This window comes from Nostoc sp. PCC 9305 (assembly GCF_963920915.1).
In the GTDB taxonomy this organism is placed as follows: domain Bacteria; phylum Cyanobacteriota; class Cyanobacteriia; order Cyanobacteriales; family Nostocaceae; genus Nostoc.
In genome coordinates, this window is sequence record NZ_CAWUDN010000037.1 from 1 (window position 1) to 52,188 (window position 52,188).

The window sequence follows — 52,188 nt, forward strand, 5'->3', positions numbered from 1 at the left end:
TGTTTTTGCGATCGCTCCTAATTATACTTTGTCGAGAGTGATAAAAGAGGGTTAATCATGTCTTCTGACCACTACGCATCAAGAATGCTGAATACTGCTGCACAACAACTGTTTAAAAGGAAACTTTCTACCTAATCATCCAATACGGGTGATTAGGTGCGTTTGAGGTCATAGCTGACGCCGGAAAAAATTTTACCAGAGGTGTCGATTTCAAATTGCCGTTCGACTTACTCACGAAAGGAAAGAATACAGGTATTGCTCGATTGTATCTAAATGATAAAAAAATTTTTGGCAAAGGTGTCGATTTGAGCAATTGTCGTTCGACTTAATTACAAAGGGAAACAGCAGAGGCAATTCAATGAAATATGTACTGCTAATTTACCTGGAAGAAAATGCCATGAGCCAAACCTTCTGGTCTGTCCGCTTTGGCATGTTGGCCGATCAATTCGGTATTTTCCCTCAATCAGTTGAGCCATGATAGTATTTATGTACTATTAAAATCTTAATTTTTCATCATTTCACGCGGTTCCTAGCCCTTGGGGGCGGTTTTGCCTACAGAGTTGGGCTTCGCGCTAATTACATTCCTCAATGATTCATCAAAAGGAGCTAAAGCAATGGATACAATCAAAACACAACAGGAGCCAACAATGAATACTGAGCCACAAAAGGAACATCAGTGGCTACAGAAACTCGTCGGTGAGTGGACTTATGAAACAGAGGCAATGATGAGTCCAGATCAACCGCCTGAAAGAGCAACAGGAACGGAAAGTGTGCGATCAATTGGTGGACTCTGGGTTGTAGGTGAAGGACAGGGCGAAATGCCCTGCGGTGGTGCGGCAACAATGATAATAACGCTGGGATATGACCCGCAGAAGCAACGCTATGTAGGCACCTGGGTTGGGTCAAGGATGACTTATCTATGGTTGTACGACGGTGAATTGGACGCGGCTAAAAACATGCTAACGCTTAATTCTGACGGGCCCTCAATGACGGGCGATGAGAAGATAGCAAAGTACAGAGATGTAATCGAGTTTAAGAGTAATAATCATCGGGTGATGACATCCTATGTGCTGGGCGATGACGGGCAGTGGCATCAGTTTATGACCGTAAACTCTCGGCGAAAGCAGTAGCAGAAGGGTACCAAGCCCATCCTAGAATTCAGTGGGGGCTTGTACCCAGAATTAATTAAAAATTATTCTTCTTATTCATTTTGAATTTTGAATTTCATTAAATGGTCAAGTATAGCGCTTCCTCCATCTTTAAGAGGATATTTGAAAAGCTCAAAATATTTATAGTTCGCTATTCTGAGCGTCACCAAGTAAAAGGAAGAATCCTAATTTTTCGTTGCTCTGGCTTGGGGACGTTACTTTTGATACAAAACATACTTTTCAAACGCCCTCAAAGAGAGTAGAGAGTTTTATGCAATACCGAATAGCAATGATGACGTTAGATATTGCTCTGATTAAGGCTGACCAAGAAAGTCTCCTTTGCCAAGTTCTACACCGCAGTGCCTAAGAATGTCATACGCTGTTGTGACATGGAAATAAAGGTTTGGTAAAACAAAATATAGGAGAAATGGCATTCCTTGAAAAGAGAGAGTATTGTCACGCATTTGTAGGGTAATTTCTCTCTCTTCTGAACCGTCAATTTGCTCAGGTTTAAAAGTATTTAAATGAGAAATAGTTTTTTGAATGCGGTCAATAAGTTGAGGAAAAGTAGTTTCATTGTCCTCGAATTTAGGTGGTTCTATTTCTGCTAACCGTGCGGCACCTCTATTTACTATGTCAGAGGCAATTTGCACTTGTTTTGATAATGGAAACATATCTGGGGATAAGCGACTATTAATCAACACAGAAGGATCTATTTTTTTAGTTTCGGCATAAGCAGCACCTTTTTCAAGAATGTTTATAAGGTTATTCAGTGCGCGAATAGACACGGGTATTAAAGCTTGGTACATTGAAATGGTCATTGAGATTTATCCAGAAAAAGTTCAAAGGACTTTGAGCCGCCCCATCTAATATTAGGGGGTATTGACTGTGATATTGTGTCAAAGAATATGGAACCTAATTTAGTCACAGATCCAAAGATATTAAATGTTTTGAGCGAACTTATACAACGGGAACCGATTTTTCATCGTCCAGAGTTGGGGACGACACGTGCCGACTTTGAGCAGATGACGGAAGACACATTTTGGGAAGTGGGTGCGTCGGGTCGGCGTTACAGTCGGGAGTATGTGTTGGATGAGATGGAGAAGCGTTATGCCAACCCAGAGGAAGATACATGGCAGACTCGCGACTTTCATTGCCTTGAGATTGCCGCCGAAAACTACCTTGTAACCTATACTCTGATTCAGGGTACTCGCATTACTCGACGCTCAACGATCTGGCGACAGACACCGCAGGGTTGGAAGATTGTGTATCACCAAGGAACCGTGGTAGAAAATGCCTGAATAGAATGTTTACACTGTGTACCCCTACGAGTTCTCGATATGCTATCTGACGTTGGTGTGCGACTAGAATTTTGGTGAGGCTTATAGACACCCCCCCCATAGTTAATAATCTCTGGATGCTGGATAAAAGTTAGTTCTTTTTGCTTGGAAGGAACTGACCTTTTAGCGATCGCGACGCGATCTGTTCCCAATAAATCACGCCATCCATTCAGCCCACAGGGGCGCATCTGTCACCAATTGAGGAAATTTGTTCGGGTTAAGATCCTCAAACTCCAGCATCACGCCGCAACGCTCATCACTCGTTAGCGTATGGAGTAATTATTTAACCGCATTAACCCCGTACTCCAGCCGCTCAATCGCCAATCGAGCGTAATATTTAACTTTATCTCGCCAAGAATGCAAGGCGTAGGAATTGATGGATTAGGACACCAACTGCGGCGCATGGCAACGTCAATAACTAAGTAAGACTAAAATAGGAAGCAGAGCGCTTCTGTTGTCCAAAAAGGCAAAGGTTTTTTATGAACCCATTACCCCCTGAAGTAAATACACCTGAATTAAAACCCGAAAAGGTTGGTAGCTTAATTAAGCGTTTTGGTATTGGTGCAATAACTGGAGTGGCGATCACTGGATTGTATTGGAGTTATACAGATTGGTTTGGATATGCAGAACCAATAACCACAGGTATCATAGGTAGTCTGATCCTAGCAATTTTCTGCGGATTGCTAACACTCAAATGGGGATACAAAATATTAGAGAGCTTATTGGGGCTGTTGCCATAAGCCATAATATAAATCTTTTGTATGTAAATGAACTAGCTTTATAAGTATCTATGCAGATTACTGCTTCAGTAATTTAACTTAAGGTGGAAGTCCCTCACAGCATCGGCTGTCATGGTTTGACGAAAAATTAGTATAATTTCAGTAATAAGCTTTGCAAGTATTGTATATCTAGCTAAGTACCTTTGTGTGTAAATATCAGTATTAGATGTTAAAGTCTTATAGCCAAATTTTATTGAACCTTCTACTAGGGATTACTGCCCTTCTTTCAATAGGTGTTGGTTTCCTTTGGTGGTATCCTTTCGAGTTATTAAGTCACGGCAGAGTTTATTACTTTTTAGTCTCTTTACTAATCGTTATTGGGATATTGTGTGCTTGGTTGGCTGGAATTCGCTGGCAGGGGACACTGTTTTTTGCTCTTGCTTTGCTAGCGTTTAATAGCGTTTGGATATTACCTTGGTATCTGCCTAATAGCCATCAAGGGCAAGGCGAATCTCTTAGAATTATAGAATTTAACATCAATATTCAAAATACTCAATTGACTAAGGTAGCTAATCTGGTTAAACAGCAAAAGCCTGACATAGCTGTATTAATAGAGATCAGCCCGCCAGCTATGAAGAAGCTAACCAAACGCCTGCAAGATACTCTACCCTTTGCTTACCGGACTTGTGGTGGTGGGTTGGCTGTTTTTAGCCGCTTTGGATTGGTAAATCCTCAAGGAAAGACACTAAGTGCAGGAACGATTTTAACCACATCTGTAAAAACTGGCACTAAAAATATCACTTTAGTAGCAGCCCACCCTTCAGTACCAATCAAACCTGATGTTTTTGCTAAACGTAACACCGCATTAGCTGAAGTAACTCAGTACTTACAAACTCAAAAAGATAAAAGACTAATATTTGCAGGTGACTTAAACCTAACTCCTTGGTCGCCCTACTATAAAAGACTAGTTGAAAAAACGGGACTACACAATACAAAACTGGGCTTTGGAGTAGAACCTTCATGGATTGAACCGACAAGTTATGTTCAGTTACCAGCCTTGATTATAAGCGTAATTAAGCTGCCGATAGATCATATTTTTGTTAGCAATGATATCAAAGTGGTAGATTGTAAAACTATCAAAGGTGGAAATTCTGACCATCGGATGCTATTAAGCGATTTGGTCATTTAAAAAAGGTCATCATGCAGAAGAAACTCTTTCAAGAAGGGAATCCAAATTCCCATTAGGATAATACTCTTGTTTTTCTTGTCCAAACTTGAATAAATATATCGTTTTGTTGTCAATCAATCTCATTGATGAGTCTTCAACTTTTAACATTACTATATGCCATTTTTCCTGTCAAAAGTGATAAATTCTGGTCAAAAGAGGCAAGGGGCAGGAGGAAAAAACGAGACTGAGCTTGTACTTTTTCCCAGTTCAAACTGTATCAATATTACTCAATTTGACAGATAAAATCCAATATGAGTGATGTAAATTTCTCAGGATACCAGAGTCCCCATTCGTGGAAACCTTATGTCCTGTTAAACTGTAGTAAACTCCCAGGTTGAGCGAAACTTTCTCAAGGTATAAATAGGAGTTAGAGAAAGTTGCAATGTTAATTGTAAAGGCATCGCCAGCACGATTATCTGCCACCGCGTCCACTCTGCCGGGTGTGCTGACATCGGTTGTCAGAGATTTTTTCTTGTAGCCCTACTCTAGCAAGAATTGCTCGAACGTTTGCTCAATAACTTTACAGCTTTACAGCTAATAGAGGGCTAAGAATTTGAAAATAATCATGGAACAGCATGTAGTTTTATCAGTCGAGTCAAATATCAAGCTGAAGATATTTTCCGACAATGACTCTCAACCGTATTTTGTTGAATTCCCTGATAGCACCAACAGTAATAACTGTTGGTATTTCCGGTTGTACTACAAAGACTCCCAACACTCAGGATTTAATTGCTCAGTCTTCAAAAGATAGTCAGTTAGTCCGTGCTTTCACAACGCAGTCTGATTCAGGTTATTCGGTGGCTTATTCTCCAGAAATATCTGGGGTAAACAGCTCTATTAACGTAATTCTTGCTAGTGCTGGCGCTAAAAGTGTAAAGCTGTGGAATCCCAACACTGGTAAACTATTACGTACTTTATCAGTCCAAGCTTGGACTGTCAGCTTTAGCCCGGATGGTCAGATTCTCGCTAGTGGTTCTCAGGACGGCAGCATAAATTTGTGGGATGTTAAAACAGGGAAACTCATCCGTACACTCAAGCACTCAGAACCAGTAATTGGTGTAGTCTTTAGCCGAGATGGACAAACTCTGGTTAGTAATCTCGATCTCGGATCTACCATCAGGTTGTGGAATTGGCGTACTGGAGAAATCATCCGCATAAATGATGACCCCGACGCTTATCAAAAAGGATTTAGGAACTTCAAGACTCAACCAGCCACTTTTAGCCAGGATGGTCAGACCTTATTTGCTACAAGTGGTTCTGGTTCTATGCTTGAGTCGTGGAATGTGAAAACTGGTAAACGAATAGGCAGTTTCGATGCGAAATCATTAATTAATGCTGTCGCTATCAGCCCAGATAGAAACACTCTAGCTACTGGTATTCGAGACAATGCAATTAAGCTGTGGAGTATTAATGATGGTAAACTCATTGACACTTTAATTGGTCATCAAGCTGAAGTCAGAACTGTTGCCTTTAGCCGAGATGGAACACTACTGGCTAGTGGTAGTCGGGACGGCACGGTTAAATTATGGAATGTCACTACTGGTAAAGAAATCAGCACTTTTACAGCACACAAGCTACAAGTTTGGTCTGTCGCTTTCAATCCCGATGGTAAAACACTCGCTAGTACTGGGCAGGATGGTAGTATTAAAATTTGGCGTGTATCTTCACAATAAATCTATGGGCGTAACTTAATCATTTTCACCACCAACCCCAAACCGCCAAGGATGTGTAGAAGACTCCACCCAACGGAGCCTTCACATTGAGTGCAACAGAGCAAGTAGCTCCCAAAAGGGGTTGAAGATTGGGGAAGGTTTCAAATTCCAGTGTTCATAAAGGTTTCGATGCTTGCTTGGTGTATTCTTCTATCAGGGAAGCATAGTCTTCTTCTTTAGGCAGGGTCTCGAAGCTATGAACCGCAGAGGTCGTCGCCCATAGCAGCTTTTCTCTCGTCCAAGTTTCGATGAAAGGCGTGAACCATGAGGCATCGTCCAGCATCGTTGCACGAAGGTTAACGAACTCGTCCATTCCTTCAGGTCGAGTAAATATCCAACTCATGCAGTGTGGGCAGAAGTAATGGCGAGTCGCGCCATGCAAACCGCCGATGGTCGGCTGACCTTTCAGTATTGAGAACCCAACGCTTGGAATCGCAATGCTTAAAGAAAAAGCGCTGGCAGTCATTCGCTGGCAACCTGTGCAGTGACAAGCCATCGTCAGCAGAGGCGGGGCACTCACCTGAAACCGGATCTGGGAGCAACGACATCCGCCTGACCAGGGCAAATTCCAATCGTTCATGATCTGCCGCCTCCGTTCTCTATTCATCTTCATTCTTAACTAAGAATAATATTTTATGAATTATCTGCAAATACAAAAAACGGAAGAGAAAGCAATATGGAATCAAATACGAATGGCACTAAGAAAAGCTAAAAGCTCGTCTGGGCTGGGTGTTGGGGGTAGGGTTGCAGGTTCGGCAAAAATCAAGAAAATTTTATATGAGTGGGGGTACAAATAAATTTCTGACTCACTACATACACCCAACACCCGACACCCCACACCCAAAAGCCTTATATATAATGGGTTTGCCGTTATCTTAGTGCCATTCGAATCAAATACTGTTGTCGCAAATCGTGCCCAAAATTGGGAAGTATTCTCCAGTAAACCGAGAGGCGATTTTTTGGTGCTTGTTAGGCAACTCCACAGGCAGAAAACAACGCTTGATAGTGCTGCTTTTCTTGAACTCCGATCAGGTGTAATTGGCGATCGCCTTGAAAAATAACTCGGACTCATCTGCACAATGGCTGCCAGTTCGGCAAGCGCTAAGTCCTGCTCAAGGTGCTAATGAATGAAATCAATCACCTGCTGCAATTGTCTTTTGGCTAAACCACTCTGAGGTCTAGAGATGGATCTTTGGGCTGAGTAGTGCCGCAATAAATGAGTCATCAGAGCAGCCGTTAGCGAATTAATATAGAGACGACTGCCAACTCCGCTAGACTCAAGCTCTGACTTGAGCGCGAAGCCAAGACTGTAAATCAAGGGGTCAGGTTTGCTGAAACTGGGGACAAGCTCGACATCAGTGGCAGCCGTCAGATCGAAGGTATGACGTGCAAACGTCCTCGCCTCAAAACTGAGAGTAATAAATTCGTACTCAGTGTTCCAATAAGCCGACTTGAGGACATCAGCTGGCACAACCGTCACATCGCCATATCCAAATTGCCGCTTTTGAAAGCGATGCTCGATCATCTCTTCAACCATTGGTGGTGATGGACTGCGATCATGAATGATAATGCGATGTTGCCTGGAATAATTTTCTGCCAACTGATGCGGTGGATGGCAATGATATTGCAGTTGAATGCCGTCCCATCCTGCTTTGTCACTGGAGAGTAATGGCGCTTCCGGGTAAAGCTTCAGCACTTCATCCTGCTGAACAAAGTCAACAACTAAGATATCTGAAGTTACCATTGCTTGGCTCCTTCTATGGAACTGGATACTGATCAAATTGCTGCATCAGATCCAGTAGCTCAGTTTGGCTGGGTTGTCGCCCGTTTTCGGTTAACCGGGCTAACCCCTCAAAGTACTGCTCCCGTGAGTCGGCAGGACAAAAGAGGATCAGTAGAGTCGATCTCACTGTTCCAGGATTAGAGAACCCATGCGGCGTATTTTCTGGCACGAGCATCATTGCACCCGATGCAGCCATAATTGTTTGCCGATCCAACAGCAACTCCACTTCTCCCTCCACCACGTAAAATATCTCGGTCAATTGCTTGTGGATGTGTGGACTGGCTCCTTTCGTTCCTGGTTCCATAACAAATTCAAACAAGCCAAAGTGTCCATTTGTATTCTCCCCAGTCACTTTAAATGTGCAGGTACTGGTGCCGAGTTTAACGGACTTTCCTTCACCGGGTTGCAGAACAATCGGTAACGACATCAGAAGCTCCTCTAGATCAAGAATTGGGAATTGCAGCAACCGCGTCTATCTCAAACAATAGCCCCTCGACTGCTAATCTCGGTACAGGAATCAAAGTACTGGTAGGTTTGCGATCGCCTGACCACATCTCATTCCGTGCGGCTGAGATCAATTGCTGTTTTTCGGCATCGTGATCAACTGAGAGGACTGTAATTTTCACAACGTCTTCTGGGGTTGCCCCAACTGCTGCTAATGCTGCACGAAGGTTAGCAAATGCCTGTTTCAACTGAGTCGCAAAGTCAGCTGCAACCAGATTGCCCGTCTCATCCATGCCCAATTGACCTGCGATATAGACAAGAGTGGTGTTAGCGGGAACCGTTACAACATGGGTAAAACCGTAATCAGATGGATTGAAGAATCCAGGGGGGTTGAAGTGCTGAATTTGTAAAACCATGATTTGACTCTTAAATCAATTTTGTTGAAAGTTGTCAGTGCAGGAGATCAACCCAGTGGAGACACAATTGCTCAGGCATAGCGATCGGACATCGCCGGAATATCAATCTCTTTCACACAGGAGACGCGCGATAGTTGACGCAAACAGCGCATTAAGAGAACCAAATCCTGCATTGGAATTTGCCTGCTGTCGTAGGTTTGGATTGCTGCCTCTGCCCCAGCTTCATAGGCGATTTCTGCCGCAATACTACCTGGGTTGAGCGAAGTCACTGGAATACGATGCTCTCGTAAACATTCCCGCAGGGCATGAACCACACCCCGCAGACCAAATTTAGATGCGGTATTCGCAACTTCCGGTGCGCCAGAGTTATCTAAGCCCGAAAGCGAACTCATATAAACAACACGGGGATTGCTTGAACGCTTGAGATTTGGCAACAACCGATGAGTACAGAGAATAGCAGCCAGCAGATTCACTTGGATAATTTGTTCCATCTCTTCTAAAGTGGATTGTTCAAAGGAATAAGTTGGCTCAAACGCATTCTCCTCCCAAATCCCGGCGTTGTAGAACAGGAAGTCAACCGCGCGATCGCCAATTGCCTCAGCCACTTTGACCGCAGCAGTCTGAGTAACCAACAAGTCTGCCGGAATCCAAACTCTAGACACTTGATCGGCGCGATCAAGGCTAGGAGGGCGAGTTCTGGAGATGAGAAACACAGTATCGCCTGCATCTGGCAACCCAACACTGAAGCCTAAGCCAACACCGCGACTAGCTCCAAAGATCGCAATATTTGCCATTACTGCACCAACTTGAGAAGTTGCGACTTTATAAAGAAAAACCTTTAGTAAGAATCATAAGTGCTTAACTTGACTTTGTAAAGCTTTTTCTTTAATTTGTTAAGTATGAAAGCAGAATCAACTAGCGTTCGGACTCGACAGGTGATCGTCCAATATCTCAAACAGGAAGGAGCAACGGATGCGGAAACGCTAGCCTCCCACTTGAACATCACCGCAATGGCAGTGCGGCAGCATATCTACGCTTTGCAAAAAGAAGGATTGGTGACGTACCAGAAAGAAGCACGTCCGATGGGACGCCCTGCCAAGTTATGGGAGTTAACGCCTGCTACTGATCGTTTCTTCCCTGATCGCTACGCTGAGTTAACATTGTGTCTGATTAACTCAATGAAAGAGGCATTTGGTGAAGAGGGATTTGATCGGCTATTGGAAGTTAGAACTCGCGAACAAATTCAAGCGTATCGAGCGATCATGCCTCGGCTTGCTCCACTTCAACAGCAACTAGAAGCGTTAGCAGTGCGGCGAACCGAGGAAGGCTACATGGCAGAGGTCACGGCTCAAGCCGATGGCACTTTTCTCCTCGCTGAAAAGCATTGCCCTATTTGTGCGGTGGCAACTGCTTGTACCGGGCTTTGTCGAATGGAGTTAGAAATCTTTCAAGCGGTTTTAGGTAACGATGTGAGCATTGAACGAATTGAACACATTTTGGCAGGCGATAGACGTTGTGTATATCTGGTTATCAGTAGTTAAACAGAACTGAACAATAAAAAATTCAATTCTGACTCCTGAGTTCTGAATTCTGAATTCTCTATTATTAAGAAGTAGAGCCATTTTATTCGCCAATGGCAAGCAAAAAAATCCAAGTCAGAGAGTACAACGTCAGAGCGCACAAGCGGGAAATTCACACTCGCGTTTTCAACTTCGTATGTAAACAGTGCGAACAACCCACACAACGAGAAACCTTTGGAGTTAGACCTCTATATTGCGAGAAATGCCGCCCTCCTCAACCTCCCAAGCAATCGAAAGTAGTCCCTATAGGCAAGAGGAAACCCAGAGCTATGAACTATAAAAGCGGGAAGGATATCGCTGGGTGATTTGTTGTCTCTTGGGTGAGTGAAGCAGTGCGCTCATTCGCCCAACCTAATTCAAACTGGTAAAAAGCTAGCGTGGCAAAACTAGCTAGAGCAAAAACTTAAACGTAGTAAATTCGTTATTATTGAAAATTTTGGTTTACCTATTTACGCCTATTTCAATCATGAAAAATCTACTCTAGCAAGTTTTACCACTCTAGGTAAAAAGTAACTCTAATGAATTCACATTAAACATATTTTCTTCGATTTATCTGTAGGATTAAGAAAACTTCCCAGATTAAGATTAATTGGTAAGCAATTTCAACACAATTCTCAAATCATACACTGGCTCACAAGTAGTAATACAATCAGGGGCGTGAGTTCGTTCTGGAACGAGTATGACCAATACCAACCCTCAAACCGAATATGATTCGCCGTGGAAACAGATACTACAACTGTATTTTGAAGAGTTTATGCTGTTTTTCTTCCCCCAAGCACATGGGGAAATAGATTGGACACGACAGCCTGAGTTTTTGGACAAAGAATTAGAGCAGGTAGTGCGTGATGCCGAACTAGGGAAAAGACTGGCGGATAAGCTGGTAAAAATATACCGCATTGGTGGTGAAGAAACTTGGATACTGATACACTTAGAAATCCAATCCCAGTCGGAATCTGATTTTAGCGAAAGGATGTTTATCTACAACTACCGCATCTACGATAGATATAAACGGTCAGTAGCATCCTTGGCGGTTCTAGGTGATGAGCAGGTAAACTGGCGACCAAATCAGTTTGGTTACGAGTTGTTTGGCACTAAAGTAGAGTTTCAGTTTCCAATTGTCAAATTGCTAGACTATCAACAACGTCAGTCGGAACTAGAAGCCAGCCGTAACCCTTTGGCGACTGTAGTGATGGCACATTTAGCAGCATTACAAACCAAGAGCGACAGGTTAGAACGTAAGCAGCAAAAACTAAGTTTAGTGCGGAGACTTTACCAGCAGGGATTTGAACGTGAGGATGTTCTAAACTTGTTGGCTTTTGTAGACTGGGTGTTGACACTCCCCCAAGATTTAGAGCGAGAGTTTCTTTTTGAGGTAGAACAATTGGAGGCAGAGCAACGTATGCAGTATGTTACTTCTTTTGAACGCAGTGGTATTGAAAAAGGTAAGCTTGAAGCTTTGTTAAAAGGTATAGCCTTGGGATTAAAGCTCAAATTTGGAGAAACTGGTCAAAATTTATTACCTGAAATCGAATCTATCCAAGATGTAAGTGTGCTAGAAGCCATCTTGTCAGGGATAGATACGGCTAGTACTGTTTCACAATTGCGTCAAATTTACCAGTCGTCCACAACAGACACTCAGCAATGAGATTGGGCATCGCCTAATTTCCCCATCCCCGAATCAACAAGCCCAAGACGAATTTAACTAAAACAAACCATGCCCAAGACTTGGAACATCAAGATAGATAACTATTTTCAAGCCAACCCCAATTGCATCATCGCCACCGCCCATGTAGACAGCTTCCCGATAGACCTGCCGCTAGAACCGAACATCCGCGAACCGAACCGCAAAAGCGCGACCTACAGACAAATGTTCGATTCACTGACAACCGAACCTGCAAAATTCTTCTCTCGTCATAGCGGAATCGTTCTGTCAGCCAATAAAGTTAAGCCTGTCAAGAACAAAACTGAACTGGAGCTAGAAGTCTTAGAAGCTAACGAGGGAGGTAGTGATGGGATTATTAACGGGGGGCATACAGTTTTAGCTTTTGAGCAAGCGAAAAATTACAACTACAATTTAACCGAAGCCAGAGTAAAAGTTACGATTCACATCGGACTGACTGAAGAATCAGCCAAAGATATAGCCCTGGCCTCCAACACCACAACGCCAGTAGATTCTCGCTCCAAAGTCAACGCCAGAGGTGATTACAAATTCATCAAGCAGTACTTAGCCCAGTTAGAGAGAGCAGAAGATAGGAAATTCCGCATTGCCTATTACCAAAACCAAAGTGGCGCTCCCAGAAATGCCCAGTGCAATGTCACCCATTTGCTCAAGCTGCTTTACTGCCTCGACAGAAATAAATACAACCCCGACGGCAATAAACGAACCAAACACCCAGCAGGGATGAGTCTTCCAAGTAACATCACAGACGCAGAAAGGGAAAGATTAACCGCTTTACTGCCTCTCTTGACTCATGCTCTGTGGATAGAGCAAAGACTCTACGAAATAATCCAAGACTATATCAGCAACCCCAGAAGAAAGGGTGCCAATGATTTAGCATCAATAGATATACGTAAAACGACGTTATTGCCGGACAGTAAATACTCTTTTGGGTTTGGTGCGCCAACCGACTTGGCACTACCGATAATTGCATCATATCGGGTATTTCTAGACAAGGACTATAAATGGATTCTGCCGTTTAACGAATTTGCTGAAGATTTCCTGCAACACTTGTGGAATAACTACTTCCGCAAATACTTGGTGTCGGAGAAAACAGCAGGAAATACAGTCGGCACAAAAATCAGCCGCAATCAAGAGATTTGGGAAAGTTTATACATTTCGGCGCAGAGTTATCTAAATCAGCACTTGATGCAAATGGTCAATTCCAGTAAGTCAGAAGAACCGAAGGTGACACAAGGTGCAAAAGGGCGTTTGCAAGCAGGCAAGAAATAATAGTACAAGTTTTCTATACGTGAGATTCGTTTTGGATGGGTGATGGCTTTTAACAGTGAATAGTTTTCAGTTATCAGTAAAGTTGTAAAGTCCTTGGGTTTTAACTGATAACTGCTTTAGGTGATAGCCTAAGAAAGTGAAATTGAAAAGGTGCTATCACTCACAGATTATTTTCCATTTTCATATAGAATAACAACTGCTCATTCAATGACTATTTTGTGAATTCAACAGTAGCAAGAGACGAAAAATAATGGCTGAACTCAAACTCCGGTCAAAAGATCCAGATTCCCTCAGACGCATTATTCAAAGTGCTTTGTCAGAAAGATTACAGAGTGTGGTAGCAGGAATCAAAAGAACAGAAGAACGGATTCAGGAATTTGAAACCAAATATAAATTATCAACTGAGGAATTTATCACTCAGTTTAATAATGATGAATTATCTCATAGTTTTGACTTTGATGAGTGGATTGGATAAGCTCGAATACTGGCTCATTTACAACAAAAAAAAGAGTCGATAGAGGAGATTGATTTTGTTGATTGAAGATTATTTTCAGCAAGTTGGAATTTTAATTTAATCCTCAGAGATAGTTAAAATATTTCATTTAGAAAATGAAAGAAGAGGAATATATGAAGGTTTTATCAGAGCCAAACTCGAATTTAAAGATAATTCCTTTGTAGATTCCACGTCAGATCAACAAAAATATCTTGTGTTATGACATCTCAATGCTTTAATCGCATCATCTTGAACACAGACAGGCAAACGGTATCGAAGATCATTGATTTTACTAATAAAAATTAATATAAATTTTTCCTGAGTTTATCCTAAATTTTTATTTATCAATTCACCTAGCAAATTTTAATCAAAATATCAGCCCCATCTTTGATAAAAACGTGATAATCCATATAGCAAATTAACTAAACTAAAGTTTGGTCTATTAAATAAAGGAATTCACAACCGAATGTCAATTCATAACTTTACTCTCTCCCGTCACTTATTACGCAACTTGTCGATCATTTCGCTGATTTTTTTACTCCTATACGGTGCATCTCGTGTGATACTTCCTGCTCCCGCCACTGATATCTCGAATGCTGTACCGCAGGGAAAGCAAGTAGCGGTTTTCGCTGGTGGATGCTACTGGGGAATGGAAGCAGTTTTTGAGCATCTATTAGGTGTTTATGATGTCGTTTCTGGCTTTTCTGGAGGCGATGCAAGAACCGCAGACTATACACTTGTCAGTGCTGGATTAACTAATCATGCTGAATCCGTAAAAATCACTTACGATCCATCAAAAATATCATATAACCAGCTTCTGAAGGTCTACTTTTTGGTAGCGCATAACCCAACAGAGTTAAATCGACAAGGCCCAGACTCAGGTAAGCAATATCGTTCGGCGATCTTTTTTGCTAACGATGAGCAAAAACAGGCTGCACAAGAATATATCGCTCAACTCAACAAATCACAAATCTTCGACAAGCCGATTGTGACAAAATTAGATCCTTTGAAAGGTTTTTATCAGGCTGCGGCATACCATCAGAATTATATAGTGCATCATCCGAGCGATCGCTATGTTGTAATGAATGACTTGCCGAAGCTGGCTAAACTTCAAACAAAGTTCCCTGATATGTATAGCAAGTAAGGGGATTTGCAGCATTCGACTTTTAATATCCCCTCAATCCGGTGAAAGATTAGCCTATCCTGTAAGATGCTCGTCCATGCTTCTTTTGATATTGCTGATGATACTCTTCTGCTCTATAGAATTGTGATGCAGGTACAATCTCCGTCACAATTGGATTTTTGTGATAACGAGAACTATTTTCAAGCTGCTCCTTGGAGGCTCTTGCTAATAATTCCTGCTCTGGAGTGTGGAAAAATATCACTGACCGATATTGAGAACCAACATCTAGCTCCTGATGGTTTGATTCTGTGGGATTGTGCTTATTCCAAAACACATTTAGCAGTTCATCATAAAATACTATTGCTGGATTGTATTCCACTTCCACTGCTTCAGCATGTCCAGTTTTGCCTCTACAGACATCTTCATAGGTTGGATTCTCAAAGTGTCCGCCAGTGTAACCAACTGCTGTAGAAGTTACTCCCTTTACTTGACGAAATGCTGCTTCAACTCCCCAGAAACAGCCTGCTCCAAATGTCGCTTTTTGTAGATTAGCATTTTGCATATCTTTGACAACTCTTTTATGATAATTTTAAGTGAAACTTATCGAATCAGACAGATACTTTATAAGGAAATATTTCCTCAAGACTGCCTGATTGATTTTAATTATTAGAGTGACAGATTATTCGGAGATGAGTCTGATACAAAGCTGAATATTATCTAAAATTTGGAAAAATAGTTTAATTTAAAATTTATCTACTATAGTACGGCGTAAATAAAACACACATTCCAAATCAATGAAAGGCTTGTAGTATCAGAATTACGCCAAGCTGTACTAGCTTTTGCTAACTATAGGAATATTTCTTAGAATACTGACTATTTCAATTGGGTCTAACCGTTTAGTATAATCTGCATCAACAAAAGCATAAACGATTTTTCCGTCTCGATCAACTACAAATGTAGCTGGAATAGGTAGTTCAAAAGACTCATCTCCATTGTATCTAGGTAACACATGACCCTTTGACTCTAATATAGGTCTTAGATACTCCGGGATTTGAAACACAATGCCAAATTGACGAGCAATCATATTGCTGCGATCGCTCAATACTTCATAAGTTAGTTCATGTTTTTCTACAATTGACATGGTATGACGATTAGTTTGAGGTGAAATAGCAATTATTGATGCACCTAATGTTTTAATTGCAGGTAATGCTTGTTGGAGTCCTGCTAGTTCCAAGTTACAGAAAGGACACCAAGAACCTCGATAAAAGGAAATAACTACAGGCCCACTAACTAGTAGTTTTTGTAATTCTACTGCTTGGCTGAAAGCATTAGGTAGAATGAAATTAGGAATAATATCTCCTACCTTTAAAGTGTGGTTAATTATACCTGAAGAAATTAGCTCATTTTTGAGAGACTCTGTAAAATTCATCGTAATTTTCCTGAAAGTTAACTTCTACTTTTATGTACCTTTATAGAGAAATACTGTTGCAGTAAATTTACTGAAATAAGAAAAGTAGACTTTTGGATTTGCATTACTGGGATAATTGCTTTAGATTCTAAGGGATGATTATCATTTACTGTTCCTGTTGTTTTTATACACGTTAAGCTATCCGTTCAAAGTCCTGGTTAATAAAGCGTTACCACTTCTGTTTTCCACCAAGGGTCGTAATTGGTTTATGATCCTTCCATACACCAAGAACTTTACCTAGGTAGTCAGAGTAATTATGTGAGGAAAGCTTGTAGATACACATTAGCGACAATATCAGCAGCCCACTCAAGTTTTTCTGGTGTGCCAACGAATCGGACTTGTTGAGACTTGAATATAAAAATTGATAGATTCAACATAACTTTAATCCTCTTTAATTGTTACCCAATCACTCAAAACAGCTATACAGCAAGCGGTCAATGTTGGTCTTCTCAAGGTCTTAATTTCATGTTTAGCGATGTAACCACCCTCTAATTCGTTTTGCTCAAAAGAAACTCCAATTACTTCAAAAAGCTTATTAGCAACATCAAGAGAAATAGATTTCGACCAAGACATATTTATCTCCCACCCAATCCCGGAAAAAACTTACTCCAAACACTTTGCTCTTTTGTCCTTAATCCTTCTGCACCTAAAACATTCTCTAGCCCTCGCTGATTACTCTGAATCTCCCGCATATTGAGAGCGTGAATAGTTTGGGCTAACTCTGGATTCTCTTCTAACAGTTCGGCTTCAAGCTCCAACTCCTGCTGCAACAGTTGGGCATTTCGGCGCAAGAACATCTGCTGATTGTGTCGCTGTCTAATAAGGGATTCAGTTAGGTGTAATTGTTCTTCAAAACTCAAATCGTCGTATTCGTTATACATTTTATTCAACTCCAATTAAACCAAAGTATTCTGCCGATAATTCCATCAAGTATTTGAGAGCTAAACAGTCGCCATAACTAGTGTATATTTGAGCAATAGTTTTGAAGATTTCTAATATATTATCAGGCGTTACTTCAGTGAAACGAAAAGCCAAATTAAATGCTGAGTTTTCAGCTTGTGGCTCTAGTGGCGGTGCGTCTGTCCAGACTATTAAACCTCGCTTGTCCAGTTCTGCTAAAGAAATATCATTCACAGCATCCACAACGGAGTCAGGGGCATACTTTATTAATAGCTTAATCACCAAATAACACCTCCATAAAGTAATTGATATCCCAGCCTCAATCTTGTAATAAATTCGTCAGTATTACGATTGCCCCAAACTGGGTTATTACGGCTTTTTATCCAGTTAATTGGACTATGACAAATTTCATTATGACAACGGTAGCACGTAGGAAATGTTGATACTCCAATAACGTCATTCCCATAGTAAGCGTGATGAATCTCTTCACTTTTATTAGTCAGACAGACTACACAATAATTGTGAGTTTTTCGGTGAGCGATTGCTACTTGTTTCCTATACTCTTTAGGATTACCATATCGAGCATTCCAGTTTAATCGTCTGTGTAGCCGAGATTTTCCAGCAGTAGGGTAACGCCTTTTTCGTTTAACTCTTGCCCCGTTAATTCGTACCACTTCTGTTTAATTTCCTGAAAATGCGGTCTTCTTCCTAATTCTGTTGCCCATTTTCTAATTTCTTCATACCAGTCAACCTGCTGCTGTGAGGATTGTTGATTATTTTTAGAACTATCAACAGTGTCACTATTCGGTTTGGAATCCTGTTTTTGTTCCAGACCTTTGATATCAAATTCCGGGATTAGGGCAACGAAGGGATTAGACCGAGTAGGAATCACCAGGGCATATCGAACTCCGGCTTTATCCAACATTTCGCAAGCCTGTCGCAAAATTTCAAGAATTTCTTTTTTGACGTTTACAAAGTCTTGTGGATGGTCAAGGATATAACTCGATGTCTGCCCTACAGCAATAAAGCAAACGTTTTTCAGAGATGGGCGGCTAAATCCGGTTTCTCCAGAGAGTGGGGACTGGCCCATAAATAAACCATGACCCTTTAACCCAGCAGTGAATTTAATGATATAGTTCCAAAAACCCTGCAAGTCTTTGGCGGTATCAGCATCAACCATTCCCGGAAGTCCCTTGCCACCACCAAATACAGAGTCCACCTCATCCTGTGCAAGAAATAATTCCGGGACACCCTGACATTCACCACCAACAATTGATACTCTTGCTTTCTGCTTGTCAATTTGGTCTGTAGCAAAGGTAATCCAGTTTTTTAATTCTTTCATGCCGTCAAACTTACGGCTAAACTTGCACAGCCATCTGGTGACATCATCCTTTGGATCGCTGCCAATCACAATTGCCGGGCTTTGAGATTTTGCAGCAATTTTGTTGATAATCACCCCTGCTAAAGTTGATTTGCCAGACTGTGTACCACCAGATAGGTAAAAATGGTGATTGCTGCGAAGAGTCATATTTTGATTAGATGCAGCATTACACAGTTCATCAATCCAAGCACCATCAATTCTGATGTAATCAGGATAATTTGCTGCTAGGGCTTGCAGAATTTTCATCGCGCCCGGATTAATCACCGACTGCACCGACTCTTCATCGATGTCAGCAATATCGGGATTGGGAATACCAGTCGGTGAAGGTGATTGTTGTGCTGGTGGTTCGGGAAGTGTAACCAACCCTTGCAACTGATATTCAGCTATCCACCGGGGGCGCTCTTGCATTGGTAGCCGATTCACGTAATCAGCAACTCTGCGTTTAGCTGCGATCGCAGTCGTAACATAATCATAAACAGCCTCACCTTGTAAATGCTGTTTGAGTGCTTTGAGGTCAGCTTCTAGCAAAGACTGGTAAACTTTTTCCTTACTTTCGCTGATTTGAGCGGATACCCCAAATAAGCCAGCACTCAGTGTTCCAGCACCAAGTAGCATCCCGGTTGTTATTCGATCAGTGTTTAAGAAAAAAGGAGCAGACAGACATAACACTGCACTCGCTCCTAAAGAACATAAAATACTCCGTTCTGCATGAATGACGCTACTGGCAGTTAGACGTTGTAATTCAAATCCCATAATTTATCGCACCCCTAAAGCAACACCAGCTGCAACTAAAGTCAAGAAGACAAACAGGAATATCACTCCAGGCATTAAGCCAATGGTGAAAGTCTTGCGGTTGAAACCGAATCCTTTAACGACTAAGCCAGCAAAGTTAAAGAAACCAACTGCCAAACCGCAAATGCAAATCATGCCAATGATCCACACCAAGAATTGACTGACTGGGCTGGCAACTGATAGAAAACCCATCAACATTGATAAGCCCACTCCACAAACTGCATATCCAACGAAAGATAGTTTCATGCGATCAACTCAAATTAAGGAAGATTTGGTTTTTGACCTCGTTTAATAGGGCAAGCACGAACAACAATGAATTGTTCCGAATTCTTTAGGTTGTGACAGAGTTTGTCATACAATCCATAGCAGTAATCGTTGATGTCTGTAACTTGGTTGGTTTGAGTGTTAAAGCCAGGGATAACGTAATTAATCACTAAATAAAATTCGTGGGTCATATTTAAAACCTAAAGCTGTCACCTACCTCATCAAATGCTTTCTCATATCCCCCCAACTGGCGTTGTTGTTCCTGCGAACCAAAGGCATGACGGATCACCGCCTCCCCATGTAATCCCCTGGTTCGCTGCAAATCCTCCTCAACCTTCATGGCTTCTTGAGAATATGCCAATTGGTTTTTATACATCTCTGCCAAGGATTGCAACTGCTTGAGCCTATGCCGGGAAAATTTAGTGTGCAACCACTTCTGTGCTTTTAGAGTGCCAGCCACTTCTGCTTCATCAAGAACCTGCTTTGCTGTAGTGTAAGCTGGCAATGTGTAGCGATCGCGGATTGATGAAGGTAAATTACCCTCAATTTGGGTAGCATCCCCAACTCTTAAATCCGTTGATACCACTCCATCACCTTTACCGCCGAATAAACCAGGAAGCCATTTTCCTAACATTCTTTTCTCCTTAAAGAATTCAGAAGCCAGAAGTCAGGAGCCAGAATAAAGAATTGTAGTACTGAATGAATAGGCTATAAAACATTAAATGTCAGGAGCCAGAAGCCAGAATATATAAGAAGTTTATTAAAACTAGGATATTTATCAAGTCTTTATTTGATTCTTTAATTATTCTGACTTCTGACTCCTGACTCCTGAATTCTGTTCGTTAAATTCTACCTATTCAGTTCTCCTGAATTCTGACTCCTGACTCCTGACTCCTGTGTATAAGTCTGCTGAACTTGTTGAACTTGTGAGCCGATATATCGGGTTATGCCATATATGCCCATGAATGAAAACATCAGAATGGTAAAAGCTGCGATCGCAGTTTGAGCCATCATTCCCCGTTGCATCAATTCCTCAATCTGTCTATTGGACTGCGATCGCACTCTCGACTCATCAATAATTTGCTGGACTATTAGGAATTCTTCTGAAGATAGGTTTTCTAGTGTCAGCCCTGACAGATTCAATTCCCCGTCCTTCTTCAGGTGAATATTTAATGCTTTGCGATGGGTTTGGTCTTGTTGCTCCATATATTGCCACGCCCAAAACGAGGGTTAATAGCAGCAGATTCAGTACTGCTGCTACCAAGATGAATTTATTCGGTCGCATTTGTTGGGCTAATACCGAAAATACCCGCAACGAGTTCGTCACCGATTGCACGAAAGGAATCTACGTCAGCTTCCTCCTCCATCGCTTTAGAGACAAACTTACTCACCACGTCCTTGGGGGCATTGCGAATCGTCGATAACAACTGGTCGGCTTTGTCGGTTGTGTAAGCATCAATCCCGACGTTGAGAACATCCTCCAGAGATTGAATTTCTTGGTTTGAAACCTGGGATGCATGAGCGATCGCTCCTTGCAATGGAGGAGTGGATTTACGACGGGGTGAGTTTTTACCTAACTTGCCATTGCCATTTTTGGACTTGCCATTAGCAGTGGTCAGAGCAGTTGATTTCTTGGCTTGTGCAACTTGAATTGCCACTTCTTGAGCTTCGGCATCATTCAAATTATCAACATCCATGCCAATAGCTGATGCAGCGGACAAAATATCGCCCTCATCGAACTCAATCCCTTGCAAAGTAAGTATTTGTTTGATTTTTTCCATATTATTTTGTTTCTTATATGGTACTACACCACTAATATAGTCTATATTGGCTACATATCACATAAGAACCCAAAAATATTTATTTGTAGGGTTCTTGTCCCATAACCAATCTCATTTGATAATCTGGGTGATTAAATATGGATGCAACAATGCCTAGAACAAAAGCGCAGGGAATGACCAGGATTGAACTTTACGTGCCAACAGCACTCTTTGAAGAAGCGGAGGAACTGGCCGAGTTTGAGGGTTGGAAATTATCAGAACTGCACCGTGTATTTTGGGAAAACGGTTTTGGTGTTTATGTTGAACGCAGTAACAAGAGAATGATTAACAAGCGCTTGAGAGGGAAAATTTCCCCCGACGCTGCCAATCAGGGAGAAGAAGAGTAATTTTCGCGCCCAGGTTAAACCTGGGCATTGTTGAGTAAAGGGAGCAACAAAATATGCAAAGTATTGAAGAAGCATACAGTCTTGCTTGGGTGAAAACAGCTTGTGAACATATTTTAGGTAAGAATATTTGTCAAAGAACTTGGCGTAACTGCCTAAGAATATGTGGCGTTCAGCCTTACAAGAGAGAAATCAAGCTCAAAGAGTGCTGCTATTTACTAGGATTATTTTATCTGAAACGTCAAAACCCTCTCAAAAAGTATTCTTTGTCTGACGTTTCATTATTATTGATGAAAGAGAAAGAACGACTTTCCAAATTTGGCATTGATTTAGAAAACCCGGAATTTCCACTATTAGGGCGAGAATTGCCGGACTATCTCTATGAAAAAACAGGCTACAAAGTGACTTTGCGAACCCTGTACCGTTGGGCATCTAAACGCCGTATTCCTTTCTCTAAATTACGCATCATTAATCAAAAAGAATTAAGTCGATGGCTAGAATTAGCAAATATAGCGAACGCATAGTGAATATTTAGCTTTTAATACATTTACTCCCCGCCCACCACTGGACTTTCAAATGAACGAGTGTGCCATTAGATTGATATGCTGCTTTTCAATCTAATGGATTTTGCTCTAGATACTGGCGCACTCCCACGCTCATGGCTACGAGGTTTGGTTGTACATTCTTCCCCAAAAAATCTTCAACGAGATGAGCAATTCTACTTGTGAGGAAGAATGGTACTCCCTTGATTTGTTTCGCGTCAATCACTAGTTCGCCACGGCTTTCAATTACTGTACTATTACCATCTTGCAAAAAGCGATTTTTGCCAGAACACTTAACTGCTTCTGTAAAAGCGTGAGTTTCAATACGCCATTCAACTGTCAAATCTGTGTGATTCCAGGTATTATATTCTGTCCAAGAAAGCATATCTTCACTGAGCAGAACTCTTGCTGCTGCTGGAATTTCACTGCCACCATGCCATTCATTGACAGTATAAATATTACTGCCTGCTTCCTTACGTGATAAAAGTGTGATCTGACGCACGTTTGGCATATAGGGAACTAGTTCAACTAGTTTGTCACGATAGCTAGCATAAACTAGGGAGCGTGGAAAAGGAATTTTGGTATCAGCAGAAATGAGCATTAATTCATACCATATTTAAATATAGACACAACGGGGAATTACCAAGAGTTTAGCGATGGCATAACTGCCCACCGGAGGCGATCTGCAACTGAGGTGTTTTTTTTGGTTGCTCCGCCTGAATTTTGGTTTAAACGTCATCTATATTTTACTGTCGCATCGGATCACAAAGCGGCATAAAAAAGCAGCAAGGTCTGCCGTGACATCTAAAAGCCTTACTGTGTATAGATGTCACAGAAAGCGGCCAGATTGGGTAAAACTCTAGAACCCTTGCTATTAAAGGAATGTCACAAAAAGCGGCATGGTTAAATTATGGACTTAGTGTCACTTGAAAGCACTCAAAGCTATATAGGATAGGTGTCACAAAGGAAGTGGCAGGGTTGAAGAAAAAAAATAGGGATGAAAAAAACTCCGTTTTTGGGGCTTTTTTATGAAGTGGGATCGACAGCCTCTGATGCTCACGGAACGCCTGCTTTTAAGTGTGGGATTCCCTACATCCTATCCCTACAAGCTTTTCATGACTGATGCTGAAATTTATTTCCCAAGCTTTCTATTTTTTATTTTGCAAGTTTTTCTTTTTCTTTTTCTTTTGTTTAGGGCACTCGATATCGACCATCAACCCATGCTCAAATACAACAGTGTGTTTTGGATCTGCTCCATCACAAAGGAGAGTTTTTTTCTGTTTACTCATCAACTTCATTTCCTTAATTGTGTTCTCGAAAAAATGAAGTTCATAGCCACAATCACACTCAAATGATGAAGGGAATATTTCTTTGGGCATAAACTAATCGAAAAAATTATATTTCCTTGGCATTTTTTTCATAATCCCATAGATTGGTAAACCATTGCAGCAGATTCGTTAAAGAAAGAAATTATACATCAAGCGGCTAGTGAAAAAAATTTCCGCATAGTCAAGCTCATTGCAATAATCCTATTTGAATTATTTTTTTTTGCCAACAAGTGTGTGCTGTTTAACCTAGCCTTTCTTCTAGGTTCTCAACGTTTAAACTTTATGAGAGGATTAACCCAGTATTTAAACTCAGCTTAAACATCTTGTTCTGAAATGTGATCTAAATTCATCACTACACAGGAGTGCTTAATCATGGCGCAGGACGAACTAAAGAACAAAGTAGCTTTGATTACTGGTGCAAATAAAGGTCTGGGGCTGGAAATGAGTCGTCAACTTGGACAACATGGATTGACAATTCTAATAGCAGCTCGTAGTTTAGATGCAGCTAAAACAGCAGCAAGTAACTTAGAGAACGAAGGAATAATAGCTCACCCAATTGCCCTGGATGTTACTGATAGTACTCAAATTGAATCTGCTATTCAACAAATTAGTAACTCTTTTGGGAAACTTGATGTCTTGATCAATAACGCAGGTGTATTTTTAGATGGTGATTGGTTAACCAGTAATGCTAGTTCTATTTCTGTAGACATTATTCGACAGACATTTAACACAAACTTTTTTGGCTTAGTAGAATTAACTCAACGAGCATTGCCGTTAATATTGAATAGTCCTAGCGGTCGAATTGTAAATATGTCGAGTATTGAAGCCTCGTTAACACTTCATGCTGACCCCAATTCATTCATCTATGATTCCAAACCATTTGCTTACAATGCTTCTAAGGCAGCATTGAACTCATTCACGATTCATTTAGCTCATGAGTTACGCAATACTCCGGTGAAGATTAATAGCGCTCATCCGGGTTGGGTAAAAACGGAATTAGGTGGTGAAGGTGCAATGATGGACATCGCATTAGGTGCGAAAACTGGTGTTGAATTAGCGATATTGCCAAATGATGGCCCCAGTGGTGGGTTTTTCCATCTTGGTGAACCAGTAGCTTGGTAACTTATACCATGACTTGAAGCAGTGGCATAAATTATTAGTCATTACGCAAATTTCTCACGATTTTCGTACACTCGATACTATTGACTATTGATTCTTACGGTAAATGGCGATTTATCCCATACATTGAAGGAATGGAATAAATCGCCATCTTTTGTAAAAAGTTGAGCATTATTCTTCTAACTCGGACTTTTCCATTTCTGGTGAAAAGTTGGCTCTACACTGCTCAAGTTATCTATTATTAGAGACACTTCTCAGTATGTGGGCATCGACTTAAGCATTGGATATTGTCTCCAACTGTTGCTTGAGAATTACAATTTCGATTTGATACGCTTCAATTTCGGCTTGAAGTTCAGCACGTAATTCACTTGGTGTAAGCAGATGAATTTTCTCCTCTTCAAGATGTGACACTTCGGAAAAATCGTTTTTATCTAGGACAGCATAACGCCAAGATTCGTTACATAAGCCAGTCAGTATATTATTGGGTGGATAATACTGAACCCCTACAATCATCCCCTGCTCGGTTCTTTGCCCTAACGAGTATTTTGGTGATGTCCAGTGATTCGGGATGGTGACAACTTTTGAAGCTTCCATGCCATTGCTCCTATCTTTGTTTTGATTGTGTTTGTAATACTTGCTGCTGCCTTTTCTCCACCAAAATCTGGCCGATAGTTCCTCCAGTACCTAGCCTAAGCATGGCTGTAGAAATTATGTACATTGTATTTCTGCCAAAAATTTGCACTCCTAAATACCCGATAGATACGGCCGCTAATGTACCAGTGAGACTTACAACAATTACTTGTACTTGATTCCGTTTCATAACTAGAATTCCTTTGCTTGATAGAGGTTATGATTTGAATTTGTTATTAGGTAATCTCGCCACTGGGAAATTTATGATCGAATTGACACCGAAACAACAAATTTTTATACAAGATGATGTACCTACCCGTTTGCATCATCTAGCTGTACACCTTGATCAAATTCAGTCTTTGTGGACTCAAGGCTCGTCGCAGGAATTGATACTGACTCTGATAAAAGAAAGTCGGTACTTTATTGAGTGGACTGTACCAGATATGGTAAAGGCAGATGATATTGACCGAGCCTGTGAATTAGTTGATTTAGTTCGTCTTCTGACTCGTTGGCTATTCCATTGGGACGATATCTGGACTGATGCTGAACAAAAGCAATCTGCATCTCAAGAAATTTCATATTGGTTACAGCGAGTTTTAGAAATATCACGTACAGAACCAGAATCAATGAGTGTTTGATCTCTATGAATTCTTCCTCTGTTTGACCAACAGCGATCTCAGATACTGCCGACAAGCTGCTTCTCCCCGATAAATCAGAATCCGCAGCGCCTGTACTTCCTGTATCGGAGAAATACAAATCTCAGCGATCGCTGGAATTAAATTTTGTTGCTTCTGCACATAATCTTGATGCTGCTGCTCTAACACAGCAATTTTGGAGTTTAACTCCTGTATCTGCCGCAATGCTTGCGTCAGGGACGATTCTTTGTTTCGAGAGCGATTATCTAGAGTTAATGTCATTTTCTTGCTCCTCTAAATTTAGATGGTTGAAAGGAACGAATTTCCATTAGTTTCAACTTTGTAAAACTGAATCGATTTCGCCGTTATCAATAGCCTTTTTTGCGTGGCCAACAGCTTGTGTATGATTGTCAAAAGTTTGAGTTGAAGGTGATGCCCAAGTTGTTTTAAAAAAGCCCTGCTTCCCAACGTGAACATCTACAGCACCATCTGATAATTCCGTAGTCTCGATTTTGTAGCCGCCATGTTTGGTTTTGTACTGATACTTTTAACCGAGACATTCTGCAACATTTTGGATATCGTGAATATCAAGTACAACATCACCCACTGAGTCGGTGAAGGTAGTATCCCACATTGCCTTGAGGAAAATCCCCACGGCTCCATTAAAATCCCGTGGTATTTCATAACCACAGTTTGGACATCTAAAGCTCTTAGAACTACCAAGTTTTCTATGAACGTGACCGCAACGAGTACAAGTCTTAGATGTATATTCTTCAGTAATTCTCACCAACTTGGAACCGTAGCGGTTACACAAGTGTTCAAGGGTTTGAGAGAACTGATAGAAAGCCCAAGTCATCATTGCCCTGGCTGTCTTATTTCTTAGCTTCCGTTTCTTTTTAACTACCATCTGGGAAGTCTCAAACGTGGGAAGCACAATCACGTCGTAGTTTTTAGCAAGATACGAGCCTACTTGTTTATGGCACTCAGAACGCAGGTTTTTGATTCTGGTTCTAAGTCTTTCCATTGCAATCCTTATCTTATATCTAAAGCGCTTGAAATTATGCCCAATACTCCGGTCATGCCTTGATTTTAGTTTATCAAGATGTGAGCAAAGTTTAGCTATTTTACTGAAATCACCATTGCCAAATTCCAAAAAATCGCTACCATCAAAACCAGTCATGAAAGCCCTAATGCCGGGGTCAAGTGCGATTACTTTATTTGTGACACTTACTGATTGCTCAAATTCTACAGGGAAGTGAGCAAACCATCGATCTTTGTTATAGGTTAGTTCTGAAGACCCATCAGTTAGAGTGCAAAAATTTTGTCCTCTAAATTCAGGAGGGGGTAAGTGTTTGGTAGTTGATATCATCCATCTGCCTTTTTTGTAAGCTGATGGGTCAAACTGAATAGTTAACTTTTGGTCACGAATACTGCGGAACTTAGCAATTTTTAACTCTGCTTGAGGATGTGGCTTTTTGTTTTCTCCCTTGCCAATTGTTTTAGGCTTTTTGGCAGTTCCTGACCATGCAGTATATGCTTCCATTGAAGCATTATCTAGTATTTTGGAAACGTTCAAATCTAAGCACCACTGGGGTATTAATCCAGATGCTTTAAGCATGGTTCTGAATCCCATTTTTCCGCCTTTTTTACCTACCTTGCTAAAACCTTGATTTTCATTTAAGTAGGCAATTGAAATGTTATAAACCTTGCGAACAGTAGCAACCCATTTCTTCCAAATAACTTCAAGTTCCTTTACTGGATATACTCGGTAACTCACTGTCTTCAGTAACTTGTTTTTTGTACTTTCTGAGTCCGTACAATCGATAACTGAAGACATAGATGATGGCAAGGATATCTTCGACCATTTCCCGCTCTGGGCTGAGGTTCGTTTGGTTGAGAACCAATATCTCAGTTTGCTGTCTAGCACACAGCCATGAGATAAGATCGAACCCAAAGCGACAAATCTGATCTTTGTGGGCAATGACAATAAGTTTGCAAGAGTTTGTGAGAACTCTGTCCAGTAAGGTTTGAAGACCTTTTCGCTTGAAGTTGAGTCCTGAACCAATGTTGGTAATGATTTCTGCGTTGGGGTAACGAGACTGAAGAAACTCAACCTGTTGAGATAGGTCGTTTTTCTGACCGCGACTTGAAACCCTGGCATATAACAAGGTGACTCGTTCATCTGCGGGATTACCGCGTCGAACAGGGATAATTGAATCCAGGTTATATCGTCTTTGCCTTCCTTGGGTAAAGATACCTTCGATTTTCCCGTTCTCAAGCCACCTTTCGAGTGTTTGGGTGCTGACCCCCAATTTGGTAACAGCGACTCTTGGAGGTACATAATTTATCGACATTTTGTGTTTTTAAACTTTTTTGAAGAGAATACAAACCTTTGTCCGGCAATGTTTAGTTTGTCAGGATATTCTTTGTCCTATCTTTAACTCTTTCATGGCTGATTCCCTCCCTAAAATTTATCCCGTTTAATACTAAAACTTGCTCCGACTAAAGAACTGCCCAAGAAGGCGGAAAAACTGACCAGCATTGCACCCAAGTAGGTCTTTTTCTGATGCTGCCAATATTGAGAACTTGTAGCAATCTCCATTCCCCAGCACCCCATCGCCCCTACTCCCGCAAATCCGGTAAAAAGTAGGGATACAATTGCAGTTGTTTCTATGATGCGGTCGAAAAAAATCCTGGAGTTGAATCTTTTTCGAGTCCGACGAAGAACTAATTTATTACGATTGTTTGAAGGCAAAGATGATTGATGAGTTACTTTATGGGTTCTCATTTTGCATCCTCCAATTCAATAAAAAACCCTGCACCAGTATTCTTAATCTTTACTTTTCTTTGATTGACTAACATTTGAATCACACTAAGACTGAAGTTGATATGACACAATCTAGCGCTACCACCACAACGATTGAGATATTGTAGGCACAATGAGGACTGGTCAGTAGGGGTGGAATGAGTGGATCTTCTGGGCATAATCTTGGCTATGACTCTATGAATCTGTAAATAATGTGAATTGAAAAAAAATCCTTGACCAAGTGGCATATCTGGGAAATGAACACAAACCATTCATGTGCTGAATACTGAATTACTACCCTAACCTTGGGTCTTGTTCTCCCAATGCTTTAATGACTTTGACAACTGAATTAATTGATGGAAGATTAGCCATTTTTAATCATTGGATGAACAGCCTGATATGGAAGTACATCTGGTGAGTTATGACTTTAATGCTGAAACTGCCTTATCATTTGATAAACTTGGTTTATGTTTGATAACACCTGTAAATTTATCGCTGAAATGTATTCTCCTGATTTCGCTACTTGGTTATTAGGAGAACCAATTACTTTAACCAAATTAAGTCCTACAGAATTGTCTTTAGAACCTATTCGTGCTGATGCTTTAATCTTGTTGCAGTCAGATGAAGTTGTTCTCCACATTGAATTCCAGACCAAACCCGATGACGATATGCCGTTTCGGATGGCTGATTATCGTTTAAGGGTGTATCGCCGTTTTCCCAATAAGCGAATGCATCAAGTGGTAATTTACTTAGCCAAAACTGAATCAGAGAAGGTGTATCAAACAACTTTTACCACTGAAAGTTTACGACATGAATTTACGGTAATTCGTTTGTGGGAGCAACCCCCAGAGGTATTTTTGGCAGCACCAGGATTACTCCCCTTTGCAGTTTTGAGTGCCACTGAGAACAAGGTTGGTACACTACAACTTGCATCTGAAAGTATTGATAAAATTGCTGATCGTCGGACACAAAGTAATATTGCTGCTGCCTCAGCAATCCTGGCTGGGTTAGTATTAGAACAAGAAGTGATTGGCCGTTTATTCAGGAAGGACATTATGCGCGAATCAGTGGTTTATCAATCAATAAAGACCGAAGGTAGCGATGAAAAAGCCCGTCAAATTGCTGTTAATCTCTTAAAAGAGGGCATGGCTGTTGATGCGATCGCTCGGCTGACTGACTTATCAGTAGAAGTAGTGCAACAACTACAACAGGGAGAATCTGAGAACCAAGGATGATTTTGATACGATTTCTGTACCAGATCGGGTCAACTAGGGCTGCTTTTCAAGTCTCCATATTCTCCGGCACTCAATGACGGTGGTTGCTTTGTGACCTTTTATAACCATCCCAATTTCTAGGATTATGATGTGATGAGATTGATTCTTCAAAGTCCCAGTTCTGAGAATTGGTGTCGAAAAACTCAATCGCTGCATCAAACCCACACTGTAAAATCTGCTGTATGATTCTTCCGAGCAAAGAATAGATTCGACAATTGCAGTTAAGAGTTTGAGGTTGGTTTCAGTAGCAGCACCTTCTTTGTGGAGCCATTCAATTGTTTTTATTAGCTGTTGTTTAGCAGAAGCCGTAGTAGATTCAGGTAATGCGGCAATCGGAATAAAACCTGTTAGTTGTTTCATAAATCCTCCATGTCACCGAAATCAGTTGTCACCTTCTTTTGAGATTTGGCTTTACTAATTTGGAATTCGTTCGCTTTAATCACAGGCATTGCAGCCTCTTTAACTGCTGCTTTTGCTTGATGATAAAGAAATTGAACTACACCGTCCGCATCTTCTTCATCTTCCACTTGTGCCCAAAGCGAACAACCTAATTCGATTGATTCGTAGTTGCCCAAGTTAAATTTTCTGGAATAACTAACTGAGACAGTACCGATTTTCATTATTCGTTTTTGCTGCTAGTTTATATAGTGGCGACTCAAAGGTGAATCGCCTTTTTCGTGTCTAATTGCCGTTTTCCTTGCGGCATTGCTGTCTGATTCTGTCCTTGCAGAGATGCCCTCGCTTCAGTCTCCGAAACCGCGGGTAATGCTGGTGCAGTGACAGCGTTACTAGCCCATCGCTCGTAAGTATCATTCGTCACCCAATGGAGTGTTGCCCCAGATTCAGCACCACTACGAATCATCTCTGCTGCAACGAGAGCATCCTTCTCAAAATCAGATTGAGGATTGCGATAGCTCCACTGAATAAACCAGTACGTTCCTAATGTCCCTTCCACTTTCTGAAACTCGGCGCAGAAAATGTAGTTTTTCAGTACCGAAGCGATCGCTGCATAACAAAACTCTTTTGGATCTCCCGGCATTCCATCTTCACACCACTGCTGAAAGGCACGATGGGCGAAGTGGTTGTACAATCCAGCAAAATTGTCTTTACTGCGGCGGTGGATCAGGAAAGAAAGCAGCATGGAGGCTGGCCCTTTGAACTGGTCTTTTAACCCACCACTCACAGGAATGACCCACAGTTCAGTAAATGGTTCATTGGTAAAGTTCTCGTTGATGGTCAATGGACGGTCAGGGCGAGAGATTGCGATTGCAAAGTCAGCCTTGTTACCTTTGAGATATCCTCCGGCTTGTGCTTCAAGAATCGTCAGTTTTGGAGGACAATCGAGAAGGAATTGACCATATTCCTTAGCGCAATTGGCTTGTAGTTTAGGTTGGCTGGGTGGAATGAGAAAGACGCTGTTGTTGATTTTGATGGTTTCCATAATTGCGTTGTTGTTGCTAAAAATTGCGTTGATACTGGATACTGTTCGACTTAGTTATTTATCAACAGAATTCAGGAGTCAGGAGTCAGGAGTCAGAATATAGGAAAGGTATTGTTACCGAGAAAGCTAGTGAATAATCAGCATTTTGCATCCCCACAAAACAAGAAATTTTAGTGGTCAACAAGAAAGCCACAGGTCTGAATTCCTGAATAATAGCGAGTCTACAAGTCTACGAGTATCTTGATTCTGACTTCTGACTTCTTAATTCTTATTCATGACAATTCCAGGAATTGTTTTTAACTCGTATTTCAGCACTTCGAGTTGATATAGCCGCTTTTTAATCTCTGCTTCTAGAAGTGTTTTCAATTCCTGGGGTTTGAGCAATTTAATCTCGTTTTCTAAGTGATTCTCTTCTTCAATAGAATTCATGTCAGGCATGACTAGATAACGCCAGCCTTCATCGTATTCATAAGCTAAAAGACTATCGCTCAGGTAATACTTCATGCCGATGATAATTCCCTGTTCTGTACGCTGTCCCAAGGTGAAGTGTGGATATTTCCAACCGTATGGGATGGTGATTGTTGGTTGCATTATTCTGCCTCCTGATTAAACTTGACCTCAACGACTTCTTCCACACAACCCATAACCTCGCCCAAATAATGCAATGTATCGCCCAAGTGAGTTGCTGCCTCTGGGTCAATCTTTTTATCAGCAATCAACAAAAGCCAAGTTTCATTTTGTGCAATCGCTTGAATATTTACGTAACATGAGTTGAACTGCTTCAGTATTTCTATCGGTTCCATTGGCTTATCCGATGAATTGTGGTGTTCTATTTGGATAAAATTTAAGTTTGCTCCTTCCTACATAGGTGGGTCTTACTACCCACCCGTTTCCTTACGCTGCAACTAAATCTCTAGTTTCTGGAACGTATCTGTTTAACCGCTCCCACTCGTCACTCGTTAGTGCGTCAAATTCTTTGTCTAGCAACTCCTCTTCTGTGAGTGGTTGTTCTGTAGCCGTTGTTGATACCCTTGCCACCTTCATAAATTGGTCTAGTCCAACTGCTGCATCTACAGCCTGGGCGTATCGAATCTTATCTACAGCATTCGACCAGTGCGTAATATGCTGAAATAAGCTGCTGTACCTTTAATTTGCATAAAATAGAAATTGGATAAGTATTGTATTTACTGCCATGCCAGCTAGAGGTTTTCTCTCACTAGGTCAACAAGAAAATTTACAACAAGCCGTCAGAGAAAGTGCGGACAAGCATCTACGAGAACGGGCATTAATGCTGTTGTTGATGAATGATGGCAAAACGTACCAAGAGATTAGCACTTTTTTAGGTTGTGCATACCGAAGCGTAGCATATTGGTGTGTTCATGGAGACGCAGATAACCTAGAAAGTTTAAAAGATAAGCGAGAACAAGGTAATCATCGTAAAGTCACAGAATTATATGTAGAGTTACTGCTAAATGTACTGGAAAAGGAACCATCAGAACTAGGATATGAATTTGGAAGATGGTCAGGTGAACTCTACTGCGATCGCTCCCTTTGAGTCGCTGAGGTGGCAAGGATTGTAATTGCGCTGTCTGGGGAAACTGTATATACGCCCCAAGGTAAGGTAGTGGAATTGCAAGAGATGATGCGACGGTATCCGATGTGCGCGAAACTCCCGCTTTTTCAGCAATTACAAAGCATCCGTGCGATGTATTGATTCAATCAACTCCTCAACTTCTTCTTCGTCTAGACATTGTTTCACCTGGGTACTGAACCACTCAAATTCTTCCGGTTCTGTGTCCTGGACTCGATAGACGAGTAATGTTCCAGCAACGCGGGCAAGAGTAAGAGGTGATGGAGAAACGTGGCTCAGTAGATCGCACGCATTCTGGTATATTTCCATGACTGATAATTCGGACAAAGGAGATCCCAACTGAGCAGAAAGCTGTTTTAGATTCTCCTGAATAGATGAATGGAAGTCTGGATCTTCGGGATGGGAAAGAGGGTTACTCATAATTGTCGTTCAAATGCCATTAGATTGGGACTGGAAGCAATTAACTTAAGACTTGTTAATAAAATGTCATAGTTCAATTGTCTCTGGTATTTGTAGTCAAAAAACTAAATAATTCTACTTTTTGATTGTTTGTTGGTGAAAGTGGGTAATCTATCTGAATAGTTTATCTACAATATTAATATATATATGTCTGAGTATTTATTTTCACAGTTTAGAGGCAATGAGTTTGAGTATTTGTACCAGCAGTTATCTGAAGTTTTTACTATTTCACAAAATCATTTATCTCCACTATATGAAACAATGCGAAAAGAGTTTGAGATGGAAGGCTTTCTTGAACATACTCTTTCTAGAGATATCTTTCATTCATCTAGTGAAAGTTTTCAAAAATCCTATGATGACGCTTGACTAATCGGAGTGGATATACCCAGTATACTTGAACAAAATGATAATTTTTTGGAAAAAAGAACAGTTGTTATACTTGGACAAGACCCTCGACGGCAAAGTAAAGAAAGAGTAGAAGAAATTACTATTGGAACGCCATACGCTTTACACCTAAACTATTGCCGTGAAAAACATCGCAGTACGAGGCTTTACTTTGACCTGATCAGAGTTTTACTAAATGAGGGATATCGAGTTTATTTGACAGATGTGTTTAAAATTTGGGTTAGTGAGTCTAATAATGGAAACCATAATATCCCTCTAATTGAACAAGACCAAAAGCGCTTCATTAAAATTTTGAAGGCAGAGTTAGAAATTTTTGAACCCCTTGCTGTTATCACTTGGGGACAAGTAGCAACTACAACAGTAAACAGCATAGGGTTAAGCGGAAATCATTTTGAGTTCCCTCATCCTAGCCCTGCAAATCATAAAACATGGTCTAACCTCATCGGCAAGCCAGCAACAAGAGCAAATCGTATTAATTTTTGGCAGGAAAAAGTTTTGGCTTTCTTGAATAAGTTATAGTGCTAGATCAAGATTCCCTTGCATTGATACTGCCAAGCGGCCAATTATTTTCTGAAAACGGGGACGCATAATCTGCGACTCGCTCCCATCCCCACTTATAAGCGGTGTCAACTAGAATTTCTTTACCATTTCGGAACTTGATAAATTCCTGCCCGTGGTCGTAAAATATGTCTGCAACCAATTGATTACGCTCGTCGTAACCCCACTTATCCACTGCTGCCCTCCACCAGCGCGTTCCGGGTGAGAGCAACTGTTCAAGTTCTAAATACTCCCGTTTCCAGTACTTGGTGCGCCATTGATTTGCAAGTGCCTCGATTAGTATCGCAGTCGGGTAGATCGGTTTTAGATTTTCTTCGAGCCAAAGCATATAAACAATCGCGCTCCTGAAAGCATCTTCTAAACCATAGCTTGCTGCTTCTAGAGTGTCTTGGAGTTGCTCGTCATTAAAATTTACGCCAAGCGATTGCAGGGCTGGAGCGTACAAATCAAATAATTCTTGTTCTACTGAATCGGCAGACCAGAACCACATAAGAAAAAGAAAACTCCTGCTGGGTGGCTAAATAAAATTTAGCATTTAGCGTGAGAAGTATTGATGTAGGGAAAAGTAGCGATCGCCAACGCGGTCTATCACGCTACAGGCAAACGGATTCGCTGCTTATTACATTAGACAAGCTACTGTAATAAGGGTGCTTTCAAAACGACTTGTAGTTTTGATAGAAAAAATCAGTAAATAAGCAGACACAGCCAATGACTAATTCAATTAACCAACAAATCTTACTCAAAAGCCGTCCGCTTGGAGAGCCGAAAGAGAGCGACTTTGCCCTTGTCGAAACACCAATTCCAGAACCAGGGGAAGGTGAAGTCCTCAATCGGACGATCTACCTCTCCCTTGACCCTTATATGCGGGGTCGTATGAGCGATCGCGAGTCTTATGCTGCTCCAGTAGAGGTGGGGTCTGTGATGGTCGGAGGCACAGTTAGCCAAGTGATGAAATCTAACCATCCCCAATTCTCAACCGGAGATTTTGTACTTGGTTATGACGGCTGGCAAGCCTATGGCATATCGAAAGGTGAAACTTTACGTAAGCTTGACCCCAATCAAGCTCGCATTTCCTATGCGTTGGGCGTAACGGGAATGCCCGGAATGACGGCATACTTTGCTCTGCTTGATATTGGGCAACCCAAAACTGGTGAAACGGTTGTTGTTTCTGCCGCCTCTGGTGCAGTCGGTTCTGTAGTGGGTCAAATTGCCAAAATCAAAGGCTGTCGGGTGGTAGGAGTCGCTGGGAGTGATGCAAAATGCAATTATGTGACGAAAGAATTAGGGTTTGATGCCTGTATTAACCGTAAAACTCAAGAACTGACTTCAGCCCTAAAAGCCGCTTGTCCGAATGGGGTGGATGTTTACTTTGATAATACAGCTGGCCCGATTTTAGAAGTGGTGTTGCAGCACATTAATCAAGGAGCAAGAATCCCATTGGTTGGTTTAATCTCACAGTATAATGCCGAAAATTCTCCTCCTGGCCCTAATTTAATGCCGCTGTTGGTTAAACGGGCGTTAATCAAAGGATTTCTTGTGAGTGATTACCAACATCGACAGGCAGAGTTTGTCAAAGACGTTTCTGGGTGGTTGCAAGAAGGTAAGCTCAAGTACAAGGAAGATGTAGTACAGAAACTGGAAAACGCCCCGCACGCCTTCATCGGCTTACTACAAGGGAAAAACTTCGGCAAGCTGATTGTTCAAGTCAGTGACGATCCGACACGATAAGCATACTTTTTGAATGAATTCTTGCCTTTAGGCAATAAAACACATCAGCAAGCAGCCGATGGAAGCACATTGTAGCCCCACTTGGAAACTGCGGCATTCCACTGTTCATTAGCAATTTCTCCTGGCGTTGCAGATAATAGTTTTAAAGGTAATTATTCAAGAGGTCTGATTGTGGTCTTTGCTCAAACCAGTCCCCCAGAAGTAATAACAACTCGCCTTACCTTAGACGAGTATCAGGCTATGGAACAAACCAGTCCAGAACGCCATGAATACCGCAACGGAGAGATTATTACTATGTCGGGAGGATCGGTTACTCATAGCGCGATCGCCAGCAACTTCTTAATAACTCTAGGGTTTTTATTGAGAGACACCGATTTTCGTTTGTATAACAGCAACTTGCGAGTTTGGATTCCTGAATATCAATGTGGGACTTATACCGATTTGATGGTTGTGAATGGCGAACCAGAGTTCAATGGCAATCGCAATGATGAAATTCTCAATCCAATGCTTATTGTCGAAGTTTTATCGCCATCTACTGAAGCTTATGATCGAGTGGATAAGTTCAGAAAATATCGCTCTGTTGCCAGCTTTTGTGAATATGTGCTTGTCAGCCAAACTGAACCCTACATTGAGCAGTATCATAATTTGGATCGTAACAGTAATGATCGCTGGCTATGGCAAGTTCACTCTCACTTTGAGCGGACAATTATGCTGCACAGTTTAAACGTAGAAATTCCACTGACTGAAATCTATCGTCGCATTAATTTTTAAGGCTGCTTAACTCTCTGACAATAATACCAACAGAAATTTTCATAAATCAATCTACCAATCATATTGAATTGCTTCTCAATTATGACTTTTGAGTGATGAATTTTTATTATGAACTCTATCCTCTGGAACTGATTAGTGAGACTCGTTACCAAAAGAAGCACTTCCAAGAAAGCTAGAAAAAGTAACTAGCATCCAACCGAAACAAATATGTTTTTGGGTTCGCCAATCGTATCTGTGTTCTATTTTTGGGATTGTATTAGCTTCAACAATTTCTAATCCCCAGTAGCCCAACGCACTGATCCCAAACAACATCGCGCTGACGATGGATAATTTAGCGATGAATTTGAGAATGCAATTGCTTAAAGTAAGCGGTGTTTGAAAGGATTGCCTGTGACGATGATGGATAGCTAGTTCACTTGGAGCTACAACCAAAACACGTTTTGGTTTTTGTTGAGTGAGTTGGCAGACAACTTGTTTATTATCAGTCATGGGTCAAACCAAAGCCTGTTGGTTGTAACTAGATTAGTTTCAGTAATTATATTGTAAACTTTCATCAGGTCAACGTGGTTAAATTTACATAAAATTCCCATATTCAGAAAAAATATTCTAATGATTAAGCTATGTCATACGAAACAACCAAAAGGACAAACAAGCGATTAAGCTGAAAGTCAGTTAGAAATATCCCCCAGCACATACTGCACTGAGGGATATTTAGCTTCTATTTTTTATTTAGCCAAAAGCTAATTGTTTGGCATAATCTTGTGCTTCATCTCCAGATAAAGGCTGAAAATTTTTAATTAACGTTGCTGCATGAGTTCCTTCGGCGCTAAAAAGCAGTGAATAGCAATAAGGTTCAGGTAGTCCTGGCTCTTTCATTTTTGCTATCCACAACCAACTTAATTCTTCGTCCTCTTCAGATGAATAATCATAATGTAGTGTTGCTGTGTTAGACATTTTTTTTGCTCCTATTTTTATCAAAAGCTTACATCCGGGTCTTTACAATTACAAATGTCGCCAGAAGTTCTTACTGATAGTCTTGAGACTGACTACCTTAATTTCTGCTGTTGCTTCAGGGGCATGACCAACAGCCACAGCAGCAGCAATTGGTGCAGGTGTCGCTAACAGGGAATTAAGCAACTCTGGCTGATAGTCAATATCTGCTACTGTGCGGTAAACTCTGTGATAATTTATCTGCATCCCCAAAGGTGTTGGGACAATTTTCAGATATTCATTAAGAGCAGATATGTAGGTATCACCAAAATTCTGGAGAGCAACAGCCGGACGGATAATATTCAACAATTGAATAGCTCGTCTAATGTCTACAACACTGCGGCTAGCATCAATCTCTGGCTGACTTTCGCTATAGCCTTTAGCTTTCTTTTCTGCTACTAAATTATGAAATTTAGCAATGGCTTTCTGATGATTGCCTAATGTGTGGACTTTAGCCTGTGCTTGATAGCCGACTCTACCCCACTGGACTGTTAAATTACCATCTTCGACAATGGCCGCCCAGAATTTATTGCTGTTTTGAATTGCATCAACAAAAACTAAATAGATTTCCATGTTTCTTACCCTGTCAACTCACGGCTTGACGGGCATTGCCCCATCGAATTTGATGCTGTAAAGCGGATAATATAGTTTCAGCTTCATCTTGTGTCAGCCCTTTTAAGTGTGAGCAAATATCCACCAAAACTTGTGGCATATCCATGCCAATAAATCTGACAAAAAGTGCATCTCTAGAAGCTTCTATTAGTGTGTAACCGCTCGGCTCATGCCTTTCTTGCATAAATACATAATTTGTTAACGCCATCCGAAGCAACAATTTGGTTTCTCTGTCTAATTTCTCCAAATATGCGCCATAATTATCAACCAATTGGTCAATGATTGGAGTCTGCCCGTAATAAGTAACTAAGTCTGTTGTCATATTTCTTCACCTTATTAACTATGTTAATTGGCTGTTATCAATTAGCAAAAGAAAGAGCGATCGCCCCATAGAATCAGAAGACAATCGCTTTCTCATCAGTTCATGTTGCGAAACTTGGCAGTACGCAAAGACGCTTGTTTCGCCCCGATGACAGGACTACTTGCTGCCCTCGCAGTCTTAGACCAAGCTTGCATTCGCTCCACTGCCGCCGCATCCTGAACGGCAAGTGGGGTAATGGAATGGCTGCAATTTTCTAAATCTCCCAGCGTCACTTGCTGCGGTCGCCCTTCGTCAAACGCCAGTAGTGCCGCTTCTGCTGCTAGAGTTTCCAGTTCGGCTCCTGAAAACTTCGCGGTGTTTGCAGCGATCGCTTCCAGATATTCGCCTTCGACCACAATGCCAAAACGCTCCAGGTGAATTTTCAGGATTTGACATCGCTCCGGTTCGGTTGGTAAGTCAACAAAAAAGTTTTCATCAAATCTTCCCTTCCTCTTGAGTTCACTTGGTAGTGCTGACGGGTCGTTGCAGGTAGCTACAACAAACACGCCAGCCGTACACTCACTCATAAATGTGAGCAGATTTCCCAGGATTCGCTGGGAAACTCCACTTGTGTCACCAATCCCCGAAAGTGCTTTTTCTATCTCATCAACCCATAATACGCATGGGGCAATAGCTTCAGCCGTTTTAAGTGCGCGGCGGACATTGCCTTCAGATTCACCAACTAGAGAACCAAGGAGGGACGCAATATCAAGTTGTAGGAGTGGTAGATTCAGTATAGTTGCGATGTTTTTAGCAAGTAAACTTTTACCAACTCCGGGAGGCCCCGCCAACAATACGCCTTTGGGTTGCGGCAGATGCAGCGATCGCGCTTCAATAGTGAACAGTCGCCGCCGCCTCATCAGCCATTCGCGCAGTAAATCGAGTCCGCCAAAGGGGATAGTTGCAGGTTTGCCTAACTCAATTCCCATCTGAGCCAGCAGCCGAGTTTTGTACTCGACTATTAGAGGCGTAACTGTGGCATCAATCAAAATACCATTCCGGCTCAAACGCTCTTTAACGGTCAGTCGCAAGAAATCGCTGACTTCCTCTAACGTCAGTCCCAGCGCTGCCCGTGCAAAGGTTTCTTTTTCTTCATAACTCAGGGACACTCGAAATGTGACATCCTGCTCAGTAGCAGATTCTTCAAGAAAAACCAGATATGACTCGAAGTGGTCTTGAATTTGGCCAATGTTCGGTAGTGGCACTTCACAGTAGGGGATGAGCCTTAACAAAGAATCGTGTAGTTCGATGTTTTGACCCAGTAGCACGATCCGTTTTTCTGTAGGTTTGAGCCGATGGTAAAGGTTTTTCACTCTGGTCAAGATTTCCCAACTCATCTGTGGGGAATTCTTGCCAAGAAATGGGTGTATGTCCCCCAGAATAAACACGCCAACGCCATCAAAGTTATTGATATAGTCGAATACGAACAGCAACGGATCTGTATGAGCAGGTCTTTTGTACTCTGGCACTGACTTAAACACCAGCCCACCATCCGGTGCAATCAGGCATTGCTCCAGGCTGGATACTCCCAGGTTCCAAAAGAAAACTGGACTGTTGAGTTTTTCTTTAGCTTCGGTTGTCAACCACTGAATGATAGTTGCCTCATCGGGGGACAGGACATCAACTGCGGCGATCGGGATTTGGGAATCAAGTGTGGAGAGAAGATTTGAGAGTTTCATGTCAATTATTCAAATATTTCACTTATGAAATGGCGAAGCCTTTATGATCAGCAGTTACCAGCCGAGTTAAGACTGGTAACTGATGACTGATTACTGACGCAAACGTGTTTGATTACTGTTCGTAGTCCGAAGTTGTTGGGTTTGGGCTTCATCTTTAAATGTGCGATCGCCCACAACTCCAAGTGCTTCTTCAAATGGTTGTGTAGCCGATAAACAACTCAATCCCTCGAACCCTTCCGCTTCCACTTTCACTTCACCTGTAGCGCTGTCAAAATGAATCAAAACTGAACGTTCCATGTTTATCTCCTTACATATTGTTGAACTTCTTGATGTCCAGCAAAAGTCAGCCGTAGAGTTTGCACAGTTCCATTGGTTCCTTCGGCAATACTGCATTCCCCAAACTGCTCTTGTAACTCGGCAGCTTTAGCTCTCACCATCCGTTGTCCGTAAGCCAACATCAACTTGTTACTAAAGAAGTCTTGTCCCAACTTTGGAACTGTTTCGTAACTATCGTGTATGACCTCGTACACACCGCTTGACTGATTCCACTTAAATCCGATGTCTGCACGGGCTTTTATGGTAAGACCAGATACGATGATTTCAGCGCTTTGTCCTTGAGAGCCGCCGTAGTATCCTTTTAGTGGCTGCGTTTCTTCATGAACTTGTGGTGATAGGTTTAGATCCGTGAGTGCAAAAATAAGACATTCACGGTTAGCAAGTTTAGTTTTAACGGTTGAGAAGTGTGACATGAGAATTTTGTTCCTATAGCGGTAGAAGTGCGGTATTCTTTTGAGGTTTATATGCTATATGCATTTTTCGTTTAAGGTATTTAGTCTTGAGCGAATTCACCCTCGCCCAAGACTGTTTTTTACCGGAACTTAAACGACATCACGGTAGCTTTCGATAAGCCCACGTCGTCAGTCGCAAGTGATTGTAGATTGCGTTGTTCATCTAACAACTTGGTGCGAATCTCTTGCATCTTTTGCTGCAATTGACTGCGCGTATCAGAACCAAGATTTTTGGACTCAATCGCTGGATCATTAACGATAGAATCTAAGTGCGCCATCATCGCCTCCAAGCTACTGCCTGCCTCCGGTGAAGCGTTTGCCAGTAGCACTTGAACCTTCATCAGATGACGCTCCATTTTTCTTTTAAACTGTATGGGTTTCCTCCCTGGCTCCCAATCAGCCAACTCTTCAAGGAGTTGCGCGGCAAGTTGTTCACCGCCAGCTAGAGCAGATTCCCTTAATCGTTGCTCCAGATTTTGGTCATACTGTTGGATGAACTTGGTAATCTGGTCAAGACATTCGGCTTGTTGCTGATTGAGTTGTTCGGACAATGCCGGGATAATCACCGGACGACCAATAACGACTTGCAAATAGTCTTCAAGATCGGTCAGAGTTGGGAATGCTCTTAACAAGTTGGCTTTGACTGATTCTTGCTTATCCTGCGATAATTCCCAAGTATGGAGTGAGAGAAACTGGTCAATCCGCTCTTGATAATCAAGAAGTCCTGCTTCGTAATCAGCTTTTAATTGATTTCGTAAACCAGGGGCGATATTATCTCTGATATTGATTAACTGATTCCAGACGAGTGGAGCCAAATCAATCGGACAAATCCAATCACCAGTATCAGCAGACATCCATTCTTGAACCGAAGTAATCTCTTGCCTCAGTTGGGCAGCAGCTTCATCTAGCTTTTTGAAGACCTTGATACCCCGCAAACCGACTTCGGAATTTGTAACTTTCACAAGGTCTGATTCAATTTCGGAAACCTCAGCTTTAAGTACATCTGCCCATTTAGGTGCAGCAGATTTTGTACTTTTCTTTAGCTGAATGCGAAACCGAATACGGGTTTTATTTAACTGTGAGAAATTATGGCGCTCGACTACTGCATCAGTCAGGAAATTTGCAGCAATAGGGTTGTCAATTGCCTGTACCATGATTATTCACCTCAATCATTGTTTTCACTCTCGATTAAGCGAAGCTTTCTTTGTGAGTATTTCTCAATCTGTGAATGTCTTTAGTAGCTCTATAGATTACTTTTTTAGAGCTATTTTGTAGGCGAATATGCCTTTTAATGACTGGTGGTTTATGTATTGACATAACTCAAAATAGTTGAAGTTGCTGTGAATTATCCTGTACCACAGGCTTTTGATAAACCATGCCTTCGACTTCGTAACAGCGAGTCATGAGTTTGTTTCGATTTAGTCGAAAGCTGACTTTTTTTCTTTGATTTGGCAGAGGTACAAATAGATACTGTGGATGTTGGATAGTACCTTCATCACCCAAGTATCGAGAAAGCGTACCGTCGATTTGGTAAACTTTTGAGGAGCTTAAAAGCGTTGAGTCGTAGACTTTAATCAAATTTAATTCCATCTGATTACTATTGAAGTAGAGTGTGTGATAATCTTTTGTGGAATCGATTTTTCTCTCCAGTCAGATTTAATCAGTTTGACTGGAGAGTTTTTCACGGATAATCTGATTCAATTTTTCCTTTGATTCATCAGGCAGAGCATTAAAATCAAACTCGTTTGATTCCCAAACTTCATCAAGACTTGTTGACTCATCAACGATATTTGCAATCAAACAAGATTCGTCGTCGTACTTCCAGCCATTTGCTAAAAGCCACGGCAGAATTCCTTTAGATTGCAATAGTTTCTCAATGTCGAACGAGTCAGAAAACTGCTGTAAGTTTTCGATACTAGGGTGAACGATTATTGTTCTCATGGGGTTATTTTAAATGATTGATATACAGTCCAATCAAAAGAGGAAAAAGGGATTCAAGAATTATTAAGTCACTCTCACAAGAAAAACTTTTTCCCTTTCCTTTTCTTTGTTATCTGTAGACAAGACTTGAGAACTGATCAAATATGCGTCCCTACTTGAAGGTAAATAAGGAAGCATAAAGGCGAACACAATTGCTACAATCACCTCAAGAAGTATTTGGTTATTAAGAAGGCACATCCTGCCAGTAACCAACTTCATCATCATAATTTGCTTGCATAGACTGCAATTTGTTGACGAAGTTAGCAAATTCTTCGTTAGTTAGTGACTGCCTTCCTTTTTTCCCATAGTTGTCTATGAGAAACTGTTTGCCCTCTTCCTCTTTCCAACCTAAAGCTTCAATCAATCGTTGTGACTCCATCATCAATTGATTACGATCAAGTGCATGAGACGTAGCTGCTCCTGATAAGTCGTTTTTAGGTAATCCTTTTTTCCACCAATCGCTGATGGAATTATGCACAAGGGCAATTTCTTGAGCTATTGGTTTCTTGCCAATACAATAACTTTCCCAGTTGAGCGCAGTTGGCTTTTCGTATCCAGTACATACACAGGCATTGGAAGTTTGCCCCCCTTTTTCACGTTTCTCTGTTTTCAATGTGGGACAAAATACCCACATCGAATGCCAAAGTAAATTCTTCGGTTGGTGATGTTTGCCTTGAAAACTTGCATAAGCTTGTTCGCAGGTTTCACGGAATGCCATTAGTTGTTGATCAAACGAAACTTGAAACACTCCCCAAGCAGTTATTTGTACTGGTGCGATATGAAGAGGTAGATTTTGGGCATCGACGAAAATCACCATATACCGCCTACCGAATTTGTAGGCGTTCTTGTCCAAACCATCACTGCTACGCCAAACTCCAATCACCTTTCTATCGTTTCCGTATAGCAGAGGCGATCGCCCAATCACAAGTATTCTTGGTTGTCTATAAAGAGCGCCAGGAATGCCTATCTTTTCATCATTTTCGTCCAACTTGTTAGTGAGAACTTTATACTCTTTCCCACCAACTAGTTCTTTATTTTTGTACCATCCTGCTAATTGTTGATTTTCGTAAGCAATCCAAATGCCTGCGGGTGAAGGAATACTTTTGGCTGCTGGGGTCTTTTGGTATGACTTGTGTTCAGCAGAATCAAAGTCAAAAGCTGTCATAGTAGCTGCTGCCTTTCTTTAATGTTAGTTTTCGCAAAGAATAAGCGAAGCTTTAATTCTGAGTGGGTAATTCTGCATTATTTTCTTGATAGGTCATTGTTTAATATCAACAGATTTCACTCTCTCATTGGCGAAGCCGTTGATTTCAGATGTATCTATCAAGTACAGAGCCAATAAAACAGCGCTCTTGTTACTACAAAAGCGCTTTTTATTACTAATTATTTGCTTTGTACAGATTATTGATGTGGATTAAATCTTGCTAGCAAATCTTCACGAGATAATTCAAGACATAGGGGAGTAAATTCTTCTGGTGTTAACTGCAATAAACTATCGACTACTTTTGAAAGTTCTTCATCTACAGAACCAAACCGGAATCTTAACAAGTTTTCTACAACTTGACGGCGTTCAAGTTGTACTCCTTGCTCTACTCCCTCCTGTACCGCTTGCGCTCTTGCTTCTTGATAAGCTTCTGTTAAATTCATAATTAACTCCTGATCTTCTTCAGTTAAATCGGTTTGTGTCATCACGCTTATACGCCACCTGTAAACCATTTCAAGAACATTACGGCGGACAAGATTCTCTGGTGGAAGGGCAACCAGTTCACTTACTGCTTGCTGTTGTACTGTGCCTCTTCCCAAAAGCCTGAACCATAGAGTTTCTTCTGTGACGGGTAACTCGTTGATCGCTATTATCGCGCCTCTGAAACATTCTTGAAAAAAGTAAACTCCAGTCATCCACTTTTCTAAGTCTAGCTTAACCTCTAAATCTGCTAACAGAGAGGCTGAAGCACTAGGTGTCAAAATCCACAAACGAGCTAAATCATCTTCGCTAATGGTAGTTTCTTCTCTTTTGGCTTTGCGCTGAGAATCCGCAATCACAGTGAACAACTTCATGAAACAGTTACGTACTTCCGTCCTGCTGGGCTGATTCCGAAATGGTTCCAGTAGCGTTGTATTGAGTAGAGCAATTCTTCCCAGCAATCCTAGATTTTCCGCTTGGGCTTGTGGGGAAGGTAAAAATAATACATCTACAAATCTTGTTGCATCTGTTACTTCCCTGTTAATTTTCACTTCACCCAAAGGAGCCAGTAGCTCTTCTAAAAATTCCTTGGCAAATTTGTCGTGAGGTTGGTGAGGTTGTTGGGTCATTTTGTAAGAGCGAACTGTGTTTTATTTTACAAGGGTTGGTTATGGTTACATGGTGGGCATTAAAACCTACCATTTTACTTACGCTGCTATCAACTCCCGACAAACTTGCGGCAGTTCAATCGGAGCAGTTACCCTGGACAGTGCTTCTACAGCCTCTCTGACGCTCCAATACTGCACTCCATCGCCACAGCGCCAGTAGTATGTCTTGGGGTCGTTTTCCCAGACTTCCTCAGCGTTTCTGACCTTGAAGAGTATGCCCAAGAACTCACCGTCCAGATATACATTGTGAGCCGTCTGAAGGTCAGTCTTGCCGACATAAGTTAGTCGATAGCCGTCCGCTGGTGTACACAAGTCTTCTGCACGAGTACCGCGATAGGAGCAGTTACCGCACCCATGTCCTTCGCAGTCTGGACAGATGGCAGCAGGCATATTCCACTTCGGCAGTGTAAAATCCCATTCAGCCGATGGGGAAAATAATCGAGCCTTGTGGGAAATATAACAACCAGCATGACCGATTACTTTATCAGAATGGTATTGGACGCTCAACGATAACCAATCACAATCACCCAACAAGCCAATTTTCTCAGAAGCTTGTTTTAATTCCTCATCTTCCTGGTGATTGCACTCCACTGGAGCAGAAAGACTCGCTTTTACCTCTGCAACAGCGCGTTTGAAACAGTGCTTGTGGTATCGAGCATAACCGTGGGTCATTTTTACCCACACGATATCATCCGAGTTTATCCAGATAGTCACTACATCTTCGGGCTTGCACTCTTTTGAGTAGTCTGACTGATTGACGATAGTTGCAATGATTTGGCGATCCTGTGTGGTTAACGGATCTTTTGTTGGCGTAGGGGCTGAAGTTTGTGTAATCATTAGAAATTGCCTCTTGATTGGTATTGAGCCGAGATACGTGTAAAAACCTGCAAGATGGTCTGGAAACCGTTGGTATATCTATGTTTCAAAGATTTCTGGTGGCAGATTAATAGCAGCTTCCAATGGTTGGGGAATATTATGTAAATTCACCACATAGTCACCGTATCTTTTGATATGTCTTGTTATGTATGGACTCATTGCTGCAAGGTGTCGCATGGGAATCAATTCTCCCTGTGACATCAACGTTTGGATAGCCAACGACATATCAACCGTATTCTGCAAAATAACTGCACTTGCTACCAAATCAAGATATTTCAGCCGCTTTTCCTGCTCAATAGGATCATTTTCAGTAATCGCTCCCAGCTTACCGAAAAACACCCAGTCGAGAAAAGCATTATACATCTCCACAATATTCGTTATCGCTGTAATCTCATGCCGAAGAGCCACATTAGAAACATAGTCGAGCAAAAACATTGTTCGTACTACCTTGCCCAACTCAAGAAAAGCTTGATAAAGTCGATTTTTCTTACTATAACTACCCAACTTACGTAGAAGCGTCGAAGGCATCACCTTGCCTGCCTTAATTGACAGTACTACACGTATCATGTCATACCAATGAGTCTTGATTAAATTCCAATTGACCACGCCCTTAAACAACGGTTCGATATGCTTGTAGGTAACATCTGCGCTGGGGCGAACAAAAGTTAAATCTTTCCAGTTACGGATACGCGGCATCAATTTGATACCGAGAAAATAAGAAATAGCAAACACAGGCCCAGATTGACCTTGAGTATCTGCGTGCAAAGTATCTGGTTGAATATCTGAGAGATTTTTCAACAGCCCATCCAAAATATAGACAGCCTCCCACACACCACAGGTGATAAAGTGGGTAAACAAAGCAATATATTTGTCAGAGACATGGTGATAAGCGATACCACCGTAACCGCCGTAGCGGATGTGATACTCGCTATGTAAATTATTCTCGTATATCTCAAACTTGCTTCCGTCAGCAGCAGCCTTTTTCCCTGTACCCCAGCAAGACGGTAAACTAAAACGGTTGTAAGTATTGATAATATCCCGAATTGCAGCTTCAATTTTGGCAGCACTAATATGGCGACGGTTTGTATAAGAAATCATGTGACTTGTCACTGCACCTTGGGAATGACGAGCCATCTGATTAGGGCCAAGATTACAGCCGTAGCTAAAGGTAGTAAAAATATAACGTTCAGCAGGATCAGATATTTTTGGTTCGTTTCCTGAAAATAGACCAAAATGCCTTGTCCAATTCAACCAATGCTCAACATTGCAAAGAATTTCTAAGATACTGCGCTCCGGCATCAAAGCCCGAATTTTTGATTCTAATTCTTCCACTTCATCCGTTTGAGCTAGCGATGGGATTCTTTTAAGTACAGGTTCTCCGTCTTTATTGATAGTGAATTGTTTATCAACCGCACAAATATTATCTACAACGAAAGCTACCTGCGCTAATTTATCTTGTAGGTGTTTAACAAAGTCATCTGGGTTAGCAGGAAATTCAAGTAAGCGACAGTATTCTTCTATCAAAGGTTCGCATTCAGCATGACTCAATAATTGTTCGCGGAAATCAGCATAACTTGACGAACCCACAACACACGCATCTCCTGTTTTAAATTCAGTTGCTAGATTTGAAAAGATGCAAATTTCTAACTGCTGACGAACCAAAACCTGAGTTCCATCAATTTCTTCTACAACTAGCGCACGCCAGTTACTACTAATAAAATCTAAATCAATCTCAAAAGGTAAATACTTGGCGCGTTTGTGTTGATTTTCTAACACGAACTTTAATGCTTCAATTACTGACTCATCAGCAGAAGTAGAGAGAATATCTAGAGAAGCCACCAAACTAAAAAGTGCTTTCCGATTGGCAGAATAAAACCGCCACATCAACGGTAAATGGTTATTGGTGTTGTACGCTGCAATCTCATCCAACTTTTGCAACAGCAATTCTGTACCACCATGTTCATCCAAAATTGATTGCACCTGTTCTCCAAAAACAGCATTATCCTGAGTTTCCTTGGCTTTTGTAGATGCTTTTAATACTTGCCCAAAGGTAGCCAATAACTCTGATGTTTCAGTTAAATGTTTGTCGCGTAATTCCTGCAATCGCTGTTTAGCATTATTTTGAATCTTGAGGATACGTTTAATAAACATATCGACAAGATAATCACGGGTGTTAACCTGTGCCTCGTACAATAGACATAACAGCAACGTCCGACGTTTGGGTAAATTAATATCTTGAAATTCCGAGATATCCAAAGCCCTAGCCTGTGCCGCAAAATGTCTAACTTTGGTGATGGCAATACTTTGTAGCAGTCGCTTGGCATCACCAAAGGTCATAAGAATATCAAACTTATTTTGTAGGAGTTTTATCCCACTAAGTTTGGCGCTTTTAGGTGGCGATTTCAGTAAATTAAGTGTGGCATTTTCATCTACCTCATTATTTTTAACCGCTAGCAATTGGTCTAAATAAATCTGCTCATTGATGGAAAGCCCCTCAGAACAAAGTGCAAACAAGCGATTATTGACCATTGAACGAATGTGGCGAATTAATCGGTCAAGGGTACTAAAAGCTGGTAACTCGTATCGTTCTTTAACTAATTCTTCAATGGCTACATTGATTAAATCAGCTGGGTGGTCTTTTACCTCCGCAGCTTCTGCAACTAATGCGGCTATTAATCTTTGAGCTGCTTTATTATACTGTTTGACTTTCAGGTAATCCCGAATCGCCTGAAGGTAAGTGTAGCGTTGGCGTTCGGATGGAATGGCTTTTACCCAATCTTGTAACTTTAAACACAACCGTAAATGTTTGATGACCGCAATTGGTACTAGTTCGGGGTGGGGAAAATAACCAAGCCTTTGGAAGGATTTTAGCATGACCATAAAACTAAGAAATCCTTCGTGACTCTTAGTTTTTGACTTTGCAAGCTTGATTTCTTCGCTTTGTGGGGTATAAAGCTCTGCAAGCTCTTTTGGGTTAGGAAATTGTTTGAATTTAGGATATGCAGTACGGTCAACTAAGGTCATTTAGGTGATATTTAAAACATAAAAATTATCCAAAATAACTAGATAACGGTTGATTCCTCACTGTTCAACCAAACAGTATTCTATCTTCTTTGGGGTAACAAACTTTAACTGAGATAAAATGCTGTTTCTCGGTGAAGAACATAGTGTAACTGAGTGATTCTATATAATTGCCCTAAAGGTCAGCTTTTTGGTCGCAATTAATCAGTATATTCAAGGCATGACGTGCGGCTGATTCTGATTTCTGTGAGGTGACTTTAGCGTAACGTAAAGTTGTTTGAATGCTTTCATGTCCCATTAACGAGCATAATTCCTCAATACTGATTAATCCAACTCGTTCTGTAGCAAATGTATGTCGTAAATCGTGAATGCGACAGAGTTGAAGTTGCGGACACTTGTTGATTGTCTCCCGCCAATAATCATACAATGTATGGTAGCTGATTCTACTGACTTTTAGGGTAACTGGATGTTGTGCTGTCAACAAGGCATCTGTGTTTTTATGCCGTGAGTATTTTAAGTATTTAGCAAGTGCTGAAGCTGCATCATCACTGTAATAACACCAGCGTTGTTTGTTCCCTTTACCTAGTACTTGAAATTTCTGGTTCTTGATATCTACAGAATCTATATTTAGGGCTAAAAGCTCTCCTATCCGGCATCCTGTGCGATGCAGTAAATGAACTATTGCACTAAGACGTAAGTCATCTTTTACGGCAGCATATAGTATATTTAGTTGTGATTGTGTTAGATATTTTATTGTATCGTCGCTTTTATGTTCGCCTTTCTCTCTTTCAGGTAGACGTTGTTTTAGTCCCCGAATGGGGTTGGATTTTATATACCCTTGTTCTACTGCAAAGTTAAGCAAACTTTGTAGTATTGCTTGATGCTTGTGGTGTGTTGTGTATTTTAAATGACTGAGATTATTTAGATACTCAACTAATGTTTGCTTACTGATAATTTCTATTGACCAACTTCCATACTTTTGCAGTAAAAGTCCGAGAGTCAGTTCATAGGTTTCTCTAGTACTTGGTGCTAGACCAGGACGCTCTAGAAATTCGGTCGTGACAGTGGCTAAAGTTACAGCCGATTTCACGGTTGTTTCTGTATTCTCTCGCTTGGTTTTTTATTGATAAATTATATATCTTTTGAGGAGTTAGCCCTGAGCTTTTTATGGATACTTTTAAAACTCCCAATAGCGATGAATCCCTTGCTAGTTACGTGTCACGGGTCAGGAAGAAACTCAATTTAACTCAGTCTGAGTTGGCGGATGCTGCTGGTATACATGGACGTTCTGTCGGGAAAATTGAGCGGGGACTTACGGTTAAAATTAATCGCAGGACACTTCAAGGAATAGCCGTCGCACTTGGCGTGCCTCAAGAATATTTGGATGCTGTAATCAAGGGTGAGGAAGTCTCTCAGGTTAGAGGGCTTAAATTTTGTCCTCAATGTTGGAATCCTGGCGCGGCGGCTGATCCTATGTGGAGTCACGTCAAAGCCAAGTTTTGTTATCTCTGCGGTACACCCATTCGAGCTAACTGCGCGAATTGCGGGGAGTTGGTGTTGTCTTTGAGACACCGATTTTGTCCAATTTGTGGCTGTGCTTATAAAACGCCCGTCAAAAACACTAAAATCCAATGAGCTACTCTTCTTTGTCAAACCCAGACTCCACAATACTTTCAGGCTATAAGACTCTCAAAATTACTAATACTAGTATTTTTAGACACATTTACCCTGTCTCAATTGGCAACCTGACATTGAGAGCTAGAAGCATAATTCCCTTTTCAACTCACAAAGTTAACTAAAAAGTTGATTTAAAATATTGTTTATTTGCCCGGAAAAGCAATAAGAGCAACTGTGAGTAGCATCATTATAGTTAGCCTCAAGACAATTCTCCGCATTTTCTAATCTACCAACTGGGCCTTTGATTTCAATTATTGCTATTTGTTCACCTTCAGCTTCAATAATTGTTTTTACTCTTGATTCTGGTAGGTTTTCGGGAGAGAGCGAATCTATTGATAAGCCTGTATCTACAACAATATTTGATAAATGATAAATTGATTTACATCCATCATCTGTACAAAATACTAAACAATTATTCCTAACGTAAATCTCAGTAATTCTCATTGTATAAATCCATGCTTTGATGATCTAATTGTATAAAATTCTCCCTGAACGTCACTTATTAGCCCCAGTCAGGGTCACTAATAATCTTTTAGTCTAGGTCTATTATCCACAATCCATTATCCCACTTCCAACCCCAAGAATTCATATTATGACGTTCAAGTTCTGACATATTAGTATAAGTTTTCAAAGACTTATCCTCTACATAAATGATACCCG

The 52,188-nt window shown here is 41.2% G+C and carries 77 protein-coding genes (1 of these 77 only partly in view); 24 read left to right on the forward strand and 53 right to left on the reverse strand.

What is annotated here, in order from left to right:
* Positions 1 to 614 precede the first annotated feature (614 nt).
* A complete protein-coding gene (locus ACM0OX_RS15635) occupies positions 615 to 1,130 on the forward strand; it encodes a DUF1579 domain-containing protein (protein WP_414515931.1) in 516 nt (171 codons plus the stop codon).
* 332 nt (positions 1,131 to 1,462) lie between these two features.
* Here ACM0OX_RS15635 and ACM0OX_RS15640 read toward each other — a convergent pair whose 3' ends face one another.
* Positions 1,463 to 1,969 carry a DUF1993 domain-containing protein gene (locus tag ACM0OX_RS15640; RefSeq protein ID WP_414515933.1) on the reverse strand — a complete coding sequence of 169 codons (507 nt, stop codon included), beginning with the start codon at positions 1,967 to 1,969 and terminating at the stop codon, positions 1,463 to 1,465.
* Positions 1,970 to 2,056: 87 nt separating this feature from the next.
* Here ACM0OX_RS15640 and ACM0OX_RS15645 point away from each other — a divergent pair, with 87 nt between their 5' ends.
* The gene (locus ACM0OX_RS15645) at positions 2,057 to 2,449 is read left to right on the forward strand and encodes a DUF4440 domain-containing protein (RefSeq protein WP_414515934.1); all 393 of its coding nucleotides are present in this window, start codon (positions 2,057 to 2,059) and stop codon (positions 2,447 to 2,449) included.
* Here ACM0OX_RS15645 and ACM0OX_RS15650 read toward each other — a convergent pair.
* Entirely contained in the window at positions 2,419 to 2,676 is a 258-nt protein-coding gene (locus ACM0OX_RS15650) for a hypothetical protein (protein ID WP_414515935.1), read from the reverse strand. The two genes, ACM0OX_RS15645 and ACM0OX_RS15650, sit on opposite strands and share 31 nt — an antisense overlap.
* 291 nt (positions 2,677 to 2,967) lie before the next feature.
* On the opposite strand from ACM0OX_RS15650, the gene ACM0OX_RS15655 reads away from it, so the two are divergent.
* Both ACM0OX_RS15655 and ACM0OX_RS15660 read left to right on the forward strand, forming a co-directional pair.
* The gene (locus tag ACM0OX_RS15655) at positions 2,968 to 3,228 is read left to right on the forward strand and encodes a hypothetical protein (RefSeq protein ID WP_414515936.1); all 261 of its coding nucleotides are present in this window, start codon (positions 2,968 to 2,970) and stop codon (positions 3,226 to 3,228) included.
* Positions 3,229 to 3,460: 232 nt separating this feature from the next.
* Positions 3,461 to 4,396: an endonuclease/exonuclease/phosphatase family protein gene (locus ACM0OX_RS15660; protein WP_414515937.1), complete on the forward strand. Its 936-nt coding sequence runs from the start codon at positions 3,461 to 3,463 to the stop codon at positions 4,394 to 4,396.
* Between the two features lie 350 nt (positions 4,397 to 4,746).
* On the opposite strand, the gene ACM0OX_RS15665 is transcribed toward ACM0OX_RS15660, so the two are convergent.
* On the reverse strand, positions 4,747 to 4,887 hold the full coding sequence (locus ACM0OX_RS15665; protein ID WP_414515939.1) for a hypothetical protein: 141 nt from the start codon (positions 4,885 to 4,887) through the stop codon (positions 4,747 to 4,749).
* A 174-nt stretch (positions 4,888 to 5,061) separates the two neighbouring features.
* Here ACM0OX_RS15665 and ACM0OX_RS15670 point away from each other — a divergent pair, with 174 nt between their 5' ends.
* Positions 5,062 to 6,108 (forward strand): WD40 repeat domain-containing protein, encoded by a 1,047-nt coding sequence (locus ACM0OX_RS15670; RefSeq protein WP_414515941.1) that lies wholly within the window; start codon positions 5,062 to 5,064, stop codon positions 6,106 to 6,108.
* A gap of 154 nt (positions 6,109 to 6,262) precedes the next feature.
* On the opposite strand, the gene ACM0OX_RS15675 is transcribed toward ACM0OX_RS15670, so the two are convergent.
* Entirely contained in the window at positions 6,263 to 6,727 is a 465-nt protein-coding gene (locus ACM0OX_RS15675; RefSeq protein ID WP_414515943.1) for a GFA family protein, read from the reverse strand.
* Positions 6,728 to 6,782: 55 nt separating this feature from the next.
* Between ACM0OX_RS15675 and ACM0OX_RS15680 the strand changes: the two genes are divergently transcribed.
* A complete protein-coding gene (locus tag ACM0OX_RS15680) occupies positions 6,783 to 6,944 on the forward strand; it encodes a hypothetical protein (RefSeq protein ID WP_414515944.1) in 162 nt (53 codons plus the stop codon).
* Positions 6,945 to 7,025: 81 nt separating this feature from the next.
* Positions 7,026 to 7,208 (forward strand): hypothetical protein, encoded by a 183-nt coding sequence (locus tag ACM0OX_RS15685; RefSeq protein ID WP_414515945.1) that lies wholly within the window; start codon positions 7,026 to 7,028, stop codon positions 7,206 to 7,208.
* 59 nt (positions 7,209 to 7,267) lie between these two features.
* Here the strand turns inward: ACM0OX_RS15685 and ACM0OX_RS15690 are convergent, their stop codons facing one another.
* The 4 genes from ACM0OX_RS15690 to ACM0OX_RS15705 all read right to left on the reverse strand — a co-directional run bounded on the left by ACM0OX_RS15690 (position 7,268) and on the right by ACM0OX_RS15705 (position 9,584).
* Entirely contained in the window at positions 7,268 to 7,891 is a 624-nt protein-coding gene (locus tag ACM0OX_RS15690; protein ID WP_414515946.1) for a hypothetical protein, read from the reverse strand.
* 13 nt (positions 7,892 to 7,904) lie between these two features.
* On the reverse strand, positions 7,905 to 8,357 hold the full coding sequence (locus ACM0OX_RS15695; RefSeq protein ID WP_414515948.1) for a cupin domain-containing protein: 453 nt from the start codon (positions 8,355 to 8,357) through the stop codon (positions 7,905 to 7,907).
* A gap of 16 nt (positions 8,358 to 8,373) precedes the next feature.
* Positions 8,374 to 8,790 (reverse strand): RidA family protein, encoded by a 417-nt coding sequence (locus tag ACM0OX_RS15700; RefSeq protein ID WP_414515949.1) that lies wholly within the window; start codon positions 8,788 to 8,790, stop codon positions 8,374 to 8,376.
* 71 nt (positions 8,791 to 8,861) lie between these two features.
* Positions 8,862 to 9,584 (reverse strand): SDR family NAD(P)-dependent oxidoreductase, encoded by a 723-nt coding sequence (locus ACM0OX_RS15705; RefSeq protein WP_414515951.1) that lies wholly within the window; start codon positions 9,582 to 9,584, stop codon positions 8,862 to 8,864.
* 105 nt (positions 9,585 to 9,689) lie between these two features.
* Here ACM0OX_RS15705 and ACM0OX_RS15710 point away from each other — a divergent pair, with 105 nt between their 5' ends.
* The 6 genes from ACM0OX_RS15710 to msrA (ACM0OX_RS15735) all read left to right on the forward strand — a co-directional run bounded on the left by ACM0OX_RS15710 (position 9,690) and on the right by msrA (ACM0OX_RS15735) (position 14,957).
* A complete protein-coding gene (locus ACM0OX_RS15710) occupies positions 9,690 to 10,331 on the forward strand; it encodes a helix-turn-helix transcriptional regulator (RefSeq protein WP_414515952.1) in 642 nt (213 codons plus the stop codon).
* Positions 10,332 to 10,423: 92 nt separating this feature from the next.
* Entirely contained in the window at positions 10,424 to 10,675 is a 252-nt protein-coding gene (locus ACM0OX_RS15715) for a hypothetical protein (RefSeq protein ID WP_414515954.1), read from the forward strand.
* A gap of 374 nt (positions 10,676 to 11,049) precedes the next feature.
* Positions 11,050 to 12,015 (forward strand): cytosolic protein, encoded by a 966-nt coding sequence (locus ACM0OX_RS15720; protein ID WP_414515956.1) that lies wholly within the window; start codon positions 11,050 to 11,052, stop codon positions 12,013 to 12,015.
* Between the two features lie 69 nt (positions 12,016 to 12,084).
* Positions 12,085 to 13,320, forward strand: a complete 1,236-nt coding sequence (locus ACM0OX_RS15725) for an AIPR family protein (RefSeq protein WP_414515957.1) — start codon at positions 12,085 to 12,087, stop codon at positions 13,318 to 13,320.
* A 250-nt stretch (positions 13,321 to 13,570) separates the two neighbouring features.
* Positions 13,571 to 13,795, forward strand: a complete 225-nt coding sequence (locus ACM0OX_RS15730; protein WP_414515958.1) for a hypothetical protein — start codon at positions 13,571 to 13,573, stop codon at positions 13,793 to 13,795.
* A gap of 484 nt (positions 13,796 to 14,279) precedes the next feature.
* Positions 14,280 to 14,957, forward strand: a complete 678-nt coding sequence (gene msrA / locus ACM0OX_RS15735) for a peptide-methionine (S)-S-oxide reductase MsrA (RefSeq protein ID WP_414515960.1) — start codon at positions 14,280 to 14,282, stop codon at positions 14,955 to 14,957.
* Between the two features lie 49 nt (positions 14,958 to 15,006).
* On the opposite strand, the gene msrA (ACM0OX_RS15740) is transcribed toward msrA (ACM0OX_RS15735), so the two are convergent.
* From msrA (ACM0OX_RS15740) to ACM0OX_RS15795, 12 genes are all read right to left on the reverse strand, one after another.
* Positions 15,007 to 15,498 (reverse strand): peptide-methionine (S)-S-oxide reductase MsrA, encoded by a 492-nt coding sequence (msrA, locus tag ACM0OX_RS15740; protein WP_414515961.1) that lies wholly within the window; start codon positions 15,496 to 15,498, stop codon positions 15,007 to 15,009.
* 270 nt (positions 15,499 to 15,768) lie between these two features.
* Positions 15,769 to 16,365: a peroxiredoxin-like family protein gene (locus ACM0OX_RS15745; protein WP_414515963.1), complete on the reverse strand. Its 597-nt coding sequence runs from the start codon at positions 16,363 to 16,365 to the stop codon at positions 15,769 to 15,771.
* 293 nt (positions 16,366 to 16,658) lie between these two features.
* The gene (locus ACM0OX_RS15750) at positions 16,659 to 16,781 is read right to left on the reverse strand and encodes a hypothetical protein (RefSeq protein WP_414515965.1); all 123 of its coding nucleotides are present in this window, start codon (positions 16,779 to 16,781) and stop codon (positions 16,659 to 16,661) included.
* A gap of 4 nt (positions 16,782 to 16,785) precedes the next feature.
* Positions 16,786 to 16,977, reverse strand: a complete 192-nt coding sequence (locus ACM0OX_RS15755; protein WP_414515967.1) for a hypothetical protein — start codon at positions 16,975 to 16,977, stop codon at positions 16,786 to 16,788.
* Positions 16,978 to 16,979: 2 nt separating this feature from the next.
* Positions 16,980 to 17,285 (reverse strand): hypothetical protein, encoded by a 306-nt coding sequence (locus ACM0OX_RS15760; protein WP_414515969.1) that lies wholly within the window; start codon positions 17,283 to 17,285, stop codon positions 16,980 to 16,982.
* Position 17,286: 1 nt separating this feature from the next.
* Positions 17,287 to 17,586 (reverse strand): hypothetical protein, encoded by a 300-nt coding sequence (locus ACM0OX_RS15765; protein WP_414515971.1) that lies wholly within the window; start codon positions 17,584 to 17,586, stop codon positions 17,287 to 17,289.
* A 310-nt stretch (positions 17,587 to 17,896) separates the two neighbouring features.
* Complete coding sequence (locus tag ACM0OX_RS15770; RefSeq protein ID WP_414515972.1) at positions 17,897 to 19,438, reverse strand: hypothetical protein; 1,542 nt, start codon at positions 19,436 to 19,438, stop codon at positions 17,897 to 17,899.
* 3 nt (positions 19,439 to 19,441) lie between these two features.
* The gene (locus ACM0OX_RS15775) at positions 19,442 to 19,723 is read right to left on the reverse strand and encodes a hypothetical protein (RefSeq protein WP_414515973.1); all 282 of its coding nucleotides are present in this window, start codon (positions 19,721 to 19,723) and stop codon (positions 19,442 to 19,444) included.
* Positions 19,724 to 19,737: 14 nt separating this feature from the next.
* Positions 19,738 to 19,932 (reverse strand): hypothetical protein, encoded by a 195-nt coding sequence (locus ACM0OX_RS15780; RefSeq protein ID WP_414515974.1) that lies wholly within the window; start codon positions 19,930 to 19,932, stop codon positions 19,738 to 19,740.
* Positions 19,933 to 19,934: 2 nt separating this feature from the next.
* The gene (locus tag ACM0OX_RS15785) at positions 19,935 to 20,375 is read right to left on the reverse strand and encodes a hypothetical protein (RefSeq protein WP_163938111.1); all 441 of its coding nucleotides are present in this window, start codon (positions 20,373 to 20,375) and stop codon (positions 19,935 to 19,937) included.
* A 215-nt stretch (positions 20,376 to 20,590) separates the two neighbouring features.
* Entirely contained in the window at positions 20,591 to 20,947 is a 357-nt protein-coding gene (locus tag ACM0OX_RS15790) for a hypothetical protein (protein ID WP_414515976.1), read from the reverse strand.
* A gap of 65 nt (positions 20,948 to 21,012) precedes the next feature.
* Entirely contained in the window at positions 21,013 to 21,522 is a 510-nt protein-coding gene (locus ACM0OX_RS15795; protein WP_414515977.1) for a hypothetical protein, read from the reverse strand.
* 149 nt (positions 21,523 to 21,671) lie between these two features.
* Between ACM0OX_RS15795 and ACM0OX_RS15800 the strand changes: the two genes are divergently transcribed.
* Together ACM0OX_RS15800 and ACM0OX_RS15805 are read left to right on the forward strand one after the other, a co-directional pair.
* The gene (locus tag ACM0OX_RS15800; RefSeq protein WP_414515979.1) at positions 21,672 to 21,908 is read left to right on the forward strand and encodes a hypothetical protein; all 237 of its coding nucleotides are present in this window, start codon (positions 21,672 to 21,674) and stop codon (positions 21,906 to 21,908) included.
* A 53-nt stretch (positions 21,909 to 21,961) separates the two neighbouring features.
* Positions 21,962 to 22,429 carry a DNA-binding protein gene (locus ACM0OX_RS15805; RefSeq protein ID WP_414515981.1) on the forward strand — a complete coding sequence of 156 codons (468 nt, stop codon included), beginning with the start codon at positions 21,962 to 21,964 and terminating at the stop codon, positions 22,427 to 22,429.
* A gap of 88 nt (positions 22,430 to 22,517) precedes the next feature.
* Here ACM0OX_RS15805 and ACM0OX_RS15810 read toward each other — a convergent pair whose 3' ends face one another.
* Positions 22,518 to 23,048: a hypothetical protein gene (locus ACM0OX_RS15810; protein ID WP_414515983.1), complete on the reverse strand. Its 531-nt coding sequence runs from the start codon at positions 23,046 to 23,048 to the stop codon at positions 22,518 to 22,520.
* 547 nt (positions 23,049 to 23,595) lie between these two features.
* A complete protein-coding gene (locus ACM0OX_RS15815) occupies positions 23,596 to 23,826 on the reverse strand; it encodes a hypothetical protein (RefSeq protein ID WP_414515985.1) in 231 nt (76 codons plus the stop codon).
* Between the two features lie 321 nt (positions 23,827 to 24,147).
* Between ACM0OX_RS15815 and ACM0OX_RS15820 the strand changes: the two genes are divergently transcribed.
* The gene (locus ACM0OX_RS15820) at positions 24,148 to 24,897 is read left to right on the forward strand and encodes an SDR family oxidoreductase (RefSeq protein ID WP_414515987.1); all 750 of its coding nucleotides are present in this window, start codon (positions 24,148 to 24,150) and stop codon (positions 24,895 to 24,897) included.
* 270 nt (positions 24,898 to 25,167) lie between these two features.
* Here the strand turns inward: ACM0OX_RS15820 and ACM0OX_RS15825 are convergent, their stop codons facing one another.
* Together ACM0OX_RS15825 and ACM0OX_RS15830 are read right to left on the reverse strand one after the other, a co-directional pair.
* Positions 25,168 to 25,488, reverse strand: a complete 321-nt coding sequence (locus ACM0OX_RS15825) for a hypothetical protein (RefSeq protein WP_414515989.1) — start codon at positions 25,486 to 25,488, stop codon at positions 25,168 to 25,170.
* A gap of 10 nt (positions 25,489 to 25,498) precedes the next feature.
* The gene (locus ACM0OX_RS15830) at positions 25,499 to 25,714 is read right to left on the reverse strand and encodes a hypothetical protein (RefSeq protein ID WP_414515991.1); all 216 of its coding nucleotides are present in this window, start codon (positions 25,712 to 25,714) and stop codon (positions 25,499 to 25,501) included.
* Positions 25,715 to 25,748: 34 nt separating this feature from the next.
* On the opposite strand from ACM0OX_RS15830, the gene ACM0OX_RS15835 reads away from it, so the two are divergent.
* A complete protein-coding gene (locus ACM0OX_RS15835) occupies positions 25,749 to 26,162 on the forward strand; it encodes a hypothetical protein (protein ID WP_414515992.1) in 414 nt (137 codons plus the stop codon).
* Positions 26,163 to 26,165: 3 nt separating this feature from the next.
* Here the strand turns inward: ACM0OX_RS15835 and ACM0OX_RS15840 are convergent, their stop codons facing one another.
* The 4 genes from ACM0OX_RS15840 to ACM0OX_RS15855 form a co-directional block, all read right to left on the reverse strand.
* Complete coding sequence (locus tag ACM0OX_RS15840) at positions 26,166 to 26,441, reverse strand: hypothetical protein (protein ID WP_190965416.1); 276 nt, start codon at positions 26,439 to 26,441, stop codon at positions 26,166 to 26,168.
* A gap of 265 nt (positions 26,442 to 26,706) precedes the next feature.
* Positions 26,707 to 27,936, reverse strand: coding sequence for an RNA-guided endonuclease InsQ/TnpB family protein (locus tag ACM0OX_RS15845; RefSeq protein ID WP_414515995.1), 1,230 nt, complete (start codon positions 27,934 to 27,936; stop codon positions 26,707 to 26,709).
* Complete coding sequence (locus tag ACM0OX_RS15850; protein WP_414515997.1) at positions 27,902 to 28,513, reverse strand: IS607 family transposase; 612 nt, start codon at positions 28,511 to 28,513, stop codon at positions 27,902 to 27,904. Before ACM0OX_RS15850 ends, ACM0OX_RS15845 begins: the two co-directional genes overlap by 35 nt.
* A 110-nt stretch (positions 28,514 to 28,623) precedes the next feature.
* A complete protein-coding gene (locus tag ACM0OX_RS15855) occupies positions 28,624 to 28,947 on the reverse strand; it encodes a hypothetical protein (RefSeq protein WP_414515998.1) in 324 nt (107 codons plus the stop codon).
* A gap of 485 nt (positions 28,948 to 29,432) precedes the next feature.
* Here ACM0OX_RS15855 and ACM0OX_RS15860 point away from each other — a divergent pair, with 485 nt between their 5' ends.
* Positions 29,433 to 30,200, forward strand: a complete 768-nt coding sequence (locus tag ACM0OX_RS15860; protein ID WP_114086289.1) for an Rpn family recombination-promoting nuclease/putative transposase — start codon at positions 29,433 to 29,435, stop codon at positions 30,198 to 30,200.
* Between the two features lie 33 nt (positions 30,201 to 30,233).
* On the opposite strand, the gene ACM0OX_RS15865 is transcribed toward ACM0OX_RS15860, so the two are convergent.
* The 6 genes from ACM0OX_RS15865 to ACM0OX_RS15890 form a co-directional block, all read right to left on the reverse strand.
* On the reverse strand, positions 30,234 to 30,599 hold the full coding sequence (locus tag ACM0OX_RS15865; RefSeq protein WP_414515999.1) for a hypothetical protein: 366 nt from the start codon (positions 30,597 to 30,599) through the stop codon (positions 30,234 to 30,236).
* Positions 30,596 to 30,859, reverse strand: coding sequence for a hypothetical protein (locus tag ACM0OX_RS15870; protein ID WP_414516000.1), 264 nt, complete (start codon positions 30,857 to 30,859; stop codon positions 30,596 to 30,598). Before ACM0OX_RS15870 ends, ACM0OX_RS15865 begins: the two co-directional genes overlap by 4 nt.
* 35 nt (positions 30,860 to 30,894) lie before the next feature.
* Positions 30,895 to 31,680, reverse strand: a complete 786-nt coding sequence (locus tag ACM0OX_RS15875; protein ID WP_414516002.1) for a hypothetical protein — start codon at positions 31,678 to 31,680, stop codon at positions 30,895 to 30,897.
* 261 nt (positions 31,681 to 31,941) lie between these two features.
* Positions 31,942 to 32,271, reverse strand: coding sequence for a hypothetical protein (locus ACM0OX_RS15880; RefSeq protein WP_414516004.1), 330 nt, complete (start codon positions 32,269 to 32,271; stop codon positions 31,942 to 31,944).
* Complete coding sequence (locus tag ACM0OX_RS15885; protein ID WP_414516006.1) at positions 32,271 to 32,483, reverse strand: hypothetical protein; 213 nt, start codon at positions 32,481 to 32,483, stop codon at positions 32,271 to 32,273. Before ACM0OX_RS15885 ends, ACM0OX_RS15880 begins: the two co-directional genes overlap by 1 nt.
* A gap of 91 nt (positions 32,484 to 32,574) precedes the next feature.
* Positions 32,575 to 32,718, reverse strand: a complete 144-nt coding sequence (locus ACM0OX_RS15890; RefSeq protein ID WP_414516008.1) for a hypothetical protein — start codon at positions 32,716 to 32,718, stop codon at positions 32,575 to 32,577.
* Positions 32,719 to 32,872: 154 nt separating this feature from the next.
* On the opposite strand from ACM0OX_RS15890, the gene ACM0OX_RS15895 reads away from it, so the two are divergent.
* Positions 32,873 to 33,235, forward strand: a complete 363-nt coding sequence (locus ACM0OX_RS15895; RefSeq protein ID WP_414516009.1) for a helix-turn-helix domain-containing protein — start codon at positions 32,873 to 32,875, stop codon at positions 33,233 to 33,235.
* 132 nt (positions 33,236 to 33,367) lie between these two features.
* Here the strand turns inward: ACM0OX_RS15895 and ACM0OX_RS15900 are convergent, their stop codons facing one another.
* Positions 33,368 to 33,691, reverse strand: coding sequence for a hypothetical protein (locus ACM0OX_RS15900; RefSeq protein ID WP_414516010.1), 324 nt, complete (start codon positions 33,689 to 33,691; stop codon positions 33,368 to 33,370).
* A gap of 186 nt (positions 33,692 to 33,877) precedes the next feature.
* Between ACM0OX_RS15900 and ACM0OX_RS15905 the strand changes: the two genes are divergently transcribed.
* Positions 33,878 to 34,096: a hypothetical protein gene (locus ACM0OX_RS15905; RefSeq protein WP_414516012.1), complete on the forward strand. Its 219-nt coding sequence runs from the start codon at positions 33,878 to 33,880 to the stop codon at positions 34,094 to 34,096.
* A gap of 9 nt (positions 34,097 to 34,105) precedes the next feature.
* The gene (locus ACM0OX_RS15910; protein WP_414516014.1) at positions 34,106 to 34,654 is read left to right on the forward strand and encodes a uracil-DNA glycosylase family protein; all 549 of its coding nucleotides are present in this window, start codon (positions 34,106 to 34,108) and stop codon (positions 34,652 to 34,654) included.
* A gap of 7 nt (positions 34,655 to 34,661) precedes the next feature.
* On the opposite strand, the gene ACM0OX_RS15915 is transcribed toward ACM0OX_RS15910, so the two are convergent.
* A complete protein-coding gene (locus tag ACM0OX_RS15915; RefSeq protein ID WP_414516015.1) occupies positions 34,662 to 35,183 on the reverse strand; it encodes a hypothetical protein in 522 nt (173 codons plus the stop codon).
* Between the two features lie 218 nt (positions 35,184 to 35,401).
* Here ACM0OX_RS15915 and ACM0OX_RS15920 point away from each other — a divergent pair, with 218 nt between their 5' ends.
* On the forward strand, positions 35,402 to 36,421 hold the full coding sequence (locus ACM0OX_RS15920) for an NADP-dependent oxidoreductase (protein ID WP_414516017.1): 1,020 nt from the start codon (positions 35,402 to 35,404) through the stop codon (positions 36,419 to 36,421).
* Between the two features lie 171 nt (positions 36,422 to 36,592).
* Complete coding sequence (locus ACM0OX_RS15925) at positions 36,593 to 37,192, forward strand: Uma2 family endonuclease (protein WP_414516019.1); 600 nt, start codon at positions 36,593 to 36,595, stop codon at positions 37,190 to 37,192.
* 132 nt (positions 37,193 to 37,324) lie between these two features.
* Here the strand turns inward: ACM0OX_RS15925 and ACM0OX_RS15930 are convergent, their stop codons facing one another.
* The 15 genes from ACM0OX_RS15930 to ACM0OX_RS16000 form a co-directional block, all read right to left on the reverse strand.
* Complete coding sequence (locus tag ACM0OX_RS15930) at positions 37,325 to 37,681, reverse strand: hypothetical protein (protein ID WP_414516021.1); 357 nt, start codon at positions 37,679 to 37,681, stop codon at positions 37,325 to 37,327.
* A gap of 240 nt (positions 37,682 to 37,921) precedes the next feature.
* Positions 37,922 to 38,146: a hypothetical protein gene (locus ACM0OX_RS15935; protein ID WP_414516023.1), complete on the reverse strand. Its 225-nt coding sequence runs from the start codon at positions 38,144 to 38,146 to the stop codon at positions 37,922 to 37,924.
* Positions 38,147 to 38,194: 48 nt separating this feature from the next.
* Positions 38,195 to 38,755 (reverse strand): WGR domain-containing protein, encoded by a 561-nt coding sequence (locus tag ACM0OX_RS15940; RefSeq protein ID WP_414516024.1) that lies wholly within the window; start codon positions 38,753 to 38,755, stop codon positions 38,195 to 38,197.
* A 13-nt stretch (positions 38,756 to 38,768) separates the two neighbouring features.
* A complete protein-coding gene (locus tag ACM0OX_RS15945) occupies positions 38,769 to 39,116 on the reverse strand; it encodes a hypothetical protein (RefSeq protein ID WP_414516025.1) in 348 nt (115 codons plus the stop codon).
* 95 nt (positions 39,117 to 39,211) lie between these two features.
* Positions 39,212 to 40,834: an AAA family ATPase gene (locus tag ACM0OX_RS15950; protein ID WP_414516027.1), complete on the reverse strand. Its 1,623-nt coding sequence runs from the start codon at positions 40,832 to 40,834 to the stop codon at positions 39,212 to 39,214.
* A 90-nt stretch (positions 40,835 to 40,924) separates the two neighbouring features.
* Complete coding sequence (locus ACM0OX_RS15955; RefSeq protein WP_190963257.1) at positions 40,925 to 41,131, reverse strand: DUF2997 domain-containing protein; 207 nt, start codon at positions 41,129 to 41,131, stop codon at positions 40,925 to 40,927.
* Between the two features lie 2 nt (positions 41,132 to 41,133).
* Complete coding sequence (locus ACM0OX_RS15960; RefSeq protein WP_414516028.1) at positions 41,134 to 41,583, reverse strand: DUF1257 domain-containing protein; 450 nt, start codon at positions 41,581 to 41,583, stop codon at positions 41,134 to 41,136.
* A 119-nt stretch (positions 41,584 to 41,702) separates the two neighbouring features.
* Positions 41,703 to 42,776 (reverse strand): hypothetical protein, encoded by a 1,074-nt coding sequence (locus tag ACM0OX_RS15965; RefSeq protein ID WP_414516029.1) that lies wholly within the window; start codon positions 42,774 to 42,776, stop codon positions 41,703 to 41,705.
* Between the two features lie 166 nt (positions 42,777 to 42,942).
* A complete protein-coding gene (locus ACM0OX_RS15970) occupies positions 42,943 to 43,212 on the reverse strand; it encodes a hypothetical protein (RefSeq protein ID WP_094329350.1) in 270 nt (89 codons plus the stop codon).
* A gap of 66 nt (positions 43,213 to 43,278) precedes the next feature.
* A complete protein-coding gene (locus tag ACM0OX_RS15975) occupies positions 43,279 to 43,563 on the reverse strand; it encodes a hypothetical protein (RefSeq protein WP_414516032.1) in 285 nt (94 codons plus the stop codon).
* Positions 43,564 to 43,786: 223 nt separating this feature from the next.
* The gene (locus ACM0OX_RS15980; RefSeq protein ID WP_414516034.1) at positions 43,787 to 44,767 is read right to left on the reverse strand and encodes a DUF5895 domain-containing protein; all 981 of its coding nucleotides are present in this window, start codon (positions 44,765 to 44,767) and stop codon (positions 43,787 to 43,789) included.
* Positions 44,768 to 45,003: 236 nt separating this feature from the next.
* Entirely contained in the window at positions 45,004 to 45,915 is a 912-nt protein-coding gene (locus tag ACM0OX_RS15985; RefSeq protein WP_414516036.1) for a hypothetical protein, read from the reverse strand.
* Positions 45,916 to 45,993: 78 nt separating this feature from the next.
* Positions 45,994 to 46,791 carry a hypothetical protein gene (locus ACM0OX_RS15990; protein ID WP_414516038.1) on the reverse strand — a complete coding sequence of 266 codons (798 nt, stop codon included), beginning with the start codon at positions 46,789 to 46,791 and terminating at the stop codon, positions 45,994 to 45,996.
* Positions 46,792 to 46,869: 78 nt separating this feature from the next.
* Positions 46,870 to 49,854 (reverse strand): Tn3 family transposase, encoded by a 2,985-nt coding sequence (locus tag ACM0OX_RS15995; protein ID WP_414516040.1) that lies wholly within the window; start codon positions 49,852 to 49,854, stop codon positions 46,870 to 46,872.
* A gap of 172 nt (positions 49,855 to 50,026) precedes the next feature.
* Entirely contained in the window at positions 50,027 to 50,941 is a 915-nt protein-coding gene (locus ACM0OX_RS16000; RefSeq protein ID WP_414516042.1) for a tyrosine-type recombinase/integrase, read from the reverse strand.
* 77 nt (positions 50,942 to 51,018) lie between these two features.
* Between ACM0OX_RS16000 and ACM0OX_RS16005 the strand changes: the two genes are divergently transcribed.
* Complete coding sequence (locus tag ACM0OX_RS16005; protein ID WP_414516044.1) at positions 51,019 to 51,486, forward strand: double zinc ribbon domain-containing protein; 468 nt, start codon at positions 51,019 to 51,021, stop codon at positions 51,484 to 51,486.
* A 156-nt stretch (positions 51,487 to 51,642) separates the two neighbouring features.
* Here the strand turns inward: ACM0OX_RS16005 and ACM0OX_RS16010 are convergent, their stop codons facing one another.
* Positions 51,643 to 51,972 (reverse strand): hypothetical protein, encoded by a 330-nt coding sequence (locus ACM0OX_RS16010; RefSeq protein ID WP_414516046.1) that lies wholly within the window; start codon positions 51,970 to 51,972, stop codon positions 51,643 to 51,645.
* An 88-nt stretch (positions 51,973 to 52,060) separates the two neighbouring features.
* Positions 52,061 to 52,188 carry the 3' portion of a hypothetical protein gene (locus tag ACM0OX_RS16015; RefSeq protein WP_414516048.1) on the reverse strand. 94 nt of this gene lie beyond the right edge of the window, so the window shows 128 of its 222 coding nt (coding positions 95-222); the start codon falls outside the window, past its right edge; it ends in the stop codon at positions 52,061 to 52,063.

Bases quoted from the DNA above. Each gene is read 5' to 3' on its own strand.
- ACM0OX_RS15815 (WP_414515985.1), bottom strand. From the start codon at position 23,826: ATGCCCAAAGAAATATTCCCTTCATCATTTGAGTGTGATTGTGGCTAT.
- ACM0OX_RS15860 (WP_114086289.1), top strand. From the start codon at position 29,433: ATGTTTGATAACACCTGTAAATTTATCGCTGAAATGTATTCTCCTGAT.
- ACM0OX_RS15745 (WP_414515963.1), bottom strand. From the start codon at position 16,365: ATGAATTTTACAGAGTCTCTCAAAAATGAGCTAATTTCTTCAGGTATA.
- ACM0OX_RS15985 (WP_414516036.1), bottom strand. From the start codon at position 45,915: ATGACCCAACAACCTCACCAACCTCACGACAAATTTGCCAAGGAATTT.
- ACM0OX_RS15690 (WP_414515946.1), bottom strand. From the start codon at position 7,891: ATGGTAACTTCAGATATCTTAGTTGTTGACTTTGTTCAGCAGGATGAA.
- ACM0OX_RS15825 (WP_414515989.1), bottom strand. From the start codon at position 25,488: ATGGAAGCTTCAAAAGTTGTCACCATCCCGAATCACTGGACATCACCA.
- ACM0OX_RS16005 (WP_414516044.1), top strand. From the start codon at position 51,019: ATGGATACTTTTAAAACTCCCAATAGCGATGAATCCCTTGCTAGTTAC.
- ACM0OX_RS15795 (WP_414515977.1), bottom strand. From the start codon at position 21,522: ATGGAAAAAATCAAACAAATACTTACTTTGCAAGGGATTGAGTTCGAT.
- ACM0OX_RS15880 (WP_414516004.1), bottom strand. From the start codon at position 32,271: ATGCAACCAACAATCACCATCCCATACGGTTGGAAATATCCACACTTC.
- ACM0OX_RS15990 (WP_414516038.1), bottom strand. From the start codon at position 46,791: ATGATTACACAAACTTCAGCCCCTACGCCAACAAAAGATCCGTTAACC.
- ACM0OX_RS15805 (WP_414515981.1), top strand. From the start codon at position 21,962: ATGCAAAGTATTGAAGAAGCATACAGTCTTGCTTGGGTGAAAACAGCT.
- ACM0OX_RS15720 (WP_414515956.1), top strand. From the start codon at position 11,050: ATGACCAATACCAACCCTCAAACCGAATATGATTCGCCGTGGAAACAG.
- ACM0OX_RS15755 (WP_414515967.1), bottom strand. From the start codon at position 16,977: ATGTCTTGGTCGAAATCTATTTCTCTTGATGTTGCTAATAAGCTTTTT.
- ACM0OX_RS15840 (WP_190965416.1), bottom strand. From the start codon at position 26,441: ATGACATTAACTCTAGATAATCGCTCTCGAAACAAAGAATCGTCCCTG.
- ACM0OX_RS15760 (WP_414515969.1), bottom strand. From the start codon at position 17,285: ATGTATAACGAATACGACGATTTGAGTTTTGAAGAACAATTACACCTA.
- ACM0OX_RS15980 (WP_414516034.1), bottom strand. From the start codon at position 44,767: ATGACAGCTTTTGACTTTGATTCTGCTGAACACAAGTCATACCAAAAG.
- ACM0OX_RS15645 (WP_414515934.1), top strand. From the start codon at position 2,057: ATGGAACCTAATTTAGTCACAGATCCAAAGATATTAAATGTTTTGAGC.
- ACM0OX_RS15920 (WP_414516017.1), top strand. From the start codon at position 35,402: ATGACTAATTCAATTAACCAACAAATCTTACTCAAAAGCCGTCCGCTT.
- ACM0OX_RS15655 (WP_414515936.1), top strand. From the start codon at position 2,968: ATGAACCCATTACCCCCTGAAGTAAATACACCTGAATTAAAACCCGAA.
- ACM0OX_RS15940 (WP_414516024.1), bottom strand. From the start codon at position 38,755: ATGGAAATCTATTTAGTTTTTGTTGATGCAATTCAAAACAGCAATAAA.
- ACM0OX_RS15955 (WP_190963257.1), bottom strand. From the start codon at position 41,131: ATGGAACGTTCAGTTTTGATTCATTTTGACAGCGCTACAGGTGAAGTG.
- ACM0OX_RS15945 (WP_414516025.1), bottom strand. From the start codon at position 39,116: ATGACAACAGACTTAGTTACTTATTACGGGCAGACTCCAATCATTGAC.
- ACM0OX_RS15680 (WP_414515944.1), top strand. From the start codon at position 6,783: ATGAATTATCTGCAAATACAAAAAACGGAAGAGAAAGCAATATGGAAT.
- ACM0OX_RS15865 (WP_414515999.1), bottom strand. From the start codon at position 30,599: ATGAAACAACTAACAGGTTTTATTCCGATTGCCGCATTACCTGAATCT.
- ACM0OX_RS16010 (WP_414516046.1), bottom strand. From the start codon at position 51,972: ATGAGAATTACTGAGATTTACGTTAGGAATAATTGTTTAGTATTTTGT.
- ACM0OX_RS15905 (WP_414516012.1), top strand. From the start codon at position 33,878: ATGTCTGAGTATTTATTTTCACAGTTTAGAGGCAATGAGTTTGAGTAT.
- ACM0OX_RS15725 (WP_414515957.1), top strand. From the start codon at position 12,085: ATGCCCAAGACTTGGAACATCAAGATAGATAACTATTTTCAAGCCAAC.
- ACM0OX_RS15635 (WP_414515931.1), top strand. From the start codon at position 615: ATGGATACAATCAAAACACAACAGGAGCCAACAATGAATACTGAGCCA.
- ACM0OX_RS15915 (WP_414516015.1), bottom strand. From the start codon at position 35,183: ATGTGGTTCTGGTCTGCCGATTCAGTAGAACAAGAATTATTTGATTTG.
- ACM0OX_RS15665 (WP_414515939.1), bottom strand. From the start codon at position 4,887: ATGTCAGCACACCCGGCAGAGTGGACGCGGTGGCAGATAATCGTGCTG.
- ACM0OX_RS15770 (WP_414515972.1), bottom strand. From the start codon at position 19,438: ATGGGATTTGAATTACAACGTCTAACTGCCAGTAGCGTCATTCATGCA.
- ACM0OX_RS15820 (WP_414515987.1), top strand. From the start codon at position 24,148: ATGGCGCAGGACGAACTAAAGAACAAAGTAGCTTTGATTACTGGTGCA.
- ACM0OX_RS15780 (WP_414515974.1), bottom strand. From the start codon at position 19,932: ATGACCCACGAATTTTATTTAGTGATTAATTACGTTATCCCTGGCTTT.
- ACM0OX_RS15960 (WP_414516028.1), bottom strand. From the start codon at position 41,583: ATGTCACACTTCTCAACCGTTAAAACTAAACTTGCTAACCGTGAATGT.
- ACM0OX_RS15875 (WP_414516002.1), bottom strand. From the start codon at position 31,680: ATGGAAACCATCAAAATCAACAACAGCGTCTTTCTCATTCCACCCAGC.
- ACM0OX_RS15695 (WP_414515948.1), bottom strand. From the start codon at position 8,357: ATGTCGTTACCGATTGTTCTGCAACCCGGTGAAGGAAAGTCCGTTAAA.
- ACM0OX_RS15930 (WP_414516021.1), bottom strand. From the start codon at position 37,681: ATGACTGATAATAAACAAGTTGTCTGCCAACTCACTCAACAAAAACCA.
- ACM0OX_RS15965 (WP_414516029.1), bottom strand. From the start codon at position 42,776: ATGGTACAGGCAATTGACAACCCTATTGCTGCAAATTTCCTGACTGAT.
- ACM0OX_RS15710 (WP_414515952.1), top strand. From the start codon at position 9,690: ATGAAAGCAGAATCAACTAGCGTTCGGACTCGACAGGTGATCGTCCAA.
- ACM0OX_RS15895 (WP_414516009.1), top strand. From the start codon at position 32,873: ATGCCAGCTAGAGGTTTTCTCTCACTAGGTCAACAAGAAAATTTACAA.
- ACM0OX_RS15750 (WP_414515965.1), bottom strand. From the start codon at position 16,781: ATGTTGAATCTATCAATTTTTATATTCAAGTCTCAACAAGTCCGATTC.
- ACM0OX_RS15705 (WP_414515951.1), bottom strand. From the start codon at position 9,584: ATGGCAAATATTGCGATCTTTGGAGCTAGTCGCGGTGTTGGCTTAGGC.
- ACM0OX_RS15970 (WP_094329350.1), bottom strand. From the start codon at position 43,212: ATGGAATTAAATTTGATTAAAGTCTACGACTCAACGCTTTTAAGCTCC.
- ACM0OX_RS15810 (WP_414515983.1), bottom strand. From the start codon at position 23,048: ATGCTCATTTCTGCTGATACCAAAATTCCTTTTCCACGCTCCCTAGTT.
- ACM0OX_RS15675 (WP_414515943.1), bottom strand. From the start codon at position 6,727: ATGAACGATTGGAATTTGCCCTGGTCAGGCGGATGTCGTTGCTCCCAG.
- ACM0OX_RS15850 (WP_414515997.1), bottom strand. From the start codon at position 28,513: ATGTCGATAAATTATGTACCTCCAAGAGTCGCTGTTACCAAATTGGGG.
- ACM0OX_RS15790 (WP_414515976.1), bottom strand. From the start codon at position 20,947: ATGGAGCAACAAGACCAAACCCATCGCAAAGCATTAAATATTCACCTG.
- ACM0OX_RS15715 (WP_414515954.1), top strand. From the start codon at position 10,424: ATGGCAAGCAAAAAAATCCAAGTCAGAGAGTACAACGTCAGAGCGCAC.
- ACM0OX_RS15975 (WP_414516032.1), bottom strand. From the start codon at position 43,563: ATGAGAACAATAATCGTTCACCCTAGTATCGAAAACTTACAGCAGTTT.
- ACM0OX_RS15870 (WP_414516000.1), bottom strand. From the start codon at position 30,859: ATGAAAATCGGTACTGTCTCAGTTAGTTATTCCAGAAAATTTAACTTG.
- ACM0OX_RS15730 (WP_414515958.1), top strand. From the start codon at position 13,571: ATGGCTGAACTCAAACTCCGGTCAAAAGATCCAGATTCCCTCAGACGC.
- ACM0OX_RS15855 (WP_414515998.1), bottom strand. From the start codon at position 28,947: ATGAGAACCCATAAAGTAACTCATCAATCATCTTTGCCTTCAAACAAT.
- ACM0OX_RS15785 (WP_163938111.1), bottom strand. From the start codon at position 20,375: ATGTTAGGAAAATGGCTTCCTGGTTTATTCGGCGGTAAAGGTGATGGA.
- ACM0OX_RS15700 (WP_414515949.1), bottom strand. From the start codon at position 8,790: ATGGTTTTACAAATTCAGCACTTCAACCCCCCTGGATTCTTCAATCCA.
- ACM0OX_RS15935 (WP_414516023.1), bottom strand. From the start codon at position 38,146: ATGTCTAACACAGCAACACTACATTATGATTATTCATCTGAAGAGGAC.
- ACM0OX_RS15670 (WP_414515941.1), top strand. From the start codon at position 5,062: ATGACTCTCAACCGTATTTTGTTGAATTCCCTGATAGCACCAACAGTA.
- ACM0OX_RS15950 (WP_414516027.1), bottom strand. From the start codon at position 40,834: ATGAAACTCTCAAATCTTCTCTCCACACTTGATTCCCAAATCCCGATC.
- ACM0OX_RS15830 (WP_414515991.1), bottom strand. From the start codon at position 25,714: ATGAAACGGAATCAAGTACAAGTAATTGTTGTAAGTCTCACTGGTACA.
- ACM0OX_RS15885 (WP_414516006.1), bottom strand. From the start codon at position 32,483: ATGGAACCGATAGAAATACTGAAGCAGTTCAACTCATGTTACGTAAAT.
- msrA (WP_414515961.1), bottom strand. From the start codon at position 15,498: ATGCAAAATGCTAATCTACAAAAAGCGACATTTGGAGCAGGCTGTTTC.
- ACM0OX_RS15800 (WP_414515979.1), top strand. From the start codon at position 21,672: ATGCCTAGAACAAAAGCGCAGGGAATGACCAGGATTGAACTTTACGTG.
- ACM0OX_RS15640 (WP_414515933.1), bottom strand. From the start codon at position 1,969: ATGACCATTTCAATGTACCAAGCTTTAATACCCGTGTCTATTCGCGCA.
- ACM0OX_RS15995 (WP_414516040.1), bottom strand. From the start codon at position 49,854: ATGACCTTAGTTGACCGTACTGCATATCCTAAATTCAAACAATTTCCT.
- ACM0OX_RS15775 (WP_414515973.1), bottom strand. From the start codon at position 19,723: ATGAAACTATCTTTCGTTGGATATGCAGTTTGTGGAGTGGGCTTATCA.
- ACM0OX_RS15650 (WP_414515935.1), bottom strand. From the start codon at position 2,676: ATGCGCCCCTGTGGGCTGAATGGATGGCGTGATTTATTGGGAACAGAT.
- ACM0OX_RS15900 (WP_414516010.1), bottom strand. From the start codon at position 33,691: ATGAGTAACCCTCTTTCCCATCCCGAAGATCCAGACTTCCATTCATCT.
- msrA (WP_414515960.1), top strand. From the start codon at position 14,280: ATGTCAATTCATAACTTTACTCTCTCCCGTCACTTATTACGCAACTTG.